A 57671-nucleotide genomic window follows, 5' to 3' on the forward strand; every position below is an offset into this window, starting at 1 on the left:
CCCGTTTCGTAAAGGAAGGTGTGCTTCCTGAAGTTTGAAGCCTCACACCAGTTTGCGGAATTGCCAAAGGGATACCAGCGTTATCGAAGGCTTCCTTTACTCTAAGACGGTACTCTCTTGACATAGCCCATTGGTCGCCTGGAGTGGTATCAAAAAGCGTTCTCAAAAGAGTAGAGCTGTCAAGAAAATCTAAGATCCCTTGAACTGAAGGTTCGCCAATAAAAAGCGTCGGATTTTCTGCTTTTAAATCAAATGCTACCTTTTCCATAATAGCCATGGCTTTTCGCGTATCTGCATCAAAGGGAATTCTGATTTTAATAGCTGCTCGGGACCAATTTTTTGTGTAATTTGTAACTCCATCAATGCTCCCGTTTGGCATAATAATAAGATTCCCATCTACATCTCTCAAATGGGTGGTGCGAAGGGTTAGTTTCTCAACCGTTCCACTACCCATATTTGTTTGGATCCAATCTCCAACCCCATAATGGTCTTCTATTACCACAAAGATTCCATTTATAAAGTCACGAATAATATTTTGGGCAGCCATAGAAACTCCCAGGCCCGCTAGCCCGACACCTGTTAAAATCGGGGTGATATTAAACCCTAAACTACCTATTATGCTTAGAACAAAAATAGCGCCTATCACCCATTTCACTATATTGAGCGTAATTCCCCTTAATGTTTCAATTCTCTGAAGAGCTACCGGCCGATTACCATTTTCCCCGTTCTTCTCAACTGATCTGTACACTAAAGAAAAACCCCTGGAAATAGCCAATAAAGCAACTTTGTTTACAATAAACCACGTTATAATAATACCTATAATTACCATTATTTGATGGGCAAAAGGGAATGCTGCCTTAATCTGTCCCATATAGCCCCTCCTCAGTTTTTGATTTGTATAGAAAGATCTGGACGAGCTTTTTTCACCGTTGTCAGAAAATCTTCCCATAAAACAACAGGGAAAGTAACTTGCCATCCTTTTCCTGTTTCCTTCATAAAAAAAGCACTAAAAATCTTTTTTCTTTGAATAGTATCAATAGCTATTATTGTGTTCCACGGAAGGAGCTCTTCCTTTTTTTTCCCCCAGCTAGAGAACTCTCGTACTACCCCCTGATCTGACAAAAAAAATCTTACATTTATTCCGCCCATATAAAGACAAATAACCCCTACGCACACATATGGAAGCAACAACTTTAGGTCTGTTATGGAACGAGCAAAAATTTTTCCCATACCTATAGATACAAGCAAAAAACCCACTATCAAAGAAGCTATTCTTGCCCACATCGGATAAGAAAACGAAGAAACTGTCAGCCGATCACCCATGGTTATAGACGCTCCTCTCTTTAGGGGATCCGAATTCGTTTCAACTCGTCTACATTATTCATAATTTCAGTATTTTTACTAAGCTCCTTTATTTCTTTTTCTAAATAAACGTCTTCTAGATCTTTTTGAACTTTTTCAGCAACCTCTTCGTAGGGAGCAAGTTTCCCTCCCTTTTTTTCTATGAGCTGAAGGATATGGTAACCATAATCAGTTTTTATTGGACCACGGAGTTCTCCTGGTTTCATTGAAACGGCATCTTTAAAGGGGTCTGGGAGTTCCTTTTTAGACATCCATCCCATATCCCCTCCTTCTTTTGAAGTAGAAAAATCCAGACTCGTTTCAGCTGCGGCTTTTTCAAAAGGCCTGCCCGTTAATATCTGTAAGAGTATAAAACGAGCTTCCGAAGCAGTACCTACTAAAATCTGGCGAAAATGATACGCCTCTTCTGCAGTATAAAGATCAGGGTGGGTTTTATAAAAAGTCTTTAAGGCAGATTCGCTCAAATCCCAATGTTTTGAGGCATCAGAAACATAAGCTTCTGCTAAAATACTTAATCGAGCCCACTTTAAACGTGCCGCTACATCTGAATTATAATAAAGTCCTTTACGTTGGGCTCTATCTGCCAGGACAAGCATATCTGTAATCTGACGTAACAGCTCCCGCTGGTCTCTGTCGCTCATTTGTTGAATTACAAGAGCCGCTAAAGCTTCATCATCATTAGTATGTTGACGTACCAACGATAAAAGTTCATCAATGTTGATAGTCTCACTTTCTACTTTAACAATTGGGGTACCATTTCCTGCCCAAGCTTCCCCCATAAACATTATCAGAAACAAACATAGGAGTAGATTCGTTCCTATGATTTTTCGTCTCATGATTCACGCCTCCTTCAGCGCCTTATGTTCGTCGTGTGATTTCCATCTGGGGCAGATGGATAAGGAATTGGAACGTAGTGAACAGAAGGACGTCCCATCCCAGATTGTGGGTATAATTTCATAATATTGCAAATCTGAGAAGAAAGGTCTGTATTGACAGGCAACCCTAAAGATTGAGCTTCTTCCGCTGTGATAGGATAATCATGAGTCCAGCGCCCCTCAGTCAAAATTTTAGCCAGCTCCTCAGCTTTTTCTTTTTCCATCTTGTCATCTAACAAATGAACGACAAAAGATCGCGTCTGTTTCACCGCTTTACGACTTACATCCGCTAAGATAAGTGTAGAGTCATCTATTTCTGCTACTGGTTTTTCTTCTACGGCTTTCAAGATAGATGCTGCTGGATATTGCCCTATTTGTGGATCTACCGGTCCAAGTACCGCGTGCTTGTCCATTAATATTTCGTCTGCAGCCAAAGCTATCAGAGTTCCTCCGGACATAGCATAATGTGGTACTACTACTGTAACTTTCGCCGGATGCTTCTTTAGGGCATATGCTATTTGTTCTGCAGCAAGGAGAAGTCCGCCTGGTGTATGAATAATAAGGTCAATAGGAGTCCCTTCAGATGTAAGGCGGATAGCTCTCAAAACCTCTTCAGAATCCTCTATATTCAGGAAATTACGGGAAAACATCCCTAAAAATCCCATGCTTTCCTGGCGATGAATTAAAGTGATAATTCTCGTTTTCCGACGTTTCTCACAAGAGCGAAGTGCTGCTATCCTTCGCCATTGTAAAAGTTGTTGTTTTAACTGAGGATAAATAAAAAAGAACAGAAAAAATAAAAGCCAGAAATTGGAAGTATTCATAAGGCACCTCCTCCTTCCCCAATGGGAGAACGATGTCTTTTTATTGTACAAGGGACAACTCTACCTGTCAGCTTAAAAAATCATAAATATTTTATTTATGAGTGCATATTTTATAAAAAAAGCGGCAGCATTATACTGCCGCTTTTTTATGCTTCCTATTCGACATCTTTTTAAAAGTCGTCTCCCCTTTCTCCGCATCAATGGAGATACGACTTCCACGAGTCATTTTGCCCTCCAGAAGCAAATCTGCCAGTTTATCTTCTATTAATTGTTGGATAGTACGACGCAAAGGCCGGGCTCCAAATTTCGGATTATATCCTTTCTCAAGGATAAGAAGTTTTACTCTTTCGCTCACTAAAATATCTATACCCTGGAGAAGCAAGCGTGCCCTTACATCCTGCAACATAATATCGACAATAGAGAGCATCTCCTTTTTATTCAAAGGCCTGAACACGACCATCTCATCAATTCGGTTGATAAATTCCGGTCTGAACATCTTATTTGCTGAGTCCAAGATATCTCCTCGCGTCTTTTTCCAGTTGAAAAAGCCATCTGTTTCGCCAGTGATGGAAAAACCGAGAGACGTTCCTCTAGCTGCATCTTTAGCTCCAACATTACTTGTCATAATAATTACGGCATTGCGAAAATCTACGGTATGTCCTTGACCGTCAGAAAGCCGCCCATCTTCCAAGATTTGCAACAAAATATTAAAAACATCCTGGTGAGCCTTCTCTATTTCATCGAATAAAACGACAGAATAAGGGCGGCGGCGAATAGCTTCGGTGAGTTTACCTCCCTCTTCATACCCAACATAGCCGGGAGGAGCGCCTATCAATTTCGCTACCTCATGTCGTTCCATAAACTCACTCATATCGAGACGAATCATGGCTTCTTCGCTACCAAAAAGAAACTGGGCCAAACATCGTGCCAGCTCTGTTTTTCCTACCCCTGTAGGACCGAGGAACAAAAAACTCCCTATTGGTCGCTTCGGATCTTTCATACCACTCCTCGCCCGACGAATAGCACGGGCCACAGCACTAACAGCTTCTTCTTGCCCAATTAAACGGTGATGTATCTCTTCTTCCATACGAAGGAGCCGTTGTGACTCTTCTTCCGTGAGCTGTGTCACAGGGATACTTGTCCATTCACTTACTATGATGGCTATATCCGCATCTGTAACTAAAGGTTGCTCCTGATGACGTCTAGATTGCCATTCTCTCTTTTTCTGTTCTAATTCCTCAGAGAGTTGCCGCTCAGCATCTCGAAGATTTGCAGCTTTCTCGAATTCCTGTGACGTAACTGCCGCTTCTTTCTCTTTTCGAGCCTCTTCTAAACAACGTTCTACTTCTTTAATGTCTACTGGCGGTTCCATAATTTTTAAACGGGCACGAGCTGCCGCTTCATCTATAAGATCTATCGCTTTATCTGGAAGGAACCTTTCCGTAATATACCGAGCAGAAAGGCGAGCAGCTGCGACAAGGGCTTCGTCAGCAATTTTAACTCGGTGATGAGACTCATATCGATCACGAAGCCCTTCTAGAATCCGTATAGAGTCTTCTACTGTTGGTTCCTCTACCGAAACAGGCTGAAAACGCCGCTCCAGAGCCGCATCTTTTTCTATATGTTTTCGATATTCATCAAGAGTTGTAGCTCCAATAACCTGAAATTCACCCCGGGCCAGACTCGGCTTAAGTATATTCGCAGCATCTACGGCTCCCTCTGCTCCGCCAGCGCCAACAATAGAGTGGATTTCATCTATGAAGATAATTACATCTCCCGCTTCTCTCAACTCTTTAATGAGCTTTCGCATGCGCTCCTCGAATTCTCCTCGGTATTTCGTTCCAGCAACAAGATTACCAATATTAAGCTGAACAACCTTCTTCCCTCGAAGAATTTCGGCAATATCACCATCTTGTATCTTCTGTGCTAATCCTTCAACAATCGCAGTCTTGCCTACACCCGGGTCTCCTATAAGAACCGGATTATTTTTCGTCCTTCTAGCAAGAATCTGAATAACTCGCTGAATTTCTTTGTCCCTTCCAATTACAGGGTCCAGTTCTCCTTTTCTCCCTTTTTCTGTAAGATCAATACCAAGCTGATCGAGAGTTGGCGTCTTGGTCTGCCCGCCTCGTTGGTTATCACCAAGAACATCTGACTGCACCATTCCCTCAGCTTCGCTGTTAGAGATATAATGACTCATCTCTCTCTGTACCACAGTTAAATCTATTCCCATTGAAAAAAGAACTTGAGCTGCTACTCCTTCCCCTTCTGCCAACAAACCAAGCAAAACATGTTCTGTTCCTACATAGTTGACACCCATATTTCTGGCTTCCTTAATAGCAAGGTCAAGAACTCGTTTTGCCCGAGGGCTAAGAGGTAGATCTATAGGCTTTAATATCGGTTGCCCCTTCCCTACCATCTCCTCTATTTGCCGACGTACTTCTTGGAAGTTAACACCAAGGGAAGAGAGAATTTGAGCTGCTACTCCTTCGCCTTCTACTAGGAGACCAAGAAGAATATGCTCTGTGCCAATTACATCGTGACCTAAACGAAGAGCTTCACGATGAGCCAGCTGCACTACTTTTTTCCCTCGTTCCGTAAAAAATTGCCACATGGCCCTCTTTCCTTCCTTTTTCCCTAAAATACTTTCAATCTTCCACTCTCTTTAGATTGCAGCTACGCAAGAGCTAAGCTACGAAGCAGGCGTTTTAAGAGCTCTGCCTGTAATACATTACGTTTATACGGTGAAAGATCGAAATCTGAACTTGCCACTTCATCGACAAAACGCAAAGCAACCTCTATAAGAAGTCGCTCTCGAGAAGAGATTAACTCTCTCTCTTGAAGAGCTGAAAGAAATCGTTTTGCATCTTGCTCTGTAATAGAATCACCAATAATTTCTTTTATATGGTTTACTTTCTCTTCAGGCATGTCATAACAAATTCTCACTATCCGAATATATCCATGGCCACCTCGTTGACTTTCGACGAGATATCCTCTCTCCGGAGTAAAACGACTTCGTAAAACATAGTTGATCTGACTGGGAACACATCCAAAAATTTCTGCTAAATCTTTCCGACGTAAAGAAACAGCTGATTCTTCCTCTTCTTCCTCTAAAAGCCTCATTATATAATCTTCTATTATCTCAGTCAGGCTGGGCATTACACAAACCTCCTACTCAAATTCTTCTATGCTTCTTATTGTAGATATATGGTCAGTATTAGTCAAGATTACAAAGAGGCATCGTCTTTTTTTGACGGAGATATTTCACCAACCCGGCCTTCCTCTCCTCTGCGTATCCTCGCAATGTTATTCCGGTGACGAACTAGCGCAAGAATAGCCATGAAGGAAACGGCTAAAACGTTGGACACGTGAAGGTGAAAAAGCAAAAAAAGAAGAGGGAGGGTAAAAAGAGATAAAATAGAAGCTACTGATACGTACTTGGACCAGCGCATCACTATATACCAAATTCCCCCTGCTATAAGGGCTGCGACAGAGCTCCAAGGCGGAACCATAAAAAAGACAACTCCATATGTTGTCGCTACACCTTTTCCTCCTTTAAAATTCAGCCATAGAGGGAAATTATGACCGCAAATGCTAGCGAAAGCGATAGAAGCCAAAACCACAGGACTCTCAATACCAGCCTTTCTCGCTATGATAAGTATTATTCCCCCTTTTAGCATATCTACAATAGTAACTCCTATTGCCCAAGGTCTTCCCATCAAACGACCTACATTAGTTGCACCAATATTCCCCGAACCAAATGTTCGGATGTCTACGCCTCGAAAGACTTTAGCGCATACATAACCTGTAGGGAAGGAGCCAGTGAGATATGCAGCGAATATCCAAAGCCAGTAAGACATCTCTCTACCTCCTCAACACGAAAGCATCCACCACTACTGCACCCTTTTTATTTACAAAAACAGGGTTGATTTCCAATTGTATAAGTTGACTTTCAGTGCAAGCTATACGAGACAACTTAGTAAGCATCTGGGCCAAAGCTCCTACATCATAGCTCGTTCGTCCCCACGCTCCCCGCAAAAGAGAGTACCCTTTTAACTCTCGTATCATAGCCATTGCATTTACCTCGTCTACTGGGGCGATACGGAGAACGTAATCTCTCACGGCACTTGCATAAACACCGCCAAGCCCCACTGAAAGAACGGGCCCAAACAGGGTATCTAATTTTATAGTAACAACACACTCTATCCCTTCCTGCAACATCTCTTGAACAAGAACTCCCCGAATTTCCGCTTCAGGGTTGGCAAGACGCGCTTTCTCTAACGTCCTACCATAGGCATTACGCAACTCCTCTTCCCCTTCAAGATTCAATGCAATAATTCTGGCCTCGCTCTTATGAACTATATTAGGTGACATGACTTTCAAGGCCACTGGATAGCCTATAATCTCTGCCGCTTCCAAAGCTTCATCAAGAGATTGACATAAATATTCCCGCGTTACGTCTACTCCATGAAAGGCTAGAAGACGTTTAGCATCATACTCCGTCATTTTTTCTGGCAAGGAAAGCAACGCCTCTTCTCCCTTAATAACAGAGCAATCCTCACAGCTAACAGGCATATGCGCATCAAATTGCATAAAAGGAGCACTGAGAGCTGATAATGCCTTGGCACATCGCCGAGTGCTGAGGAAAAAGGGGATTTTTTCTTCCCTCAACATTTCTCGGGACTCTTCTTCAAGCCCTCCCATGGCGCAACAGACTACAGGGTGTTTCTGCAATCTGGCCACTCCTAAAAGAGCTCTCAAAATATTCTTCGTTTCCTGCCCATAACTTTCTGTTAAAACAGCAGCGATCATATCTAGATTGGGAGAATCCATCAACCGCCGAAGTAAATAAGAAATTTCTTCCGTTCCATTAGCCCCTAAAGACGCTATATCGATAGGGTTATTCACATAAACACTAGGAGGCAACTTCTTTCTTAATTCTCGCTGCAAGTCTTCCGGCACAGCTGGTACCTTAAGACCTTCTTCAAAACAACAATCAGAGAGAGCAATACCGGCACCGCGAGAGGAAGAGACTATGGCAGTTTTTCTGCCAGGAGGCGAATCAAAAGAGTTATACATAGCAGCAAAATTTATTATCTCATCAGTATCTCGTATAGAAAAAATGCCAAACTGCTTAAAAGCTGCATCCCAAATAGCAGCATTCCCGGGAAGAGCTGCTACGTGGCTAGGGATCGCCTGGCGAGAAGAGACGTTTCGCCCTGCTTTTAAAACCCCTACTCGAACCTTGCGCCTATTAGCCTCTCGGGCCAACCTCAAAAAGGCAATTCCATCTTGTAGCCCTTCAAGGCAAAAAAGAAGAAGTTTAATGTTTGGATCTCTTAATATCCATTCTCCTATTTCAACAACATTGACATCTGAAGTGCCTCCAGTTGTCACCACATACTTAAAGCCTGTGCCCGCTTGACAAGCTGCAGAAGCTATAGAAAATCCCAGATCTCCACTTTGAGAAACGAGAGCTACTCGTAGATTTTCTCCCTGTTCTAAATAGCCCTGAAAGGGAGAAATGACAATGTGATCTCTCTGATTTATAAATCCCATGGAATCTGGCCCCAACACACGAAAAAGCGCTTTAGGCTGCTTGACTGTAAAAATTTCTTTTCTTGGTAATCTCCATTCTCCGCTCTGTTCAGATGCAAGCTGGAGAACAAAAGGAACATTTCTATCAGCACAAAGATGAAACCAATGGGAAGAACGTAAAGGAGGTACATCCAGTACAGCCAAATCTACACCTGACGGAAGATCTCTTTCGTTTTTTACTTCAAAAAGAGTCCCATTAAAAGTTCGCAATCTTTCCCATGCACGACGACAAGCTCCGCTCCAAGCCGTTCCTTCACCAATAAAAGCTATGGAACATGGATTAAATAACTTTTCAAAATTTACTTCAGAAACCATGGAGAAGAGCCCCCTTATATATAGGCATAATATCCGTATTCCCGATAATATTTGATGTTATTGTACATTTACTTGGAGAGAAGAGATACGTTTTATCATACTATAGATATCTTACTAAACTACATACCCAAGTTCGTTGAGCTTGGCCTGTTTTTACACATCCAAATCCTCACTCGGAACAAAAGCAAGAGGGAGAGCTCTTCGCTCTCCCTCTCCTTCATTCTCTTGAAAATAAGGGATCTAATTCCCCAAACCTTTAATTCGATCAGAACCCTTTTTAATGCCTGAAGCAACAAGATCCTTACCCTGCAGAATATCCCATTTTAAGTTCAAGACCAACAGGAACAGGGCAGAAAAACCATCAACTCTCCAATCTGCATTTTCCTTCTCAAAAGCTTTCCCCACTGTTTCGAGCTGCTCTATGCCATACCCATCTTTCCTTACCTCTTCAAGAAAGTCCTCCAGATCTTCTATAGTATTAATTTCTGCTGCTTGTAAAATATTATGAAGATACGTGAAGCTCTCAGCTAAATACTCTTCTGTGGGGTAATAGGCCGGGAACCCTGCCTTTACTGCATTAGCAGCCCACTCTTCTGGGATTTCAAGATGTTCTTTAAAATAATCAGCTAAGGCCTGACGAGTCAACGGACGACTTTCCAGTTCTGAAGCTGAAAAAGGTTCTGTCCGAACAGGCGCTACAGGTACTGCTGATTCTTTTGTTGATTCCCATAAATCTAAAAATCCCTCATCCGCCTCCTCCAAAAGAGCGCTGAGACGAAGTAACTTTCTTTTCAGTTTTTTCTGAGTAAGCGAGTCAGTGGCGGTATGGCTGACTTTGGGAGCTATACTAGCCCAGGCCTCTTGAATCACTGTTCTGACTTGCACCGTGCATTTCAAATCCCGATATTGACTCCACTCACGAAGTCGTGAACGTTCAGAAGAAAGAGAGACTACATAAGAAATTGCCGGATAACCAAATCTCTCCGGATCATCTACCAAGCTAGAAGTGGTAACAGAATGAGCTAAATCCACAAGGAACTCTTGTTGAAGAATTTTTTCGACCTTGCGAACATCTTCTGGGAAATGGAGCAACACACGAATCTGAGAGAGATCAGGAAATGCGTCAAGAGAAGAAATAACATCTTCTCCTCTTCCCATTAATTCTGACATAAAGTCATCAGGATTCTTCGCCCACCCTTGAACCCCATAAACCGCCATATCGTCTTGTCTAATCAAGTCTTGAACAAGATTTTTAACACGCATTGTAAACTCTTCATAGAGGGAAAGCTTTTCTAAATAAACCCTTCCCCATTCTTCAGCCTTCCGACCTTCCATTCATTAATCACCGCCTATTAATGATAGATCTTATCCCATCTGCACCACTGAAATACGTGGCCCCCATAGCTATTTTGTTGAGACAGAGGCCGCAAAGCCGTCTGTAGTATATATTAAATCAACCTTCTTGAAAAGGATTACTCATTTTATCCCCCATATTGAGGGAATTCGCAAGAACCAATCTAAAACGAGCTATAAAAAGGTTATCAGGTGCCAACTTTCGAGCTCTCTCTATAGCTTCCCAAGCCTCTTTGGGTCTATCTGCCTGAAAAGCCGCATGAGCTAAAAGCGAAGAATAAAAAGCTTCGTTACTCACAACTATATTTTTGGATTTTCCGCTATTTTCTACCTGCTCATTCTGCAAAGCATCCCATGCCTGACACATCATCAAGTACACCTGTCTGTCTCCTGGATTTATTTCTATAGCTTGACGTAGTGAGTCCAACCTCTTTACCTGGTTTTGAATCATAACATCTCCACCAAGGGATATCGCTTCATACGAGTAACGCACTGGAAGAAAAGTTTTAGACTTCGGGAAAGACAATGGAACCACCAGAGAAACTCCCTCCGGCTGAGAAGCTTTTTCCAGAGTAAAAAGATATTCCCAGCCAGTTCTTAAAAGCTCCTGATTTTGCTTCTGCTGACAAAGCTCTTTCATACGTTCTATAAGTACGTCACGACTATTCCTCTTCTTTTCTGCTTCTACTGAAAGAGCTACAGATTGAGGAGCAAAAAATTTCTTAAGGTCTGACTTCCCAGAATAAACTGGCACTCTTTTCCCTCTTTCAGGGAGGGATGGCTTTGATGGAAGGAGATCGATTTCTCCCTCTTTCATCTTTGTTACTTCATGTTCTCTTCTTTTTTCTTTTTCCTGCATTGATCTTTTCAGTTTTTCTATAGATTGAGAAAGAGCCTCTTCATCAGGATGCTTTTCAAGTAACACTTCATAAAATTCAAGAGCTTTTCCATAGTCTTCCATACTCTCAAAACAAAAAGCACGCCCTCGAAGAGCATCATCATCGTCAGGACTCAATTCCAAAATTTCTCGATAATACTGTTCTGCCTCTCTGTAATGTTGAAATAGCAAAGCCCGTTTGGCTAGTCCTTTTCTTTCTTCTATAAGAGCAGTACGTAACTTCTCTTCTTCCATCGCTTCTTCTTTCAAAAAAAACTGTTGAATAGATGTAATCTTCTTCAGTATTTCCTCATTCTCTGGTTGTAATTGTAAGGCCTCTTGGTATAAAGGGAGGGCATTCTTGAAGTCCTCTTTATCAAAAAAGCAATGAGCCGCCCCTAGCAGAGCCTGCAGATTAATGCGATCTCTTCGTAAAACCTCGTTATACGATTGTAATGCCTTCTCTTTCGAGTTAAGTGAGAAAAAGAGGTCTCCCAACCTAAGATAAGCTATACTATTTTCAGGATCTTGTTGTAGAACACGAAAATACGCATCTATAGCTTCCCCCTTGTCTCCCGCGTTCTCCAAAACTCTGCCTAACGCCAAAAGAGCCTCTATAAAATAAGGCTCTTTCTTTAACGCCCAGTTGTAATAATTAAGAGCTCGCTCATACTGTCCGTCGTTAAAGTAGCGATTTCCGCGGTCCAACAAAACCTCGGGAGTCGTATGTGTATAATAAAAATAAGCTCCAACAGCAGTAGCGCCTAAAGCCGCTCCAATTATTGTTCTATGCCGAAAAACAAAAGCTTCGCCACGTTTTTTCTCAACAGGCTGCTTCACAGATTCTTCTACTATCTCTAAAGGCTCACTAAAATTCTTTTCCTCGCCTTGCTCGTCTAACTGAAGTTCTTCACTAAGGACATTGTTTACTTCAGATTTTTCCCCATATATCTGATCTATCAATTCCTCAGGCTCAATATGCTCCTCTAAATTTTCAGCATATTCTAACTCCTCAGACAAGCCAGAAGTAGCCAATAAATCCCACGCTTCAGGAAGACCCTGTCCTTCTAAAAAACTCTCAGAGAACTCTTTCCCCTCTTTTAACTCCAAAGAGAGTTCTTCCTCTACAACCTCAGCTTCCATTTCCTCTTCTTCTGCATCAGAAGCCAAAGCCACCACAGGAAGCCCCAAACTTCTCAGCTCTCTCGCAGAAACCTCGTTTTTTTCGTGACTTCTGTTTATAGAGGCGACAAGGAGCCCCAGGTTCTTATTGGAATGCGACACTTCCATCGTTTCTTCGCGAAGCCAATCTTCCAAGCTTTTTTTCACCCCAAGTGCCCCTTTCTACTAATCTTCAACAAATCTCCACTTTACATATCATTAAAAAGTGTACCAATATTGATATTATCCTGCAATCCCAACTTACCTCTTTTCTTCAGGATATTCATGACTCTATTTTTGATACGCTCTCGATGAGAACCAGGCCAGAATACTCGCCCACAAGAAGGGCACTGAGTAAATTCATGATAAAACATTCGAGTTAGAGGTTCCAACTGATCAAGTATGGCTTCTTTAGATACCATGCGCAATATTTTATTACAATATGTACATCTGGAAAAAGGCTGGAGCCACTGAAAAAGAGAATAGAAATCAATAACCTCCTGCAATTGTTGCCAAGGAGATTCGGTACGTACCAGGTGCCCAAAAACAACAGTTTTACGTTTCAGCAACAAACGATCTCTCGTTAAGACAATACGATCTTCTCGCAGCGCTAACTCCGCTATCTGACTGTCTTTCCACTCCTGTTCATAAGCAGTATCAAGCCCCATAAGCCGGAGCAAAGAAGCCAGCTTCCCCACATTGACATCCGCAACAAAACGTGGCATTTCGAGAGCGTCAGGGCGCAAGAACGACTTTTTTGTCACATCCATGGGGGGAGTTATAGGAAAAACATCTACGAAATCTCCTCCTATTATTATTCGGTCAAAGTCTGATAAAACTCCATTTACATAAATAGTTCCTACTTCTGTGTGGGGAACTCCACATGCTTCTATGCCATCTTTCACCGATGTGGATCGTCTAATGACATGCATCATTTGTGGTGGTTCTTTAAGGGTAGGATGAAGGAAGAAATCAAGATTCCCATAAAATGTTATCCGGATCTCCACCTCTTCACCCTCTTTCTCGTGTCATAAAAATATTTGTATATTATAATTATTTTATGAGATGCATATTAGTGATACTTGATGGACTTGGCGATAAAGGCATTCCTGCTTTAGGAGGTCACACGCCCCTTCAAGTTGCCCGGACTCCGAATCTCGATCAGATTGCGGCAGCAGGGGTATGTGGCTTATATCATAGTTGTCTTCAGGGGCAAGCTATGCCCAGCGAAATGGCCCATTTCGTCATGTTTGGTTATGACCTCGCTCAATTTCCAGGTCGAGGGTATATAGAAATGCGTGCTGAAGGTTTTCCAGTCCATTCCGGGGATGTAGCCCTTCTTTCTCGAACCTTCTCTGTGAAAAAGGAAAAAGAGATGTTCATTCTGAAGGTAGAAAAAATGAATATTGACAAAGAAACCCTGGCCCCCCTCCATAAAGCGATACGCTTCTACTACGAAAAGGGCGTGGAAATAGAATTTATTCCCACTAAAGGGATCGCTGGACTATCTATTGTGAGAGGCCCTGGATTATCTGCGGAGATTACCGATTCCAATCCTATTTACGAAAATCGCCCTATCATGAAAGTCCTACCTCGCCAAGACGCAAAAAACCCCGCTGCAGCCAATTATACTGCAGAAATACTTAATAAATACCTTCTCTGGTCTTACAATATTCTTTCAAATCACCCCATAAATAAGGCAAGGGAAAAGGAGCATACCCCTCCTATCAACTTCATAGGCCTTCAACGGGCGGGACAACATCAACCTCTCACTCCTTTTTCTCAAAAATGGGGACTTAAGGCTCTCTGCATTGCTTCCGGAGCAATTTATTATGGCCTTTGTTCCACACTAGGCATGGATGTTTTACACGTGCAAGATACAGAAGACCCTGGAAAAGATTTGGAAAAGCGCCTCCGTTTAGCTTATGAAGCAAAAGGTTACGATTTTATTTATGTCCACACTAAAGCTACAGATGAAGCCGCCCATGAAAGAAAACCAGATTTGAAAATAAGAGTCATAGAAGCCCTCGATCACGCTTTTAAATTTGCAAGGGACGTCTTTATCCCCGACGAAGACGTTCTTTTAGTCGTCACTTCTGACCATTCCACTGCTAGCATAGGAAACATGATTCACTCTGGAGAAACAGTTCCCATCGTGATGAAAGGGAAATATACGCGACGAGATAGTGTAGATACATTCGATGAAATAAGCTGTGCTCTTGGAGGTTTGGGGATTTTACGCCAACACGAACTTATGTATATGATCCTAAACCTTCTCGATCGCGGGAAACTGGGAGGACTTATGGACTCCCCCGTAGATCAGCCCTATTATCCAGGCCCATATATCCCATTGAAAGGGTGAGTGTCATGGACGAACGGATGAAAAAAATTCTGATGGAAAAACCAGATCTAGTCAGTAAATTCCCTTCTTGGATGATCTCTCCTGAATCTCTTGAACGCATGAACAAAAATAAAAATCTTGTAATCTTGGAAATAGCTGGGCGGGATAGTTTTGCTGCTCTATTTAAATATATGGAATCTCATGACATTGATGGAATACTTCCTACCATCGCCTATACTGGAACCGAGTTCGGCGACTGGCACTGTCTTTTTGATAATATCAAATATCTCCAAGGCCGTCTTCTTACCACTTACATTTCAATGTATCCTCCAGTGCTTATGGGGGCCCCTCGTTTATGGGCCATGCTTTGCGGAGCCACTACTGCCTTGTCGCTGTCCAGATATGGTTTTTATTCACCGTGTATAGGTTGCCATCTTTATCTTCATGCCCTTCGAATTCCGCTGGCTCTCTCTTTGGGGAAAGTTCCTGTTATAACAGGAGAAAGGGAATCACATGACGGCGTTATTAAGATCAACCAACTTCGAATAGCGCTTGAAGGGTATAGAGAACTATATAACACCTTTGCTCTTCCTTTGGAAATGCCTTTACAACATATTAGTCAGAATCGAGAGATAGAAAAGCTTTTAGGCATCCCTTGGGAAAGAGGAAAAAGACAACTGGACTGTGTTTTAAGCGGGAACTACGTAGATGAGGATGGAAACGTTTCTTACTCTGAAAAAGCTATCCATCGCTATCTAACCGAATTTGCCATACCAACAGTCCAAAAATGGCTTGAAGAAATTTTGAATGATTAAAAATAAGCGTAACTGAATCATATACGATTCTAAAAGAATAAAAAAATAGGGAATACCTTAAGGTATTCCCTATCTCTTTTCTAAAATGGTGCGGAGGGGGAGACTCGAACTCCCACAGCCTCGCGGCCACAAGGTCCTTAGCCTTGCGCGTCTACCCGTTCCGCCACCCCCGCAGAACGACGGTTATTATAATGGGCCTTGCCCATTAAGTCAATACAGAGGGAGAAAAAAGCTTAAAATTCCCTTCTCTCCTTAATACGGGCAGCCTTTCCACTTAAATCTCTCAGGTAATATAGCTTCGCCCTACGAACCTTACCAAGACGTTTGACTTCAATCTTGTCAACGGTAGGACAATGTAAGGGGAAAATTCTTTCCACCCCGACCCCATTAGAAATTTTTCTTACGGTAAAAGTCTCGTTGACCCCACCATGTTTACGGGCAATAACAACCCCTTCAAAAACCTGAATACGCTCTCGAGCTCCTTCTGTAACTTTAACGTGGACTCGTACAGTATCTCCAGGACGGAACTCTGGTGTTTCGCTTTTCATATATTTTTTTTCAACCAGTTTAATGGCATCCATAGCTAACCCTCCTTACTCACAATAAAATGTCTTTATCTCCAACCGAAGAACCTATCGAGAATAACCCCGACGGCCGTTCGGACTGAGAGGTGGTTATAATCTTCATAACCTCCAGAGAGAGGCTGTAAAACTTCTGAACATTGATCTAATACTTCATCCGGAAGACCAGAAGCTGTTCCAAAAAGGAAAAGAACCGGTTTTTGTTCTTCCAGAATAAACCTTTTCACTTCCAACCAGTGCACCGATCCAGGAAATGTTCTGGCTGTTGTTCCAATAATAGTGGGTTTTTCACGTTCTTTGCTTACGATCCACTCAATAGCCTTCTCTAAAGTAGCGACTGTTTTCATCTCTTTAAAGGCTTCTGCTCGGCTAGGATTAAAGAGAGCACCATAACCTTCCATCCAATGGTCTGCCATAGTCTTTGCCAATTCTCGCTGGCTTTTTAATGGCGTCACAACCAAAAATTTTCGAACGCCATAGGTTTTGCAAGAACGGCCTATATCAGAGAGATCTAGCCCTGTAATAGCAGCTGTAGTCACTTCCCCTGCCCTATTGAGAACTGGATGATGAACTAATGCCAGATAAACTCCCTTTTGAAGGTACGACGTAATATTGGCTCTACTTAAAAGATCCGGGCGTCGTCGCAATGTCCTTTGTACTGCCTGGAGATCCCGCCATTTGGTTATTTCTTTTTCGTTACCTGATAGAAGCACTGGTGGAACTTTTACCCCTTTCCATTCCGACGGACGAGTGTAGTGTGGAAAATCCAACATCCCTCTAAAAAAAGAGTCTTCTTCCACTGCTTTGTCCCGACCTACAACCCCTGGGACGAGACGGGCCATAGAATCTATAATGGCCATAGTAGGAATTTCTCCTCCAGTCAGAACGAAATCCCCCAGAGAAACTTCAAGATCTACATACTTTTCTACAAAACGTTCGTCTATCCCCTCATAATGGCCGCAAATAATAACAATATCTTCCCGAGAAGCGAGAGACTCTACCATTTCTTGAGTTAACATTGCCCCTTGAGGGCTCGGATATACAACCCACGAATTCTGGCTTCGCTCTTTAGCTTTATCCAAAGCTTTTACAAGAGGCCCTGGCATTAAGACCATTCCGCCGCTTCCAAAGGAATAATCGTCAATTTGCCGATAATTGCCCAATCCATACTCTCGGAGATTAACTACATCTACCTGAATTACTCCAGATTCAATAGCTCTTCCAATAATGCTTGTAGATAAGAAATCTTGAAAAAATTCTGGGAAGGCCGTAATGATAGTAACATGCATTATTCCCACAATCCTTCTATTAACTCTATTTCCATAACCTGATTGTCAATGTCCACATTTTTAATGAATTCTGAAACTGCCGGAATATAGTGTTCTTTCCCGTCCTCATCAAGGATTACATAAACATCGACAGGGCCAGTAGCAAGCACGGAATGAACTTTTCCAAGGTAACGGCTACTTCTCTTTTCATAGACCCGAATACCTATAAGATCGTCCACCCAATACTCTCCCTCCTCCAAAGCTATCCGCTCCTCTGGAGGGATCATGATCAAGTTGCCTTTCAAGGCTTCAGCACTTTCGCGATCTTTCAGTTCCTCGGTTAAAGCTACTACAATGCTTTTTCCTGCTATAACTTTCAGCTCTCGAACAGTAAGAACGGTTATTTGCGTCAAATCTTCTCCGTAGACCACAAGCTCTGCCATCAATCGGAAACGCTCGGGGAAATCAGTAAGAGGAAAAATTTTAATTCCACCAGCCACTCCATGCGCCCCAACGATTTTACCAATAGCTATCAGGTCTCGGTTACTCACGCTCATTCACCTCAATCAGCGTCAATATCCACTTCTACCCGCTCATTAGCCTTTACAGCCGCAGCCTTAGCCACTAGGCGTATAGCGTTGATCGTTGCGCCTCGTTTCCCTATCACTCGCCCCACATCTTCCGGTGCAACGCGTACATTGACCATTACAATACCTCGGTCATTCACCTCAGATGTAACTTCAACTTTTTCGGGCTCCGTGACAAGATGCTCCACTATGTACTGTACAAGTTCTTTATAGCTGGGCATCATTAATCAGCAGAAGTCTGTTCTGCTGCAAACTTCTCCCACACACCAGCCATTTTCAGTATTCCACGAGCTGTATCAGAAGGAGAAGCACCGTTCTTCAGCCAATACAGAGCTTTTTCCTCATCGATCTTAATCTCCGCAGGGTCATACATAGGATTGTATGTACCAAGAAGTTCGATGAACCTCCCATCTCTCGGAGAACGAGAGTCAGCTACTACAAGCCGATAATATGGATTTTTCTTGCGCCCAAATCGAGCTAAGCGAATACGAACTGCCATAGAGTAAGACACCTCCTGTTTTCATAAAAAATAGAATTTCTATTTATACCCTTTTCTAAAAGGGGAATCCTCCACCACCACCGAAAAGACCTTTCGGGAGATGGAATCCTTTTTTACCCTTTCCCATATATTTCCAAAGCTGTTTCATTTGATCATATTGCTTAAGAAGCTGGTTTACCATCTGGACACTCGTCCCTGAACCTTCCGCAATTCGTCGACGTCGGCTCCCCTTAATAATTTGAGGATTTCGACGTTCCTCAATTGTCATAGATTGGATAATAGCTTTCGACTGTTTAAGTCGTTTAGGGTCGAGCTCAGCATTTTTTAGGTCTTTCATTTTCCCGAAGCCGGGCAGCATATCAATAACCTTGTCGAGAGGACCGAGCTTCTCTATCTGTTCAAACTGTAAAAGCAGATCTTCCATAGTCAGCTTATCTTTTTTAAGGCTTTTAGAAATCTTTTCTACATCTTCTTGAGATGTTACTTGCTGAACTTTTTCCGCCAGCCCCATCACATCGCCCATACCCATAATGCGCTGGGCCATACGTTTAGCGTCAAAAAGCTCAAGGGCCTCTGTTCCTTCTCCTACCCCCGCAAACTTAATAGGTACTTGTGTAGTTGCGCGAATGGCAAGAGCGGCACCTCCACGAGCATCGCCATCAAGTTTACTTAAAATAACCCCAGAGAGAGAGAGTTTCTCATGGAAACTGGAAGCCACTTTCACTGCTTCCTGACCTGTCATGGCATCTACTACCAATAAAATCTCGTGAGGTTGCACGCTGCTTTTCAGTTTGAAAAGCTCATCCATAAGCTCTTCATCTACGTGAAGACGACCTGCTGTATCTAAAATAATAACGTCGTTTAAGTGACCCTCTGCATAAGACAAAGCCTCTTTTGCTACTTTGACAACGTCTTGAGTGTTATCTTTCGGTCCATAAAATCCAACTTTACTTTGTTCTGCTAAAACCTTGAGCTGCTCTATAGCCGCAGGACGGCGAAGATCACAAGCTACCACGAGAGGGCTGTGCCCTTTCTGCAACCGCCTGGCTAATTTTACAGCACTCGTAGTCTTACCACTTCCCTGCAAACCAACCATCATTAACAGCGTTGGTGGCTTGGGAGAAATCACTAAAGGGGCAACTTCAGAACCCATGAGATTAACAAGTTCCTCATAAACAATGGCTATAACTTGCTGGCCTGGCGTAATAGATTCAAGAACATCTCGGCCAACACAGCGCTGGCGAATGGATTCTACTAAAGTCTTTACTACTTTATAATCCACATCAGCTTCAAGCAACGCTCGCCGCACTTCTCTCAAAGCAGCATTTACATCTTCTTCAGAAAGTTTCCCTTTCCCTTTAAGTTTGTCAAATACTGCTTCAAGACGCTCTTTCAATGCATCAAACATTGTTCAATTCCTCCCACCAAAAAGGGCGGACATCATTTGTCCCAGCATCGTTCTTCCAGGCGCTGAATTCTCTTCTCGAGCTCCTCTATTCGACTGCAGATACCAAGAAGTCCTTCTAACTCACTCAGTCTAGATCGAGCTCGAGAAAGGAGATCGAAAGCTGCCTGACGGCTGGTTTCCAAGCGCTCCGCCATTTCGGAAACAGAGAGATCAGAAAACTCATGATATTCATAAGCCTCTCTCTGCTTTTCCGTAAGTAGTGGCGAATAAAGATCGTATAATTTGTTCAAATAAACCCGTCGTTCAAGAAGATCTTCCTCATCCATTTCATTATCCTCCTCTTAAAACAGAGCGATTATACGTCGCTCCTTTATAGGTGTCAAGATCTTTTTCTTTACATAAAGTCTAGACAAAAATCCTCTTTCTTGCAATCATAGAGTTATTATTCAGTTCTATAAGGGCTTAAAAGGAGGCGTTACTATGTCTGATACGAAAAATCCATTTATCGCTGCTCAAAACGCTAGCAACCGACAACTGGGGCTTAGCGCAGTAAAGGCTCTTTCATCAAAAGGGTTTAATGCCGTATTTGTCAACACCAAGGAAGAAGCTCTTGAAGAGGTTCTCAAGCTCATTCCAGAAAAAACGACAGTGGGAATTCCAGGCAGTGTGACTATTAGGCAAATTGGCGCTCTGGAAAAATTAATGGAACGCGGCTGTACTATCGCCCATCACTGGGATCCTTCTTTAACACCAGAACAAAAAAACGAAGTACTCAAGCGAGAATTCTTATCCGACTATTTTTTGACAAGCTCAAATGCCCTGACACTAGATGGAATGCTCGTCAATATAGACGGAACAGGGAACCGTGTTAGTGCCATGGCATGGGGAACAAATACCCTCATTTTCGTAGTAGGAATTAATAAAATAGCTAAAGATGTAGACAGTGCGTTGGTTCGCATACGAAATAACGCCACTCCTCCCAATGCAACGCGACTCCACATTGACACACCGTGTACACATGTAGGCCATTGCGTAAACTGCGATAGTCCTCAACGAGTATGCAGAGCTGTTCTCATTCTTGAGCGACCTACAACAGGTCGAAAAACTCACGTTATAGTGGTAGGGGAATCTCTTGGGTACTAAGTACCATTTCTATATCACCCCCTCCTTTGCATATGAATGCATTAATGCATTCTTTCTATTTCTCGTGTAAACTTAACGAACTTAAGGAGGGATGACTTAATGCCCAAAAGAGGAAAGATCGCATTGGTTGTAGCTGGAGGCCAGATGAGCCTAAAGGGGGAAGAAGAAACAAGCCGCCAGTCCTCTAAAAGTGGAGAAACCATGCTTTCTTGGCTTCCAAAAGATTTGCCTTTTGAAATCATATTAGTTGACTGGAGTCATCAACCTAGCAGTCACTACACAATGCGTATGACTACCGACCTCGTTCAGATTCTCAATAAATTGGTTGTAGATGGGATCGACGGCATTGTAGTTTCCAGTGGTACAGACACTCTTGAAGAGATGTCATATCTTGCAGATCTTATGTGGACATATCCTCAGCCTGTTATATTTACAGCTGCTACTCGCCCGTATGAAGAGATCGGGTCTGATGCCGTGCTCAATCTCACTCAAGCTGTAATCGCTGCTTCTTCTCAAAAATGCTGGGGACTTGGAGTACTTGTTTGTATGCAGGATCAGCTTTTTGCCGCATCAGAAATTACAGAGAGTGCAAATCATAGAAGAAATGCTTTTCTAGCACCTGATCGAGGGCCAGTAGGAGAAGTTATGGGGAAAAACATTGATATTCTTCGCCTTCATAAGAGGGGAAAGGTCTTAGCAGGCTCTTTCGCCCCCGCAAGAAACGTAGAGCTTGTTACGTCAAGTTTAGGTGGCGGAGAGCTTGTCCTCAAGCTGCTAGCAGAAACATCTGAAAAGGATCTAGACGGATTGGTAGTAGCCGGATTTGGCGACGGCTCTGTGCCTCCGTCATGGATACCCTTTCTGCGGAAAATACTAAGAGACAATATTCCAATAGTTATTACTTCCCGTTGCATAAAGGGGAGGACCCGTCCTTCTTACACTTTCGAAGGAAGCCTTGACCGTTTACTCGAGTTAGGGGCCTATGATGGCGGAAGCCTGAAACCTGTCCAAGCCAGATTGAAACTAGCAGTAGCTCTTGGTGCAGGATTAAAAGGAAACGATTTGCAAAAATATTTGCTTGACTTGTAAAAAAACAGCTGCCCTGGCTTCAGGGCAGCTGAATTATTCTCTTACCGAATCATGAACACGACATCATATATCATCTTACCGGCGGAAATAAAGACTACGACAGCTAAAATCCACCGGAGCCACTTATTCCCCTTAACGAGGCTAAATTTGGCTCCTATAAAACCACCTATCATCGTTCCCAAAGCTATCGCCACTCCAGCGCCTATCTGAACAAGTCCTCGCGAGGCAAAAAGAAGCAAACTAATGCATGTGTAACTTAAAATAACGACAACTTTAATAGCATTAGAGTGTAAAAGGTCGTATCCGGCAAGGCCTGCTAAAGCCCAGATGAAGAAGAAACCAACACCCGCCTGAATGAAGCCACCATATACCCCTATAAAGAAAAAAACAATCTGAAGGACCCAAGGGGGAACTTTACGCTGAAACTGCCTCTCCCACATTTTAGGCTTCATTACAAGCTGAACAGCCATAATAGAGATAAGTATAGATACTACAATTCTTAACACTGCTTCATTCAACTCTAACGCTAAGAATGTTCCTGCTACAGATCCTAAACATGCTGGAAGAACAAAAAAGAAGGCTTCCCTTAGGGTGAAAGTTTTCTCTTTATAAAACTTGCTGGAAGCCACAATATTTTGCATCAAAATTCCAATGCGGTTCGTAGCATTGGCAACACTCATGTCCATTCCTAAAAAAACAAGGAGCGGAAGGGTTAACATACTTCCGCCTCCTGCCGTCACATTTACGAAACCAGAAATTACTCCTGCTAGAAATAAAAGACATCCGCCCAATAAACTCATCTTTTTTATGCTCCGATTGTAATACGAGATTTATAGTTAAAAATAATTCCAACTTCATGATACAATCAAAAAGAAACTATTTCCCACCGGGAGGTGAAGAAATGAAGTATGCAGCCACTGACGAAATGATCGTTATAAGACTCACAGATGGCGAAGAACTCCATGGATCCATCAGTTATGTCTGCAAAGAACGTGATGTAGATTCGGCAGTAATTGTATCAGCAGCAGGCATGGTGGGAAGCGTTACTTTCGGCTGGTTCAACGGACGAGAGTACGAGACAGCTTCCTATAACGAAGTACTGGAACTCTCGGCCTTAGGGGGGAATATCAGTTACAAAAAAGAAGGCATTTACCCCCACATTCACGCTGTTCTTAGCCGCCCAGATCACACATGCCTTGCTGGGCACATCCTTCGGGCAATTACGTACCACAATTTGGAGATATGCCTCGTTCCCTTAAAAACTATTTATCTAAACAGAGAGTTCGATGAATGGTTTGAGGCACTCGCCCCTGAAAAAAGACTATAGCTTCAGCCAAACATGCAATATGCAATGTTAAAGGGAAGTACTGCTACTTTTTTATGTCTGCCTTTTCTCCTGCTGCAATTGCCATAAGTTCCTCTGGGGAAATAGGAAAAAAGGCGTGATCAGTTCCAGCTGCAGCCCAAACTAAATCGTACTGAAAAAGATCCTCGTCAAGAAAGGCGGGGATCTTTTCTACATATCCTATCGGCGGAACCCCTCCTATTCTATATCCAGAGTAAGTATAAACAAAGTCGGGAGAAGCCATTTTAACTTTTCGAACACAAAGCCTTTGCTTTATTTTCTTCAAATCCACTTTGTTAGGGCCAGACATGAGAGCTAAAACAGGTTCTTCATCAGCTAATAAGACCAAAGTCTTCAAAATATGCTCTGCAGGAGCTCCAACTGCCTTTGCCGCGTCTTCAACGGTAAAAATCGTCTCATGACTTATTTTTATTTCTCCCTTATAGCCATGATTATCCAAAAAAGATTTAACCCTGTCTATAGGATCAAAGTCCGCTCCAGTAGACACCTGCTACACCTCCTGATTTTATTTATTCTCTGCCTTTTTCCGTAAAAAAGAGAGCAACAGTTCCATTGCTCGAGTAGAGATGGTGCCATAGGTAATATAAAAAGAGCGCATTAATGCTGGGGAAAAAGGAATTGGGACCAAACGAGGATTTTTTTCCACAGCTATTTTCGATACAATCCCTCCCGCAGCTCCCGCTTCTATAGCGTTCAACACAGCGGAAACATGACCGAAACAAAGTCCAACCTCTTTTTCATCACCACCGCTGTATTCCTTGTAAGCATCTTCCCAGATTCGTCTTGTAGCTGACCCTTCTACACGCCCTACCAGGTCCAGTTCATCAAGATCTTTCATTGTGACAGTTTTTCTCCCAGCTAGGGGATGGGTTGGAGATACCACCAACACAAGTTCGTCATTACATAATGGGCACGATTCAAAACCAGAAGAACTGCGGCTAAATCCAGTTACCGCAATATCTGTTTCTTTAGTTACCAACTTTTCTATTGCTTCTCGAGAATCAGATATAAAAACCTCAATATCAATAGCGGGATATTTCTCATGAAATTCCACTAAAAGTGGCGGCAATACAAAGTCTCCCGGAATAGAACTTGCGCTAATCGTTACTGTACCTGCCACTTCGGAAGAAGCATCTGACATTTCTCTTTTGATGTCACCTAGAGAAGAGACTGTTTTTTTAGCAAAAGCATATAAAATCTCGCCCTCCACTGTAAGTTTGGAACACTTCTGTCCCCTAACAAAAATTTTGATGCCAAGTTCCTTTTCAAGTCTAGCGATATGCTTACTTACGGCTGGTTGGGATATTCCAAGAGAAGCTGCTGCCCCTGAAATACTTCCTTTTTCAAGAATCTCTACAAGGCTTTCAAGCTGTCTAAAATCCACGTCTCCAATCTCCTTTCTCATGTATCTAGCCGTAGCTATAAGATGCACTCTTTCTTTTTAGCTTTCCTGTAGTATCATTCAGCAGGTAAATTCAGTCAAGTAAGGGAATCGTCCAACATTTTCCACTACTTGTAATCACGGTTTTTATTATATATATTATACGACTACAATACCGATTGGAGGTTTTTACTCTATGAGTTTAGGAACGCGTATTAAAACTTTAAGAAAGGCCGCACATCTAACACAACAGGCCCTCGCCGATAAAACTGACGTGAGTCGAATTTATATTCAAGCTCTTGAGAGCAATAGAAGACTCCCATCGATGAAACTTCTAGGACGACTTGCTCAAGCTCTCGCCGTAGAGGTGACGGATCTTGTTAAAGCAAGCCCCACCGATGATTCTGGGAGAATACATCTCGAAGAAGTACTAGAAAACCACGAGAATCTGGAGATTTGGTACAAAAGCAAACAACTCGATCAGAAGGAACTTCTTTTTATACGAGGACTAATAGATACTGCTATTTCATTTTGGGCAAAAAAAGAAGTTACAGAAGAAGCGTGATTTTTAAAAAATGAAGCGGCGTGCAGTGTTTCTTCCCATGAAAAATTGCCCCCATCGCTGTGTCTATTGCGATCAGGGGGCTATAACTGGAGAGCATTCCTATCCCTCGCCAGACCATGTCCGCTCTCTTTTAGGGACAGAAGACTCTGCTGTAGAACTTTGTTATTTTGGAGGAAGTTTTACATGCCAGCCACAATATATACAAGAGCAATATTTAGAAGTAATTAAAGATGCCCCTTGTGGAAGCATCGTAAGATTTTCCACTCACCCTCTATGTATGAATAGAGACCTCCTTAACTGGTTAAAGAAATACCCTATCTCTATGATAGAGTTAGGAATATCCTCTCTTGACAACCATGTTTTGGACCACTGCAATAGAGGTTATAGAGCACAAGAAGCTCTTCTCGCCCTTTCCATGATTCAAGATACAGGCATTTCCGCTTGCGCACAAATGATGATTGGACTCCCCGACCAAAGCATACAAAGCAGTATAGAAGATTTACAAAAATTGGCTTTTCTCAAAGGGCCCAAAGATATGACCCTTCGAATTTATCCTTGTTTAGTATTGAAAAATACTCGCCTTGAAATAAAAATGAGAGAGGGTAAATATACCCCTCTCTCATTTTCCAAAGCAGTACTATGGGCTGGAACCCTCTTATTCCATGCTTTAAAATTGGGCTTTCACGTACAACGAATAGGTTTACAGGAGACAGGAAGCCTAAATGATGCCGTAATAGCTGGCCCTCATCATCCTTCCTTTGGGGAATTTGCTAAAAGTGTATCTTTAGTTTTGACGTTGCTAAAGAACTCTCCTTATGGGCCTTGGGGTCTTGGCAAAAAAAATATCTCTCTCCTTAAAGGACACCATAACTTTGGTTTGAACTTATTGGCAGAAAAGACACGATTAACTCCAGAAGACGCTTGGTCTCGTGTCTACATATGGGACAGAGCCCCATACTAACTTTTGTTCAATATTGACTAAAGCAAACCTATGAAATAAACTCTAGTACACAAGCCCAATTTCTGGCATGATGGTTAAGGTCCATGGAGGTGTTGTTTAATGTCAGATATCCAGCTTTTGGAACTATTGAGACAAAAAGTCGATGGGATGCCGAATAAAGCTCGTAGAGTTGTAGAATATATTCTCGCCAATTCTAGAGAAGCTGCATTTCTCTCCATTGGAGAAGTTGCAGGGAAACTTGATGTATCGAAAGCTCAGCTCGTGCGTGTTTCAAGGATGCTCGGGTTTGATGGTTATGCCGCATTGAAAGACGCTCTTAAAGAAACCGTACTGCAACAAGTGAACCCTTCAGCCATGCTCTCTCGTATTATGAACGGCCACAAAAATTTGCCACAAGAAATATATCGGCTAGAGCACGCTAACATCGATGACACATGGAACAGGATACGGGCTGAGGAGGTAGAAAAATTTTGTACTATGATACTCCACGCTAAAACCATTTTTAGCGTGGGATGGGGAATATCTGCTCTTGTAGCAGAATCCCTCTATACTCGCCTTCTTGAACTCAGTCTGAAAGGGGTTCTTATGAAAAGAGGATCAATGGCTCTTATAGAACAAGCTCGGGCCGTTGAAGAAGGCGATGTTCTCATTGTATGTGAACTTCCTAGCTACGTTATTGAGGTAACAGACACTGTTAAGTTCGCTTCCGAAAAAAAATCTCATATCATCACCATTACAGACAGCCCGGCTGCTCCCGTTTGTAAATTCGCCGACGTATCTTTTTTTGCCAGTGATATGAGCCCCACCTTCGGAAGCTCTATTATCGGTCCTCTTTTTCTCATTCATATACTAACGTCTATACTAGCAGTCAACATGGGAGAAGAGGGGGAAAAAGCTCTCAAAAAACAGGCTGAGGGACTTCATGACGAAAGAGTTTACTATCCGACCTACGAGTTACGATATTAACATTTCGCTCTCAATCGAAGCTCTTCTCCGGGCTTGAGCACTTTTACGTCTGTCGACACTGTAATATGAGCCGTAAAGTCTGAAGGGTCGGCCTGAATCAGGTCAAAAGTGTTGTAATGAATAGGTACTGCCATCGCAGGTTGGATAATATCCACTGCTTTCGCAGCATCTAATGGGTCCATTACAAAATTACCCCCTATAGGAAGTAAAGCTATGTCTATTTTTTCGTCTTTCAACAGATGCATCTCCATAGATAAGCCGGTGTCTCCTGCATGGTATATTTTATTCCCCTCTATTTCTATAAGGAAACCACAGGGATTTCCTCCGGGAATCATAGCGCCGGAAGGAAGAGTTATATCAGAGCCATGAAGAGCTGGAACTAACTTTACCCTGCCAAAAGGAAAAGTAAATCTTCCGCCTATATGCATTGAATGACAGGATATTCCTCGGTTCCCCAGATAATTTGAAATTTCAAAATTCGTAATTACAGTTGATTTGAAACGATGACAAATCTCTTCCGTATCACCTAAATGATCTCCATGGCCATGAGTGACAAAGACATAATGGATTTGGGGCAAGTCATCTAGAGTCAACGCTGCCTGCGGGTTCCCCGATATGAAGGGGTCAATAATTAAATTGTATTCTTCACCCAGAATCAAAAAAGCAGCATGGCCTAAAAAACGAAGTCGTACCATTTTTACATCATCTCCTTTCGCTCTGCATGGATGCAGCTAAATCTTTCCGCGTGCCTCTCCAACAGAGCTGTATAAACAAAAGGCCGGAGCATTCGTACTCCGGCCTTTTTTAACCCTATTCCTGGTCTTCGCTATCAGCCAGGCTCTCTATTTTCAGTTCATCAAGCTGCTCAGGGCTTACATCTGACGGAGCGCCCGACATAAGACATTGAGCCTTTTGTGTTTTCGGGAAAGCCATAACTTCTCGTATAGAAGAGGCTCCGCAAAGAAGCATTACAAGACGGTCTAAACCAAAAGCAAGTCCTCCATGAGGAGGTGTTCCAAAGCTCAAAGCATCAAGAAGGAACCCAAAACGCTTACGAGCCTCTTCCGGAGTGAAAGCCAAGCATCCAAAAACCTTCTCCTGAACTTGAGGGTCATGAATTCGTATAGATCCACCGCCTACTTCATTTCCGTTAAGGACGCAGTCATACGCACGGGATCGCACATTTGCAGGGTCTGTATCCATCAAGGGTATATCTTCCATCACTGGAGACGTAAAGGGATGATGTACAGCTACCCAACGATGCTCTTCCTCGTCTTTTTCAAAGAGAGGGAAGTGTATAACCCAAAGGAATTCCCACGCATCTTTTTGTACAAGATCACGTTCTTTGGCCAAATCCAAGCGAAGTTGGCCTAATACTGTAGAAGTGACCACTCTATCGCAATCTGCCAAAACAAAAAGAGCATCTCCCTCTTTTAAGTCACCTTTCTCCACAAGAGCCTGCTGCAGTTCCGCGGAAAGGAATTTCACAAGAGGCCCCTTTAATTGTCCCTCCTTAAGCTGGAAACAAGCAAGCCCGGCTGCTCCTAATTTCTTTGCTCTCTCTTCTATCTCAGAAACACTCTTTCTTGAAAGAGCCGCTCCGCCAGGCAACGGCAATCCCTTAACATATCCGCCCTTAGTTAAAATATTTTTAAAGGGTGCAAAATCACTTTGTTCAAAAACACTGCCAAGATCGTGGATTTCGAAAGGAATTCGTAAATCCGGCTTATCGCTGCCAAATCGATCCATAGCTTCCCAATAATCTATCCTTCGGAAAGGGGTAGGGATATGGATACCTAACATCTCTTGAAACAACCCTGCCATATATTCTTCTATAAGGGCATAAACATCTTCTTCCGTGATGAAACTCATTTCCATATCGATCTGAGTAAATTCAGGTTGCCTATCTGCCCGTAAATCCTCATCTCGGAAACATTTAACTATCTGATAATATCTATCGAAACCACTTACCATCAGAATCTGTTTGAATATTTGAGGGGACTGAGGCAAAGCATAAAAGGTCCCCGGGTTAACACGGCTGGGCACAAGGTAATCTCTTGCCCCTTCAGGAGTCGATTTAGTCAGCATTGGTGTTTCTATATCTACAAATCGATGACTCCAAAGAAATGTTCGAGTATATTGGATAATTTTATCCCTCATTCTAAGGTTACGTTGCATCTTATCTCGTCTTAAATCGAGATAACGATAATGTAAACGAAGATTTTCATCTACCTTGTCTGTAGCCTCAGAAACTTCAAAAGGCAAAGGAGCAGCAGGAGATAGAAGAAGGAAGTCTTCCACTGCTATTTCTATTTGACCGGTCTTCATTGAGAGATTTTCTGTTCCCTCTGGCCTCTTTTGAACCCTTCCTCGAACGCCAACAACAAATTCACTACGCAGAGCCTTCGCTCGCTCGTGCACTTGAGGGACTAGCTCTGGATTAAAAACAACCTGTACAACTCCTGTATAATCCCAAAGCTCTATAAAAATCAGGCCGCCTAAATCTCTGCGGCGCCGAACCCATCCATTTAAAATTACTGGTTTTTCTACCTCTTCAAGGCCAAGGGTACCACAGAAATGAGTCCGTTTCCAAAAACCATCAAAGTGATCCGACCTGCTACTCATTCTATTACCTCCAACGCATGCAAAATTGCTTTTTTATCGTTTTATTTTTTCCTGTATGTATGCAAGAACTGCACTTTGATCGACCTCTACTTGCTCGCCTGATTTGAGGTCCTTTACATTCACTACACCTTTCTCTAATTCATTTCCACCAAGAATGCAGGCAAAAGAGGCCTCTGATGACGCTGCCGATTTGAACTGTGCTTTCATTCCTCGTTCAAGATAATCCATATCGGCAGAGAACCCTGCGTGACGCAACTCAGAAACAAGCTTCTGAAGTTCAAAACGAGACTCCATATCAAGGCCGATGGCATATACATCCAAAGACGGACTCGAACCGAAAGAACACCCCTGCTCTTCCATCACGAGAATAATACGATCAAGCCCTGCGGCAAAACCTACCCCAGGAGTAGCTGCGCCACCTATGGTTTCGGCCAAATTATCATATCGACCTCCACCACACACAGCATTCTGCGCGCCAAGAGCCCCAGAAAGAATTTCATAAGCCGTCTTTGTATAGTAATCTAATCCTCTTACTAAACGCTTATCTATATGGTAGTGAGCACCAATTCTATCAAGCCCTTGCAAGACTGCGTCAAAATGCTCACGACACTCATCACATAAGCTCGAATAGATATCTGGCGCACCTTCTGTTATCTCCTTACACCCGGCCTCCTTACAGTCTAAAATACGGAGAGGATTGCGCTCAAACCTATTTTGACAGGTTTTACAGAGCTTATCCATTCGGGGAGCAAAGTACTCTTTTAGCCGCTCTCTATAAACAGGACGACATTCAGGACACCCCACAGAGTTTATTACTACTTCCAAGTTCTGCAACTCTAGGCGATGGAAAAGCTCAAGAGAAAGACCGATGACCTCAACATCAACCATAGGATTGGAGGCGCCAAGGCTCTCAAAGTCCAGTTGCCAAAACTGACGGTATCGTCCTTTCTGTGGTCTCTCATATCGAAACATCGGGCCAGCACACCATAGTTTTACCGGCTGAATAGTGCCGTTCATATTATGTTCCAAATAACAACGGACCATAGAAGCCGTAGCTTCTGGACGAAGCGTTAAACTTCTGCCTCCGCGGTCTTCAAAAGTGTACATTTCTTTCTCTACCACGTCCGTCGCTTCTCCAATACCACGGGCAAAAAGGTCTGTTTGTTCAAAAATTGGCAGATGAACCTCAGAGTAGCTAAAATTCCTGGCCACCTCAGATGCTGTTTTCAAGACATATGCCCATTTCCACGATTCTTCAGGGAGTATATCCCTCACACCTCTCGGTGCCTTTATATCTGTCATAAAGCCTACCTCCTATTTATGAGGAATAGTGTATATATCAAATATCAATTGTAAGCGTTATGTAGTTTTATACATTATGCAGGTAAGTATAAACACTCACTGCAAATTTCTCCAGTGGGAAAATAAGGGGGGCAAAAAAGAAAAGCGCAACGGCCTTATTCTGCCGTTACGCCTGTCTGTTTCCTACGGCACATAAAACAAAAAACTATCGAGATTCAAGCTGGAATTTGATAGCTGTCCTTTCTTCGTCATCAATCTCAATTTTCGCAAAAGCAGGAATACAGATTAAATCAATCCCATTAGGAGCTACATACCCCCTTGCAATGGCAATCGATTTCACCGACTGGTTCACTGCGCCAGCTCCAACAGCTTGGACCTCTACCGCCCCCTTCTCGCGAAGAACAGCTGCTATGGCTCCTGCTACGGACTTGGGCTGCGATTTTGCAGAGACTTTGAGAACTTCCATAAAATTCGACCTCCCTTGATAAGCGCCGCAAGAATATAGTAAAGTGCTTGTTCTTTTGCTTAAAATACAAAAGTTTCACTATTTGAAACAAGTATAGTAGCATTGTAAGTCTTTTGGCAAGTGTTTAGCAACAAGAAAGATGAAATTTAATCAATAGTTTCATTAACTATTATTTTTTTATAATCCTCTTTTTCTCCGCAGAAGGCGATTTTGATCCACAAATCTAGGATATGGCAAATGATAAACTTTCCCCTCATCAGGATCTATGAGATGAATAGAAAGTAAACCATTAAGATATATTTCCCTGCCAACACATTCTGGCATGTATTGGTCGTGCCCGAAAAGATTTAATGCACCACTGCTCCGAGGTAACCCCTTATAATCATGGCTGAGATTGAAGTGTAATCCTTTAAGAGTCACCTTACCACTCCATTTTACCGTCTCACTACGTTTAAAAACCTTTTTTACATTCTCTCCATTATCATGATTCCCTAACACTATAATAACATCCCGTTCTCCATCCTCTTCCAGAATAGGGGCTAGAGAGTATAATTTCTGGCAATACTGTGGTAAGGAGAAAGGATATAAGCCAAGTTTTATTTCATCCGCCAAATCTCCTGTATGAATCACAGCACGAGGGTTAAAGAATTTAATAATCCTCTTAAGAACAGGATAGAACGATGATGGGGTATCGGAAACATGCAAAAAAGCTCTATTCTTCAGATGCGTTAAATCATCAGGAATATAGAGCATATCAAACAGCTGAAAAACAATTTTTTTCCATGTTCCCATACACATCACCTCTAGACTATTTGAAATTTTACCACTTTTATACCAAATTGTAACTAGGAAAACATGGTACCATACAAAGAGTTAGCAGAGTATAGGAGGAACAAGAAGATGTCGGCATCAACTTCAAATACGGCGTTTCCCATAGCAAAAGAACTGGATATTTCTGTATCTCAAGTAGAAGCTGTCAGCTTTCTTTTAGACGAAGGTTGTACTATTCCTTTCATCGCCCGATATAGGAAAGAAGCGACAGGCAGCCTTGACGAAGTCATGATAGTTCGCATTCGAGATAAAAAGAACGAGCTTATGGAAATGGAGAAACGTCGAACGTCTATCCTAAAATCTCTTTCTGAACGAGAGCTGCTGACGGAAGAACTTAAAACAGCTATCTTGGGGGCTCCCAATCTTATAGTTCTCGAAGACATCTACCTTCAATATCGTCCTAAGAGAAGGACACGTGCCAGCATCGCCACAGAGAAAGGCTTGGCTCCTCTCGCTGAAAAAATCCTGAAACAAGAGGGAGGGGTTCCCTTTTCTTATAGCCAGGATTACGTTGATCCAGAGAAGGGCATCAACTCCGTTGACGAAGCCCTACAAGGGGCTATGGACATTCTGGCCGAAAAAATAAGTGAAGATAGGGCGACACGTTCGTGCATCCGCCGCATTTTTGTAAGAGAAGGTATAGTTGTATCATCTGTAGCAAAAGGGATGGAAGAAAAGGGGATAAAATACCAAAACTATTTCGAATGGAAGGAAAAAGCGCTTGCCGCTCCATCCCATCGTATTTTAGCCTTATTCAGAGGGGAAAAAGAAAGGTACTTAACTCTACGAATACGCCCAGAAGATGACCGTTGCTTACGGGAGATAAAAAAACACTTCGTACGCTCTCAAAATGAGGAAAGTAAAATTGTTGAAAAAGCAGTAGAGGATGGGTATAAACGGCTTCTTGCCCCCTCTATGGAAACAGAACTGAGAAATGCCCTTAAAAAAAAGGCTGATGAACAGGCTATTACCGTTTTCGCTCAGAATATCAGAGAAGTACTCATGGCCCCTCCTCTCGGACATAAGAATATTCTCGCTATCGATCCCGGATTTCGGACTGGATGCAAAGTTGTGTGCCTTGACCGTCAAGGAAAGCTTGTTCACACAGAGACAATATTTCCTCACCCCCCACAGAAACGGGAAGAAGAATCTGCTCAAAAGGTCCTAGATATGATGAAACGTTTCTCTATTGAGGCCATTGCAATCGGGAATGGAACCGCAGGAAGAGAAACAGAGAGTTTCATACAAAACATATCTTTTCCGAAGAAACCAATTATTGCAATGGTCAACGAAAGTGGAGCCTCTGTATATTCAGCCTCTGAAATTGCAAGACTGGAGTTTCCCGACTATGATGTAACAGTACGAGGAGCTATCTCTATAGGACGACGCTTAATGGATCCGTTATCTGAACTTATCAAAATAGATCCTCGCTCTTTAGGCGTCGGGCAATATCAGCATGACGTAGACTCCAAAGCATTGAAGCAGGCTCTTGACGATGTGGTAGCCAGCTGTGTTAATGCTGTTGGAGTGGACGTTAACACTGCAAGTAAAGAACTTCTTACTTTTGTTTCTGGAGTAGGCTCTCAACTCGCAGAAAATATTGTACGATATCGAGAAGAAAACGGCTTATACCAAACAAGAGAAGATCTGAAAAAAGTCCCTCGTTTAGGCCCTAAGGCTTTTGAACAAAGTGCGGGCTTTCTTCGTATCCCTGAAGGGAACAACCCTCTTGACGCGAGTGCCGTTCATCCAGAAAATTATGGACTCGTAGAAAAAATAGCTCAAGATTTGGAGACTACTATCCATGCGCTCATAACAGACAACAAACTTCGCAAAAATATATGCTTAGATCGGTACGTTACAGGGAAAATTGGGCTCCCAACTTTACAAGATATAATGGCTGAACTTGAAAAGCCCGGGCGTGACCCACGCCAAAAGTTTGACAGCTTTGTTTTTGCTGAAGATATAACGGATATATCGCATCTACGAAAAGGGATGATTTTACCGGGGATTATTACAAATGTCACGGCTTTTGGAGCATTTGTGGATATTGGCATCCATCAAGATGGGCTTATCCATATAAGTGCCCTTTCCAATCATTTTATAAAATTTCCCCAGCAAGTTGTTTCTCCAGGCCAACGGGTTGAAGTTATGGTGATAGCACTTGATATAGAGAGGAAAAGAATCTCTCTATCCATGAAAAAAAGTGACTTGATAAGGCAGGTGGAGCCCCATCCATGGAACGAGCAAGGGAAAAAGCCTTAAAAAGAGCAGGGATATGTTTCTTTTGTATTTGTTCTCTTGTGTTGTGCCCTTTCGGCGTCTTTTCTAGAGAAAATGAGGGTGGAGTTCCTATTTTAATTCTCGACTCTTACCATAAGGGATACCCTTGGACCGACAGTGTTATCAAGGGTATCCTAACCTCGCTTCATAATGCCTCAATTAAAACAACACCCTACATAGAGTACATGGATTCCCGACGGCTATCTTCTCAAAAGCTCTATCCTTCTTTAAGCAAACTTTACCCCATAAAATATTCTCAAACTCCTCTCGCAGCTATTGTGTGTTCTGGTGATGAAGCTTTCAATTTTCTTTCTCTTTATGGACCAAAGATTTTCCCCGGCATACCCATAGTCTTTACAGGGATTCGAAATATAAAATCACCTATCCAGCAACCCCTTTTGAGGAATTACACCGGTACAGCTCAACATACACCTTTTTTAGCAATGGTGGATGTTATTATGCGGTTACATCCTACCGTCAAAAAAATTATTGTCATTGGGGATACAACAACGGCGGGAGAAAAAGATGTTCAACAGCTCAAAGAAATTTTAACGAGGCAAAAAGATTATATCGAGTCTTTATTTCTTATCTCCCCTACCTTTGAATTATTAAAAAATGCTCTTTCAGAAGAAAGCAAAAGTACAGTTATTATCATTACGTCTTATTTTCTAAACATCCAGGGAGAAAACTGTGCGCTACAGGAAGGAATAAATATTATCCGTTCTATGGGGGATTTTCCTATTTACTCTCATTTAGACGGAGTCCCTTTGCTTAATGGAGTTCTCGGAGGCCCTATCAATCATGGAGAAGAGTTCGGCCATACAGCTGCAAAGATGGTGCTACAAATTCTTTCTGGACGGGCCGTTAAGGATATTCCCATTCGAGAATCTCAACGAATACATTGGCTTTTTAACTATCGCGAGATAAAAAAGTTCGGCATCTCCACATCGCAACTCCCCAGCAACAGTACTATAGTGAATGATCCTTTAGAGGAAATTAAGGAACATTACCATTTCATCGTAGCTAACCTTCTTGTTATAGCTACATTAGGTACTTTGAGCATTCTCCTTTTCAGTAAAATTATGCACCGCCACCATGTTAATGCCGCTCTTGTGGAGAACAAAGAATCTCTTAGCGGACTTATAGAAGGGGCACCTGAAGGAATCGTTCTTTTAAATGGGGAAGGATATATATCAAGAGTCAATAAGGAATTTTGCAAAATGTTTAATTATAAGGAGGGCTCTATTCAAGGGGAAAATCTCGCTCAATATATCTCAACATCTGAAGAACGAGTACAGAAAACATCTGAGCTCGTAAAATTATCCCTAAATAAACGTTTCAAAAACATAGAGCGGTTCCAGAATAAAAAGGACGGAACTCCTCTGCCTGTTTCTATGAGTGGATTTCCTGTGGAGAGATTGAGTGGGGAAAAAGAAGCTTTTTTACTTTTTCAAGATCTAACCCGTAAAAAAGCGCAGGAAAGGGCTTTGGCCTTACAATTTCACCTGGAATCTCTCCTCTCCACCGTTTCTTCCCAACTTGTTCTTTCCAGGGATTTTGAAAATGCTATACAAAATGCCCTTCAGGAAATAGGGAAACGTTTAGGTTTGTTAGGATGTGGATTATATCAAAGTAAAATAGAGGCTCCAAACGTATTTCACATTGGGAAAAAGTGGTTCTCTCCTATTTATGAGGGAACGCCCTCGGATTTTTTTACATTTTCTTTTAAAGAAGAACACATTAAATATATAAAAAAAGAGATCCCTGTCACTTTTCCAATAGAGAATAGTTTTCTCTCCGGCCTAAATGCTACTGCCCTCCCTTTCAAAACAAGAGAGAACAGAAATGGGGTTCTTATGCTTCTCTATCAAGAAACAACTCACACGTGGGCTTCTATTAACACTTCTGTTCTCGAAGTGCTTGCAAGCACCATCGGAGAAACATATAAAAAGAAAGAAACACAAGATGAATTGCTCCATACTATCTCCAGATTGAGAGAGACATTTCAATCTACTATTGCTACTATCGGCCATATTATAGAAATGAAAGACCATACCACTTCCGGCCATCAAGGACGAGTCGCTCAACTGAGTCTTGCTATAGCAAAGAGAATGGGATGTTCTTCCATTATCCAAGAAGCAGTCTATAATACGTCCCTCGTTCACGATTTGGGGAAATTGTATATCCCGAGCGAAATTCTTACAAAACCAGAAAAGCTCTCCTCGCTAGAATATCAAATCGTTCAACAGCACCCTCGATTTGGTTTTGATGTGCTGAAACAAGTTCATTTCCCATGGCCTGTAGCTGAAATAGTCCTTCAACATCACGAAAGGCTGGATGGATCTGGTTACCCTGAGGGACTAAAAAACAGCCAAATACTGTTAGAGGCAAAGATTATTGCAGTGGCGGATGTGGTGGAAGCTATGACATCCCCTCGTCCTCACAGAGGTCCCTACGCTATAGAAAAGGCTTTAGACGAAATCGACAGAGGAGCTGGACATCTTTATGACCCCTCTGTCGTATCATGCTGCGTAAACTTATTTAGAGAAGAGCACTTTGAATTTTCCAACTCTAGATCTTCTCCCTTGTAATAAAAACGCTTAAAGCTTTGTATATGCTTCTAATGCTTTGGAGGGTATAGAGCCTTTTGTCGAATCCATCCACTGCAACTCTTCAAAGCTAACGTCTGCTCCAAAAAGATGGTTCCCTCCTGTATCGTAATGACGAGCTGCTTTAATAGCATATTTTTTCTCTGCAGAATTAAAAACATAATCATATTCACTAAAATACAAGGTTTGAGCTTTAGCTTCCTCCAAACCAGCTTCTGCTACTAACGCCTCCACCATCTGTTTCTTTCCAGCCGCCGCTGCATAATAAACTCTTACTGTAGTGAGAGGCATTGAATCAAGCTCATCAACCTTTACCATATACCACCTCAGCTTGTTCTCATCTGCACCTAAATCTACTCGAACATCCCGAGGCTCCGCAAATATAGGTTGACTCGCCACAATTAATATAGCCAAACAAAAGACAAACATACCCCAAAAAAACTTTTCTTTTCGCGTCACTCCTTACCCCTCCTTTCTAGTTCTATTCTGCCATGCATTTATAAACCAGAATCTCATGAAAAACAACCGTATTTCTCGCGGTGTCTACTTTTATTCGATCGTTATATTAAACCCCTTTTTCTTGAAAAGGCAGACACAAGCATCTACTACTTGAGGATCTAAAGCCGAACCCTTTAACCGATCCAACTCCTCTAGAGCTTCTGTTAAACCAAGAGCTGGTCTATATGGCCGATGAGAGCACATTGCTTCCACTATATCTGCTACCCCTATGATACGGGCAGACAACAATATATCATCTCCCTTTAAACCTCGAGGATACCCAGAACCATCGAGACGTTCATGATGCTGATACACAGTCTCTGCCAAGGGCCAAGGGAACTCTATGCGGCTAAGAATAATGTATCCTGCTTCTGCATGGGTTTGAACAAGATTATATTCCACCTCGTTCAAAGGACCTGGTTTACTTAAAATCTCCGAGGGAATCTCTACCTCTCCTATATCATGTATTAAAGCAGCTTTCTCTATATTTCCAATCTCCTCATCAGGCAACCCCAATTCTTCCGCTATAGCACGAGAGAGAATCGCTACCCTCTTTTGATGCCCCAAAGTTAAAGGATTTTTCTTCTCCGCTATAAGCGCCATAACTCCTATAGTCTGCTCCCAAGCCCGTAAAACTTTACTGAAATTTTGCGAGGCGGCAAGCTCTACCTCTTTTCGAAAGGAGACATCAGATATTGTACCTTGGAGGTAAATGATTTTCCCCTTCTTATCTCGCAATACTGTCGTACGTGCATCCACCCAGATGTTCTTCCCGTCTCTCGTTACAATGCGATATTCCAGAGAAAATTCCTCATCCCCAGCTTCTTCGTGTTTCTGAACCTGCTGAAGTATCCTTTGACGATCTTCCTCTTTAATGATGGAGAGGAAAGGACCTTTCTCTCCTTTAATCTCCACCGGAGTATACCCCCACTGGCTTATATTCTCAGAAACATACTCTACGGGCCAACCTTCCTCTGCTTTCCAACGAAACAAAACTACGGAGCTTTCTTTCACCACGGTCATAGCATAATATAATTGTTCGTCTCTATCATGTTCACGTGTTAAATTGTGAAAAACTAAGAATGCACTCTCCACATCTTTGCCTGAAAAAAAAGGAACCACAGAGAACTCACAAGGGAAGAAAGTTCCATCCTTGCGGACACACTGCACAATAGTTCTCGCAAATTCATCTCCTCTATTGATGCTTCGAGCTATAGAGACCGCTCGTCTCTTAAAAAAATCTGGAACTACAATGTCGATAACATTTTGGTCTAAAAGCTCATGCGTAGCATACTGAAAAAGCTTCAAAAAAGCTTCATTGGCACGCTGTATTGCCCCCAGCGCATTCACTAGCACTATAGCATCCTCAATATTATCAAAGAGACTGTTTAAAAGAGCCTTCTCACGATCCATCATGTAATTAACCAGTACCTCTCTAGATAAATTGGAAGCTTTCGCTCAAAGAGAAAATATGTACAGCACCTCTATAATTACAATAACGGGTCCAAATCCTATTAAATAGTATAACATTACCCTGGAATGATGCCTCATTAGGAACTCCCAGAAAAAACATACATAGCGCTAAATAGCGCGATAAAGTCGTTAGCTGTTTGGTTTTCGCTCTTACTAGACAGCTTACAATTTTGCCTTTATAAAATGAAATATGGTTTTGTTCTGACAGTTCAAAAACAAGACGCTCATCATGGAAGAAACGTGCTCGCAAAACAGAAAGACCAGTAGAGTTGGGAAAGAAAAACGCTCATTAGGGAAGGGGTCTCTTTATGCAAGAAAACATACCAAAGGGCTGCAATTCTTTATGTCGTGCCTGCGCTCACAGAAATATAACAAGCGAAGAAAGTGCAGAACAAAAGATGGCATGGCTAGCCCATGCGCTATCTCCTTGGGGAAAGGAGCTACGCTCCATCAAAACTCCCCTAGCTCAAGAGCGATGGGGATATCGAGAGAAAGTAAGTCTTTTAACCCAATGGAGTCAAGAAGCTCGATGGCAAATAGGCATGATAGCTCGCAAGCATTTTGTCAATCTCCAGACATGTCCTATACACTCGGAACGGGTTCGTAAAATGATTCTTTGGATTTCAGAATCAATACCTACTCCAGAAATATTTTCTCTATCTTTATATGCACAGACAGGAAAACAGGCAACTCTTATTCTAAAAACAAATGTAAAACCCGATCTTTGCTGGTTAGTCGAACACGAAAAATATCTTTCTCAAACAGGAATTGAGGGGCTTTGGCTTCATCTTCATCCTTCCGCTGGTCGTCGCCTTTTCGGGAAAAGAAATTGGCATCTTCTGTGGGGTAAACCTCGATCATATAATGAAATGGGCCTAATATATGGCCCCACAGCCTTCCAACAACTTATTCCCAATCTTTATATACAATCTCTTCGAGAGGCCCAGAATTTCCTGACGCCTCAAAAAAATGATAGTATTATAGACTTATACTGTGGAAGTGGAGCAAGTCTTAGGCTATGGACAATTTTCGGGGCTCGAACTATAGGCGTAGAAACATCAGCAGAAGCTGTAGAAAACGCCTCTATAAACGCTCCTCTTGCTCAGATCTTAAGAGGAACATGTTCCCTTCGCATTCCTCAACTCAACGAATGGGCAAAAAACACGCCCCTTCAACACCGATTAGCCTATGTCAATCCTCCTCGTGTAGGATTAGAACCAGACGTTAGGCATTGGCTCGCTACGGAATATCGCCCTCTGCGCCTCGCTTATCTTTCTTGCAATGCTGGCACTTTAGCACGAGATCTCGCTTTTTTTGAAGGAAACGGGTATTTCGTAGAACACATCACACCCTATGATTTCTTCCCCAATACATACCACGTAGAAACCCTTACCCTTCTCCAAAGAAAGGAGAATGTCCATACTTTCATCTCGGGCTAAACAAATCTCATTATGGAATATGCTCATCTTCCCTTGTTATCAAGAAAGTCTACTTTTCAAAAACAACTTTATCAGTTTAAACCACATTAAACTGAGCAAAGGCAACAAAAAGGTGATGGCTCCATCCATAAAATCCAAAGAAGAGAAGTGAAAAATCTGGCGAAGAATCGGGATGGACATAGTAGAGATAAGCATTAAAGAAGCTCCTGCTACCACTAGCCAAAAAGCCTTATTAGGGATTTTGAAAATAGTTAACGTCCCTTGTGTCCATGATCTGTTGGTCATAATAAGGCCTAAATTAGAGAGAACCAAAACAGCAAAAGTGATAGTTCGTGTCTTTTCTGGAGAAAATCCTGCGAAGACACAAGCTATGAGAACTCCAAGTGCAAGGGCAAGGACGCCCAGCCCCTGCAACACGGCTAAAGTTACAGTTGCTCTATCAAAAAGAGGCTTCAAAGGATTTCGAGGCTTTCGATCCATAATATTTTCTTCCTCCTGCTCCGCCTCAAATACTACTGAACAGGCCGGATCAATAATCAATTCCAAAAATACTATGTGAACAGGAAGTAAGACTAACGGCCATTCCTTAAAGAAAACAGGGATCAGTGACAAGCCAGCAATAGGGACATGGACAGCCACAACAAAGGCTAAAGCTTTTCGAATATTATCAAAGATACGCCGCCCCATTCGCACAGCTTTTACGATAGAGGAAAAATCGTCATCCACTAACACGAGGGCTGCCGATTCTCTAGCGACATCAGTACCACGTCCACCCATGGCTATGCCAATATGAGCACTCTTAAGGGCTGGAGCATCATTGACTCCATCCCCTGTCATGGCTGTGACCTCACCGTTGGACTTAAGAGCCTCTACGATTCTTAATTTTTGTTCTGGAACAACTCTGGCAAAAATATTGACAGAACGTATTTTTTCTTTCAACGCTTGGTCAGTCATATTTTCCAGTTCTGGACCAATGATAACAGCATCTGGATTGCGCAGTCCAATAGTCCGGGCTATATTTTTAGCCGTGCCAGGATAGTCTCCAGTAATCATGATAGTACGAATTCCTGCAGAGTAACAGCTCTGAATTGAAGCAGCTACCCCCTCACGGACTGGATCAAGAAGGCCTACAAGTCCAACAAATTCAAAATAGAAATCATGCTGAATATCTGGAAGCTTTTCCTTCTGAAATTGGGCCTTTGCAACTCCAAGAACTCGCAGCCCCTCATCGGCCATTTTCTCTACCCACTTCTCTACCTGTGCCTTTACATTTTCATCCATATGACACAAATCTACAATGGCTTCAGGAGCTCCTTTAGCTGCTATCTCCCAACTTAATCTATCTGGTGAATGCCATACATTCGACATGGCTAGCAACTCTGGCGAGAGAGGATATTCTCTTACAAGCGCCCAATTGGCATGAAGGTGTTCTGTCCCTTCCAATAACTTCTCTCCAGAACGCAAAATAGCTTTCTCCATGGGATCAAAGGGATCTTTTTGGCTGGCCAACATGGCATATTCCAGTAAAGCATGATATGTTTCAGGGAATGGATTATCGTCCTGTTCCGGCCCCCAGCACTCCCCTACAACACATAATTTCCCTATGGACATTTTATTTTGTGTGAGGGTACCAGTTTTATCTACACAAAGAACAGAAGCTGCGCCAAGAGTTTCAACTGCCGGAACTCGTCGAGTAAGCACGCCTTTCTGAGAAATTCGCCAGGCTCCCAAGGCCAAAAAAATCGTAAGGACCACTGGAAATTCCTCTGGAAGGGTGGCCATGGCTAATGCAATACCTGCAAGAATAGCCTCTAACCAGTTTCCTCGAAGCATCCCGTATACAACGACAAGGACGGAACAAAAGATCAATCCGAGAATGGAGAAATCCTTAACTATTCGGCTTGTTTCTTTTTGTAATAATGTGTCTTCTTCTTTTACAGACTGGAGGGCCTTGCCGATTGTGCCCATTTCTGTATTAATACCAATGCCTGTAACTTCAGCCACACCTTGTCCCTTGACAACCAAGGAACCGGAATAAAGGAAGGGTAAATCGTCTCCACCTGGGCGACCTGTTTCCAAATGGTCGTCCCACGGTTTTTTACGAACTGGAACAGACTCTCCTGTAAGCATAGATTCATCTACGGAAAGATTAACACCTGCAATGAGCCTAGCATCGGCAGGAACACGATCTCCCTCCGAAACTACTATGACATCACCTCGTACTACTTCTCGGCCAGGTATTCTCTTTTGCTCACCTTCCCGCATAACAAGAGCTCTCGGGCTAGAAAGATCTCGTAAGGCTTCAAGAGCTCGTTCTGTTTTTCGTTCTTGATAGATGGTAATGCTCATGACTGCAAAAACAAAAAACAGCAATAATGCCGCCTCACGCTTTTCTCCCAAGAGAAGATAAAGAATTCCACAAGCAACAAGGAGCAAAAACATCGGCTCTTTACCCACTTCTATAACTATGTGGAGGAAACTTTTATGTGCGGTGGAAGGGAGTTCGTTAAAACCTTCTATTTTCTGACGGTGATCTACTTCTGATTCAGATAAGCCCTGGATTTGAGCTGCTTGAAACAGGTCTTTAATTTCAGTCATATTTTTCTCCTCGCTTCCTCACAAAGACAGGATTCTTGCCAGATTTGCACGGGAAGTGGGTATAACAACTTCCGCCCCCAAAACGTCAGCATACGAAAAACCCCCGCTAGGACATAAGATCTATATCTACGTCCCGCGGGGGAATAAATGTTCCCGCTGCCTCATGAAGGCCCAGCTGCACCTTTTATTATATAAAGGCCGCCTGTTCACCATTTTGTGGAATTATACAGTAAGATAAGAAGCAAAGTCAATAAAGGAGATACTTAATCATAATGACAGACGGCGGTTACATACACCTAGTGCAACGAGCTCATTTTCAAGATCTGGTACCATTATTGGTTCATAGAGAGCACCAAGTTGACCATTTGAAGAAAGTTATCATTCATATCTTTTGTTGCATCTTCTCCCTTTTTGACTTTTTCCCTCACGGTATAAATAAATTTTCTCCATTCGTCATTGACCCCAGCCTCGTAGAATTCGTTATATTTAAAGCTTCCCCTTTGAGCTTCATAAACTGTTCCATCAACGAGAGCTTTAGGTGTAGCGTTTGCCCCCATCAGGAAAGGAATAGAATATCCGTAGGCTGGTAATGTTACAAAAATAGTCGTCAAAGCTTCTGGGTTTTCGGGATCAATTAAAATCGTGGCGCTCGACTGTGCTCGGGCAAAATTCCACAAGGCAGAGTGTTTTGAAACCTTGGGTGAATTAACTAATTCAATAGTTATATTCCCATAGTTTGTGACAAGGGCATCTTCAGGCGAACCATAATCATTTTCCCTAGAGACAGTGAAATATATCCCCTCATATTCATCCCCTGCATATACAAGAGGAGGGCTCTCTCTTTCTTCTATAATCTTATAGCAATTATCCGCTATCTGAAGAATTTTCCCTCTTGCATCAACAAACAAATAATTAGTCCCTAACTTTCCACTGGCAATATATCCCTTCTCTGCAAAAGAATGGAGAACTTCTTTTGCTTCGTCAATGTTTTTACAGTGCTCAGCGATATAACGGGGAATGTAGTGATTCATAAATCCGTCATATTTAGGAGGATCTACGTAGGGTAGCTCTCCCTCGTAAGGACCAACATAACATTCTTTATGTTGCCACTGTGCTGGGACATCTGCGCCTCCTGCAAGACCTTTCTCGTTAACAAAAAACGACACTCCTGTATCTGCAGTACCCATTTCTCCGAAAAACTTATAAGGTTTTTTATCACCTGGAGGCACTTTTGTTATTTTCTTAAGATAGGCTGATTGTAGATCTACAGCGGTTTCCCTCGTTTTATGAAAAATAATCTGTCCATCCCTTGTTGCCGGTGGAGCAACTGCAAATGAAGTACATCCTACTCCTTCATAAAGAAGGGCTAAATCCCTGTATCTTCCAAAAGTGAAAGCAATGTAAAGCTCCCGGTCTATTCCAACCTTATCAGCAATAGCGTTAAGTTCATCGATCCAATAAGAACAATTAATCTTCTTGGAAAGATCTATTGAAAGCTTCGCGAATTGCCTTAGCTGGTCTTCTTTACCCTCAGCTCGTGACATAAATGTATTGTATGCCTTTAAAATAGAATCTCGGTTGACTTCTCCCCACATTGCCCCTACTTCAGCTGCTGATCCTTGCAAAAAAATCACTTCACCTGAAGGGGCTGCAGCAAAAACAGAAGTACTAAAAAGAACCGTTATAGCCGTCATTAACACTATTAAACGCTTCATTTTAATGCCTCCTTTTGATAAGAATGGAGGAGTTTTTACCTCCTCCATTCTTAAAAAAATAGAGCACCCCAAAAACTCTTTCTTCTACTTGCTACATACACTTAGTACAACGTGCACATTCCACTCTATAAAATCTTGTTAGGATTGAGGCAAGTACTGATTTTCCAACTCTCTGAAAATATTAAAACCTACGAGTTCTTTAAAATCTTTAAAGGGTGCCACTAAATCATTTCGCCCTTCTGCTATTTTATCCCCGCTTATCGCTTCAAGGTATGTTGTCATTCCCTTAATAGCTGCAAATAACGGACCAACAGGAATACTGACCCGACCGACTTGCATCTTTTTCAAAGTTTCAATGGGGATAAGAGGGGTTTTCCCGCCACTCACTGCATCGAATAAGTTGATACTAATTGGAGCTTTTACTTCATCAATAATTTTTTGAATTTGCTCTTTTGATTGTGGAGCCTCAACAAAAATTAAATCAGCTCCTGCATCTGCATAAACATTAGCTCTTTTTATAGCCTCATCAACTCCAGCTACAGCAATAGCATCTGTACGAGCATTAATAACAAAGTCGGGATCCAGTTCATTTTTCGCAGCGACACAAGCTTCGATCTTCAGAACCATTTCTTCCTTAGAAATAATCTGTTTCCCTTCAAGGTGCCCACATCGCTTAGGGAAAAGTTGATCTTCAATATTCATACCAGCAGCACCAATACGGATCAATTCTTTCGTCACGTACATGGCGTTAATACTACTTCCAAACCCCGTATCGGCATCAGCCATGACAGGTATATTCACTGCATTCACTATATTTTTGGTAAAACTCAACATTTCCCCGAAAGAAAGAAATGCCATATCAGGCAAACCAAGCCACGTGGCAGATAGCCCAAAACCACTCACCTGAAGAGCTTCAAAACCAGCCTTTTCTATGAGCTTTGCAGAAATGGCATCATGGGCTCCTGGACAAACAAGTGCTCTTCTTTCAAAAATCATTTTTTTAAGACTGGTTGTTTTTCTCAATGTTAATTCCCCCATCAACAAGAATACGTTCTCGCTTTAAAAGTGCCCTGTTCCATACAAAAGCCACAACCACGGCTATTCCACCGGCTATAGAAACTCCAACGTTCGGAAATAGGAGCAAAATACCACCTACTAAAAAAAGAACTCGGCTCATTAAAGCCGCAACGCCCTTTCCAAACCCGAAAAAACCATACGCTATTGCTATAGAACCCACAAAACCAGTAACTCCATGACATAAAATAGAAGGGAGCGGTCCTCTGCCCACAAGAGATGGATTGAGGGCAAAAAAATAAGGCAGTATAAACGCTACAGCTCCAAGTTTAATGGCATTAAGCCCAGTCTTTACCCAGTCTCCCTTAGAAATACTGGCTGCAGCAACAGCTGCGGTACAGGTAGGAGGAGTTACCCCTCCTAAGATCGCCCAATAAATAAAGAAGAGATGAGCTGCAACCTCGTCAATGCCAATTTTCAACAACGGAGGAACGAGAATAGAGACAGAAAGGACGTAAGTGGGGACTACTGGTAGAGATGTGCCTAAAATAAACGGAACAATTGTGGCAACAAGAAGGGCTATAAAAACATTGGATCCTCCGTGCCTTAATATCAATCCACTTATTTTAGGAGCTATGCCCGTAATTCCAATGAGGTTCACCAACACACTGACGGAAACAAGAATTGGAACAATTCTTGCTACATCGGCTCCTCCCTCAGCAAGCGCCGATAAAATTTTTTGGGGTGTTTCTTTGATTTTCCCTTTCGTAAAATCACATATGGCCAATATTATTATGGTAGAGATACTCGCGTAAAAACCTGCCTTAAGAAGAGGCTGTCCCACTGTTATAAGATAAAGAAGAATAACGGTGGGGATAATAAGTCCCGCCATCCGCTCAAAAGTAAGTATATCTTTCCACTTAGGAATCTCCTCTTCAGGGACGGCAGAGAGCCCCCTCCGCTTCGTCTGAAAATGAACACCGCTGAATACCCCCGTATAAAAGAGGAAGCATGGTAGTATGGCGTAACCTATGATCTTCATATAAGAGATATTCAGGAATTCAGCCATCATAAAAGCCGTAATACTCATAATTGGAGGAGTAATGCCTCCTCCGGAAGAGGCTATGGCTTCTACCGCTCCTGCAAATTCAGGGCGATATCCAAGGCGCTTCATAAGCGGAATAGTATAGCTTCCTGTAACCATAACATTTGCTACAGAACTGCCCGAAATGCTTCCAAAGAGGGCACTTGAGACTACCGCCGCCTTCGCCGGTCCTCCAACAAAACGACCTGTAAGAGCTAGCGCTAAATCAATAAAGGTTTTACCTCCTCCTGTAGCAGACAGTAATGATCCGAAGATAATAAACATAGCTATAAAGGTAGCGGACATACCGGTGACACTACCGAACAACCCGAGGGGAGAAAAATATATAGAGTTCATAATAAACTCAAAGGACAATCCTCGTATCTTCCAAATTCCTCCTAAATGAGGAGCTACGTATATATAGAGGAAAAGCAAAGTGACAATAATAGGAATAGCTGGTCCTACAGTTCGACGGGCAGCTTCTAAAACAATAATCATAAGTGCTGTTCCTAAAACAAGATCGAACGTTGTGGCCCCGCCAGGATTCATGTAAATTCCAAGAGCTTTACTTATGGCATTTATACATGCAATAGCAATAATTGCGATAAGGAATATATCCCAAAGATATGAACGATCATTATTGTTCTCCTCTCCTTGACGGAAAGGGCAGTTGAGTAACGCTATGGAAACCCCAAGGGCAACATGAAGAGCCCTCACTTGTATATCGAGTAAGTGCTGGAAAAACATGGGAACGATCAATTGTGTGAGAGAAAAAATAATACCGCTCCAGAACAAAATCTTATCTACATGTTTTTTGAAAAAGTTTTGTAAATCCACCCTGTTCTACCCCCCTTGTTGACTTACTCTTTTCGAGGGTGCGGGAGGTAGGAAGAAATCCTACCTCCATTTTTACTATAGGATTTTTTACTTATACTCTGGTGGAATAAAATATTCTGGCACTTCTATGCCTTTCTCTTTCGCATAACGAATGAGTCCGGCATGGGCAGGAATAAAAGCATCCTCTGGCGCATATTTAAAGTAGTCTGCCACAGGATCCCATCCTTTTACAGGAGAGTAAGCTGCCGCCACTTCTTCAAAACCTTCCATATAGGATTTAATAATGTTATAAGCCACCTCTTCAGACATATCCGCAGTAGCTACAGCCCCTGCTATAGGACACTCTTCCCATATAGGGCCTACATCGGGAAGTTGAGAGATAGTTCCTTTTTCGGTCTTTAAAAAGCTCATGCTAGGAATCTTTTCCCGTATTTTTTTCACATCTTCTTCTGAATATCCAATAACTGTTAATGGGTTCGTAATATTGACTTCTATCAGGGAAGCATCCATAGAATTTAACCCACTGGATTTCTGAAGCCCCACTATACGCCCTTCTTTCAGCGCATTTACTGCGTCTCCATACGCCATGGGCATAAGATTAATTTTCGTTCCCAAAATATCGTTATACTGCATAATGTAAGAAGCAGAAGCAGATCCTGGGATGCCTGGACAAAATCTCTTCCCTGCAAAATCCCCAAAAGATTTTATGCCGGCATCTTTTCTTACATAGAGACGATCGGCAAATACATTTCTCAAAAAGAGCCATCGAACGTTTGTATAAGGTTTTTCACCTTCGAAAGCTCCCTTGCCTTCATAAAGCTGAAGAGTAGATGGCAAATCGATACAGAGAGCAAAGTCAAAGACTCCATCGCGTACTTTTTTAAGATTATCTATACCGGCACCACTCTCAACTACCGTTACGTTAAGCCCTACATTGGCCTTATTAATTACGTTGGCAGTAGCTACGCACCATGCGTAAACACCAGAGGCAGAAGAGGTACTTCCCATGTTCAAACTGGCCTCGCTCCCATATCCTGCGCCAACGATCCCGAAAGAGAAGATCACCAGCAGACATAAAACAAATAACACTTTCCAATTTTTCTGCATTGTGGTTCCCCCTTTTTTTACTTTGGTCGTTTCATTCCAAAGATCTTGTTCTCCTAAATACGATCTAAGGAAAAGCCCGGGCCTTTTTTATTTTTTAGTAACGAGTAGCCTTTCATCCCCCCTTTTTAAGGTTCTGCTTTCACTTCGCTATAGGTAACGTAAAGGTTTTGTTCTTTTTCAGATAGGGCGTTAGGCCTCCTTCAGAAAGAATGCTAATCATTATTTCTGGAAGAGGTCCCATATGGATTTGTTGGTTTGTTGTGAGGTTATAAATTTTCTGTGAGGATAAGTCTATTTCCAATAAATCTTGATCTTGTATCTTATCTGTATTACAAATAAGAGCTGGAACACCTAAATTAATAGCATTTCTAAAAAATATACGCGCAAAAGATTTCGCTAAAATGGCACCAACTTTTGCATACTTCAGAGCAAGGACAGCCTGTTCCCGTGAAGAGCCACAACCAAAATTCCAGCCTGCCACCACGTAATCCCCTGGCTCCATTTTCTTATAAAATCCCGGCGAAATATCTTCAAAGACATGCTCTGCTAAAAAATTGTAATCGAGAGTTTTTGTATACTTCCCAGCTATAATGTAATCTGTATTTATATTGTCATCAAATTTATGAGCTTTTCCTTGAGCCATAAATTCCCCCCTCCTCATTCATTCTAAAAACTGTCGAGGGTCAGTAATACGTCCCTTTACCGCCGAGGCAGCACAAGTAGCAGGGGAGGCCAGATAAATATTAGCTTTATTATTCCCCATACGGCCCTTAAAATTTCTGTTAGCTGTGGAGAGTACCACTTCTCCATCGCTAGGAACTCCTAAATGAGTGCCAGGACACGGGCCACACCCTGGAGGAATAATAATGGCGCCAGCCTGAACAAGAGTTTCTATAATCCCTTCCTGCAAGGCTGAAACTAAAACATGGCGGGATGCTGGCGCTACAAGTAAGCGACAACGAGGATGTACTTTTTTATCTCTCAATATAGCCGCAGCAATTCTAAGATCTTCTAATCTACCGTTCGTACACGTACCTACAAAAACTTGATGGATTTCCGTTCCCGCAAGTTCTTCTACGGGGCATACGTTATCAACCGCATGTGGAGATGCCATCTGAGGAACAATAGAGTCTGCCGCTATTTCTATAGTATTTTTATACTCAACATTATCATCATCGAAGACAGGAGAATAGTTTTTTTGAGTTCTTTCTGCCAAGTATGCTTCTGTTTTCTCGTCACACTCCATAATCCCCACTTTCGCCCCGCACTCAATTGCCATATTGCACAAGGTGAGCCTTTGAGAAACATCCATTGCATTAATAGTTTCCCCCGCGAAATGGAGCGCCAGATAGTCCGCTCCATCCGACCCCAGTTGGCCTATAGTATAAAGTATCAGATCTTTAGCGTACGTCCCCTGAGCCATGGATCCATAATAAGAAATTTTGAGAGTTTCAGGGACCTTCATCCATAGCTGCCCTGTGAGCATCACTCCGCTCATATCTGTAGAACCTATTCCAAACGCAATGGCATTCAAAGCACCATAAGTACAGGTATGAGAATCGCAACCTACCACTATTTCCCCCGGAGTAACAAGGCCCTGCTCTACCATAAGCTGATGGCATATTCCCTCTCCGCCTTCAAAAAGACGTACTTCCTGTTCTCCGGCAAAATGGCGCATCATCGCATGAAGAAAACTTACCTGTTCATTGGGACAAGGTACGGCATGATCAAGAACAAGAACGAACCTCGATGGATCCCATATTTTATTCTCTCCATATTCGAGAAATGCCTGTATGGCCCGAGGGGCCGTGCTATCATGAGCCATAGCCATATCTACGTTCACGATAGCAAAGTCCCCCGCCCGCACGTCCTGACCGCAATGAGAAGATATAATTTTTTCAACAATAGTTCTCCCTTTGGTCATATTTATGCCTCCACCTTCACTGCTACGATTACGTATCTCTTCTTAACAAAGCGGTGAGGTGTCTGATGTTTTCTACTTCTTCTAGATTCAAAACAGTGTCAGCTATTTTCTTTCTTCGCTCTTCGTCTTCAAATACTCGACCTGCCAGAGAATTAAATTTCCAAAGAAGTTCTTCTTTCGAGAAAGGATTAAGCGGATGCCCCTTGGGATACTCATTTTTTAGATGGAATGTCTGACCGTTATTCAAATCAATCTCAACGGTAATGGTATAACGAAGCTCTCGAGGAAGATTCTCTATATCAGGATTGGTATAAACTTCCACTTTTCTCGCTAAATCAAGAATTTTAGGATCCTGTATTTTTTCTTCTGTGAACTGCTCTACAAAGGCGTTGCCTTCAAGAAGCGTGACAGCACACACATACGGATGGCTCAACTGTGCCGATACAACACTCGTTATCTCATCTGCAGGAACAGAATATTTATGAGTGATAGACGTGGTTCCTACCCTGATTTTCTTTATATCTTCAGGTTTTATTTCAGGATGGTCCGCTCTGAATTTTCGCAAGGCATCTATAGTTGTATGCTTGCTCCGGCAGGTCGAGTAAAACTTCAGCCCAATACCCAGTAACTCCCAACGACTGCCAAGTTCCCCAGCTGTACGCTCTATATCGTATACATCATCTGTGAAACAATTATAGAATCCACCAAACTTATTTTCAAAAACATCTTCAATACCGGTAAAACCTTCTTTTGCAAGGAGACCTCCCAAGATAGCTCCCTCAGAAGATTTAGAAGGTACAATTCGTTTGGCCATAGAGGCGAACTGAACAGCCTGAAGTCCACTTGACCAATTGCCTGTAATTCCCATTGCATGAACCATTTGTTCTTTAGAGAGCCCCAACATTTTGCCTACCCCAGCGGCAGAACCGAAAGGACAACATGAGCCCGTATTATTAAAACCTTGGTGGGCCAATTCAGTGCCAATAGGAGCAGCTATTCGACAAGCAACTTCAAAAGCTAGAACAGCAGATGTAAGAAAATCTTTGCCAGAAACATTGCCTAAAGTTTCCGCGAAAGCGGTAATACATCCAAGAACTCCGGTGGCAACATGTATAATGCCATCAGTATGAGTATCATCAAGTTCGAAAGAGTTGATAGCAGCGCCATTGAGCATCATAGCTGCTGTTACAGATGTTTTTTGGCTGGTCCCCCATATAGAGGCTTCCTGTCTATCCGTTCTCTCTAGAAGAACATCTCTATAAATCTTCATCCAAGGCGTAGTGGAGCCGAAAAGCCCGCAACCGTAAGCATCAAGAAGTACGTTTTTAAGATGGAACACAACTTCTTGAGGGATATCCTCGTACTTAAGGTTCACTATAAACTGAGAAAGACTATCGTTAATTCTGTCTGCCGTGGCCATCTAATGCTCTCCTCCTTTTCTGGTTCCCTAATATGACAGCATTTTGGTAAGATCCACTATTGGTTTTTCTGTTGGGTCTCCACTCATAACCCAGTTCATAACCTTGTCTGCTTTCTCACCAGAAAAAATATTATGTGTAACTTCTTTAAATTTTTCCCGTAGATCTTCGTCAGACATGGGATTTAATGGGTCTCCCTTGGCGTAATCTACAGTGGAACTCCATATTTGACCGTCTTTATTTCTGATTTCCACGATAGTGGTGCGCTTTTCAGGATAAGAGGCTTGAATCACAGGATCTTCCTCTATAACTATTTTTTGGGCTAAAGCTTTGATACGATCATCTTTAATGTTTTCTTCCGTATATTCCTGAAGCCCAGCTTTCCCCCTCACTAACATGGAACCTATGCCATACTGTATGCTCAACCGGGCGTGAAGCACTGTCTGATAGTCTGGGATATCGGAACCCTGTTTAGCATTTTGGTGGGTTCGAACCCGTATGCTCTCTATATCTTCGAGCGTAACAACATGCTCATTCTGAATATTCTGTACGGCTTCGACAGCATAATGGACGTAACGACAGGAACAATAAGGCTTGAAATAAATTTTCTGGAATTCCCACTCTTTTCCTAAATTTCGATCTACTATTTCAGGGGTAAAGGCATGAGAGAAACAATGGGCAAACCCTAAACGCCCTTCTAGAATTTCTTGAGGGCCTGTAAAGCCTTTTCGGGCCAGATATGCTGCGAAAATTCCATTCCTCGCAGCATTTCCAGGATGAAGGTGTTTTACAAAAGATCCGTCAATTTCGTATTGGTTAATGCCAGAAGCCAAACTTCCCACAATCCCCATTGCAGAAATTAACTCTTCAAGAGAGAGCCCCAACAGCTTAGAGCTTACCACTGTAGTTCCAAAGGTTCCCACAGTTCCTGTCGGATGAAAACCCTTTAAATAATGAGAAGGGTTTACGGACGTTCCTATACGTAAAGAGACCTCGTACCCTAAAGCCAGGGCTAACAGAATATTTGCAAGGCTAGCATTACATTGTTCCCCCAATGCTAAAGCAGTGGGGATCATAGAAGCCCCTGGGTGATAGGTAGCATATTTAGATCCGTCGTCAAGTTCAAGAGCATGAGCTGCAACCCCATTAGCCAAAGCTGCATAAGATGCCTCCAATTTTTGAGATGCCCCAATTACTGTGGCATTTCCTGCTGTTCCATGTTCTTTAACAAAGTCTTGAATAACTTTTGCTGAATCAGCTAAGGCCGCCCCAGCAATAATGACCCCAATCGTATCTAAGAGACATCGTTTAGCCTGGTGAATAACGGCTTCTGGAAGATCACCGTAAGAAGCCGTTATAGCAAACTTCGCAAGTTCTCTGGAAAGAGTAGTCTTACTCTCCATCCCATGGAACCTCCAAAGAGAAAAGCGGGGCGTATTGCTGACAACCGTATACATCCGTTTCACTGGGCCCGCCGCTCGCTATAGATCTTCGTATATTGGCCTTGATCCCCATACCCGGATCAAAGAACATGAAGTCTAAAACTTTGTCTTTTGGGATATCATAAGCCTGAGCTATAGCTTCCTGAGTAATAACTCCACTTTTTTTCACTTTTTCATATACTGAACGGTCGTCAAAAATAATTTCCAGGGTAATCATGAAACTCCCGGCATTCTTGCTCCTCACCGTTCGTGCCAAATTACATATATTTTTTGTTTTCATGAGTGAAACCTCCCGAAGTGGTTAACTATTTCCCCATAGGAGACTTCGTCCTGGGGCTTTTTCACACAAAGCTCCCATAGCCCATTAAAAAACTCTTGGGGATAGTAGGGACCTACCATACCGGCCAGTTTTTCCACTAAATCTTCATCTGTAACTGGATTTTCAGGTTCGCCCTTAGCTACTGGAATCCCTTTTTCAAACTGTCGACCATCATGAAGAGTAATGTTTATCCATGCTCCTCGTTCTTCTGGATAGATTCGATTCATCTCTTCATCTTCTTCTATGCGCACTTTAAGAGCTGTTTCTCTCAAAACAGGATCAGCCAATGTTTTTGCATCATAATCTTGCAACGTTACATTTCCACGCTCAAGAGCTATAGCCACGGAGAAAGGAAGGCTAAACATGGCTTCTTCAAACGTATGAGGAACAAAAATCTTTCCCACTTCAGCAATACCTAAAGCATAGGTTTTAACATGAATAGACTTTACGTCTTCAACGGACAACCCCAGTCTTTTCTTCCCTTCTCTAGCAAGATCTACAGCTGCGTGACAATGACGGCACGTGGGATAGAGCTTCGTATAGGTGTACATAATTTCCCATCGTTTCCCTAAAGCTCCCAGAAGAGCCTCTTCTGAAAACTCGTTGTTACACATGGCTTTTAACCACCCATGCTCGCCTTCAAAAAGAGTGCGAGGACCTTTGGCACCTCGATCTACTAAATCTGCTGCTAATACTCCGCCCAAAGCAGCTTTCCCTGGCTGAAGAGGTTTTATACCGGGATGATCGTGAAGCATTTCTTGTAAGCCAGCACTCTGTAATCCTCCAAGAGATACGGAGTAAGCAAAACGTTGGGCATCGAAATTTTTAAGGTATGCGCATGCGGCTGCTGCTCCGAGGGCACCACATGTACCTGTAGAGTGAAACCCTCGCTTGAGATGAGAAGGATTAATAGCTCTTGCTGCTCTCAGCATCACATCGTAACCAATAATGATAGCCTCTAGAAGCTTCGTAAAGGAAGCGTTATCTCTTTCAGACATGGCGAGAACTGCAGGAATTATGGCTACTGCTGGATGGCACGTTCCCCACCTATGCCCATCATCTAGCTCTATGGAATGACCTAACACACCCAAAGCTAAAGCTGCATGCATAGCTGGGACTTGATTCCCGTGGCAAAGGATAGTAGCTTCCCTCGCTCCACCTATATGGTGGAGATACGATGCACACTGTGACTGAAAAGTACCCGTCTGAAATCCCACGGCAACTTCAGAGAGAAAATCCACAAGTACACGCCGAGCCTTATTTATTACCTCAGGAGTCATACAATGTTTCCCTTTTTCTACATAAAACCGGCTCAGTTGGGAAAGATAGGTCTGATCCAAGGCAATATCGCCTATCATTTGTTTTTTCCCACCATCTCAAAGTGATAACGGAAAATTTTGTTATCAAGGGGATCTTCCAGAGCTAAAAGATGATCAATAGTCCAGCGATAACACTTATTTTGAGGGAAGAGAGGTTCATCGGTAAGAAGGGCTACAGAGCCACCGGAAGAATTCATCTGTCCAGGGTAACTCATGTAAAAGAAACGGAATTTAGCACACTTAGCTACTGTAGTAGCCAGTTCTAAATCCTGAGAAATAACTTCAATAAAAACTCCCAATTCATGGGACTGGGTTTTTATCACAGGCTCATATTCTTTCATTACCGCATTACGACCAAAGACGTGGAAGAACAGCTGATAATCCTTATCTCTAGATGGGCCGATAATATGAGAAACTTTTTTTCTCGTATCTTCTATGATCATATCAATATGTTCTATAGCTCGAGGATCGCGAATACCAACAAAGTGATACACCCTATGTCCAGCCTCTCCAGCTCCCTCTAGTTTCACCTTATAGGAGCCATCAGGAGATGGAGCAAACGTGCTTCCAGAAACCTTAGCGATTCTATCTGTCACAGTTTCATATACGCTCTCATGCATATCGAGAATTCCACCGGGTAATCCTTGTACAAAAGGATTGGTACGTTCGTACATAGAGTGAGCCGCAAGACTATGAGGGGTCGCTCTTTGTTTCGGGTGCATAGGTTCAATAGTGAAATGGTCATGATGAACGGTAGCAATAATAGATTCTTTTACCATTTGAGGCCAACAGACTAGAGAGGCACATTCTGCTGCTTTCCCCATATGAAGGCTAATTCCCTTATGAAACCCCTTAAAAATAGGATATGCGGCCAATACAGCGTCATCACAGGCTCGTCCTGCAATAATCACATCTGCGCCCTGTTCCAAGGCATAAAGAAACTGTTCGACCCCCATACTAGCAGTCACGTTTGTTGTTTGATCGATAACTTCTTTTGTAAGGGGAAAATCTGCTTCAAGGGGTTCTGTTTCGCCTCGTTCAACTCGTCTTAAAAGCTCTTCCTTATCAACTTGGGAATAAATGAGAGCCATTTTGAAAGGTTTTAAGCTGTGGTCCTTCGCAATGTCACGAATAAGGTTTCCATACAAATCTACAGTCCGATCAGTTCCTGTAGTACTGCATGACCCTACAATCATTGGTACGTTTTTCTTCCTAGACTCCACAAGCATAACTTCAAGGTCATGTCTTTCCCACTCAATTGGATTATGCGGTTTATCCGCTCCTAAAAAAGTAGGTCCGGCATCAGCAGTTCCAGCATCAGCGGCAAAACAATCAATATGATGTTTCACCCCTTCGTAAAAAGATTCCTCCTCAATAATGTTGTCTCCTAAGTTACCAGTAGACACGAGAAGTGAACATTTCTCCACAACATTCCCTCCTCTTTTTTCGGAAATTGATTTCCGTTTTGTTATAGGTTAATATATTAATACGATTTTGTCAATCTAGTATTATTTGAATAAAACACCCTATAAAACCTTTTAAAAACCTCTTTAAAAGGTTTTATTACGCTATAAACAAAATAAATAGAAATATTATATGCTATTTCTATTTATCTATCGGACAAACGCTTCCGAAAATTTTTAAACCTTTTAAACGTATAATTATAAATATAAACATTTTATGGAAGGAGTTTTTTTCATGATTTCCAATGAAAGGTATCCATCTACAGTAATAGAAATTCTTAGAATCCTCTATTTTTCAGAGGGACTTCAACCATCCAGCGTTATCCGTTCTCAATTGGAAGAACGAGGATTTGAGCTCGACTCTAGAACTGTTCGCTATCATCTTTCCAATATGGAAGACGATGAACTGATAAAACGGAAAGGAAATAGAGGCGCTTTACTTACTGAAAAGGGGACAAAGGAAGCGAAGATGCTCTTTGTTTTCGATAGGATTGGGACTCCTTCTTTCGAGACAGAAAAGCTCTCTTCTCAATATTCTTACGATAAAAAGAAAAAGAAGGGACGTATCGT

At 42.4% G+C, this 57671-nt stretch carries 53 protein-coding genes, 1 tRNA gene and 1 riboswitch (3 of these 55 cut by a window edge); of the genes, 13 read left to right on the forward strand and 41 right to left on the reverse strand.

What is annotated here, in order from left to right:
- Positions 1-12, forward strand: the 3' portion of a protein-coding gene (locus B3L97_RS03175; RefSeq protein WP_286845925.1) for a phosphodiester glycosidase family protein. The gene continues 1761 nt to the left of window position 1, outside the view; the window shows 12 of its 1773 coding nt (coding positions 1762-1773); the start codon falls outside the window, past its left edge; the stop codon is at positions 10-12.
- On the opposite strand, the gene B3L97_RS03180 is transcribed toward B3L97_RS03175, so the two are convergent.
- From B3L97_RS03180 to B3L97_RS03230, 11 genes are all read right to left on the reverse strand, one after another.
- Positions 1-871 carry the 5' portion of a mechanosensitive ion channel family protein gene (locus B3L97_RS03180; protein WP_286933942.1) on the reverse strand. Its footprint begins 20 nt before the window's first position, so 871 of the gene's 891 nt are visible here — the first part of the coding sequence; it begins with the start codon at positions 869-871; its stop codon lies off the left edge, out of view. The genes B3L97_RS03175 and B3L97_RS03180 overlap by 32 nt on opposite strands.
- Positions 872-882: 11 nt before the next feature.
- Positions 883-1323 carry a hypothetical protein gene (locus B3L97_RS03185; RefSeq protein ID WP_024822643.1) on the reverse strand — a complete coding sequence of 147 codons (441 nt, stop codon included), beginning with the start codon at positions 1321-1323 and terminating at the stop codon, positions 883-885.
- 20 nt (positions 1324-1343) lie between these two features.
- Positions 1344-2198, reverse strand: a complete 855-nt coding sequence (locus B3L97_RS03190) for a peptidyl-prolyl cis-trans isomerase (RefSeq protein ID WP_024822644.1) — start codon at positions 2196-2198, stop codon at positions 1344-1346.
- A gap of 14 nt (positions 2199-2212) precedes the next feature.
- On the reverse strand, positions 2213-3061 hold the full coding sequence (locus tag B3L97_RS03195; RefSeq protein ID WP_024822645.1) for an SDH family Clp fold serine proteinase: 849 nt from the start codon (positions 3059-3061) through the stop codon (positions 2213-2215).
- 130 nt (positions 3062-3191) lie between these two features.
- Positions 3192-5675: an ATP-dependent Clp protease ATP-binding subunit gene (locus B3L97_RS03200; RefSeq protein ID WP_286845929.1), complete on the reverse strand. Its 2484-nt coding sequence runs from the start codon at positions 5673-5675 to the stop codon at positions 3192-3194.
- A 62-nt stretch (positions 5676-5737) separates the two neighbouring features.
- Positions 5738-6220 carry a CtsR family transcriptional regulator gene (locus B3L97_RS03205; RefSeq protein WP_024822647.1) on the reverse strand — a complete coding sequence of 161 codons (483 nt, stop codon included), beginning with the start codon at positions 6218-6220 and terminating at the stop codon, positions 5738-5740.
- 68 nt (positions 6221-6288) lie between these two features.
- Positions 6289-6921: a glycerol-3-phosphate 1-O-acyltransferase PlsY gene (gene plsY, locus B3L97_RS03210; protein ID WP_286845931.1), complete on the reverse strand. Its 633-nt coding sequence runs from the start codon at positions 6919-6921 to the stop codon at positions 6289-6291.
- Positions 6922-6925: 4 nt separating this feature from the next.
- Positions 6926-8974 (reverse strand): acetate--CoA ligase family protein, encoded by a 2049-nt coding sequence (locus tag B3L97_RS03215; RefSeq protein ID WP_024822649.1) that lies wholly within the window; start codon positions 8972-8974, stop codon positions 6926-6928.
- A 240-nt stretch (positions 8975-9214) separates the two neighbouring features.
- Entirely contained in the window at positions 9215-10309 is a 1095-nt protein-coding gene (locus B3L97_RS03220; protein WP_024822650.1) for a RelA/SpoT domain-containing protein, read from the reverse strand.
- A gap of 118 nt (positions 10310-10427) precedes the next feature.
- Entirely contained in the window at positions 10428-12533 is a 2106-nt protein-coding gene (locus tag B3L97_RS03225; protein WP_286845935.1) for a tetratricopeptide repeat protein, read from the reverse strand.
- Between the two features lie 41 nt (positions 12534-12574).
- Positions 12575-13372: a Mut7-C RNAse domain-containing protein gene (locus tag B3L97_RS03230; protein ID WP_286845936.1), complete on the reverse strand. Its 798-nt coding sequence runs from the start codon at positions 13370-13372 to the stop codon at positions 12575-12577.
- Between the two features lie 53 nt (positions 13373-13425).
- On the opposite strand from B3L97_RS03230, the gene apgM reads away from it, so the two are divergent.
- Together apgM and B3L97_RS03240 are read left to right on the forward strand one after the other, a co-directional pair.
- A complete protein-coding gene (gene apgM, locus B3L97_RS03235) occupies positions 13426-14727 on the forward strand; it encodes an alkaline phosphatase family protein (RefSeq protein WP_286934195.1) in 1302 nt (433 codons plus the stop codon).
- A 17-nt stretch (positions 14728-14744) separates the two neighbouring features.
- Positions 14745-15521 carry a hypothetical protein gene (locus B3L97_RS03240; protein WP_286845940.1) on the forward strand — a complete coding sequence of 259 codons (777 nt, stop codon included), beginning with the start codon at positions 14745-14747 and terminating at the stop codon, positions 15519-15521.
- Between the two features lie 86 nt (positions 15522-15607).
- On the opposite strand, the gene B3L97_RS03245 is transcribed toward B3L97_RS03240, so the two are convergent.
- The 8 genes from B3L97_RS03245 to B3L97_RS03280 all read right to left on the reverse strand — a co-directional run bounded on the left by B3L97_RS03245 (position 15608) and on the right by B3L97_RS03280 (position 20190).
- A tRNA-Leu gene (locus tag B3L97_RS03245) sits at positions 15608-15694 on the reverse strand.
- Positions 15695-15754: 60 nt separating this feature from the next.
- Positions 15755-16102 (reverse strand): 50S ribosomal protein L19, encoded by a 348-nt coding sequence (gene rplS / locus B3L97_RS03250; protein WP_024822655.1) that lies wholly within the window; start codon positions 16100-16102, stop codon positions 15755-15757.
- A gap of 32 nt (positions 16103-16134) precedes the next feature.
- Entirely contained in the window at positions 16135-17391 is a 1257-nt protein-coding gene (gene trmD / locus B3L97_RS03255) for a tRNA (guanosine(37)-N1)-methyltransferase TrmD (RefSeq protein WP_286933945.1), read from the reverse strand.
- On the reverse strand, positions 17391-17921 hold the full coding sequence (rimM, locus tag B3L97_RS03260; RefSeq protein ID WP_024822657.1) for a ribosome maturation factor RimM: 531 nt from the start codon (positions 17919-17921) through the stop codon (positions 17391-17393). The genes trmD and rimM overlap by 1 nt, the downstream gene beginning before the upstream one ends.
- An 11-nt stretch (positions 17922-17932) precedes the next feature.
- Positions 17933-18178: a KH domain-containing protein gene (locus B3L97_RS03265; protein WP_024822658.1), complete on the reverse strand. Its 246-nt coding sequence runs from the start codon at positions 18176-18178 to the stop codon at positions 17933-17935.
- A 2-nt stretch (positions 18179-18180) separates the two neighbouring features.
- Positions 18181-18456, reverse strand: a complete 276-nt coding sequence (rpsP, locus tag B3L97_RS03270; protein WP_024822659.1) for a 30S ribosomal protein S16 — start codon at positions 18454-18456, stop codon at positions 18181-18183.
- 55 nt (positions 18457-18511) lie between these two features.
- Positions 18512-19864, reverse strand: coding sequence for a signal recognition particle protein (gene ffh / locus B3L97_RS03275; protein WP_024822660.1), 1353 nt, complete (start codon positions 19862-19864; stop codon positions 18512-18514).
- Positions 19865-19896: 32 nt separating this feature from the next.
- Positions 19897-20190: a sigma factor-like helix-turn-helix DNA-binding protein gene (locus B3L97_RS03280; RefSeq protein WP_024822661.1), complete on the reverse strand. Its 294-nt coding sequence runs from the start codon at positions 20188-20190 to the stop codon at positions 19897-19899.
- A 154-nt stretch (positions 20191-20344) separates the two neighbouring features.
- Here B3L97_RS03280 and B3L97_RS03285 point away from each other — a divergent pair, with 154 nt between their 5' ends.
- The gene (locus tag B3L97_RS03285) at positions 20345-21007 is read left to right on the forward strand and encodes a lactate utilization protein (protein ID WP_024822662.1); all 663 of its coding nucleotides are present in this window, start codon (positions 20345-20347) and stop codon (positions 21005-21007) included.
- A 99-nt stretch (positions 21008-21106) separates the two neighbouring features.
- A complete protein-coding gene (locus B3L97_RS03290; protein ID WP_024822663.1) occupies positions 21107-22096 on the forward strand; it encodes an asparaginase in 990 nt (329 codons plus the stop codon).
- Positions 22097-22137: 41 nt separating this feature from the next.
- Here B3L97_RS03290 and B3L97_RS03295 read toward each other — a convergent pair whose 3' ends face one another.
- On the reverse strand, positions 22138-22896 hold the full coding sequence (locus B3L97_RS03295; RefSeq protein ID WP_024822664.1) for a sulfite exporter TauE/SafE family protein: 759 nt from the start codon (positions 22894-22896) through the stop codon (positions 22138-22140).
- A 101-nt stretch (positions 22897-22997) separates the two neighbouring features.
- On the opposite strand from B3L97_RS03295, the gene B3L97_RS03300 reads away from it, so the two are divergent.
- Positions 22998-23423 (forward strand): PPC domain-containing DNA-binding protein, encoded by a 426-nt coding sequence (locus B3L97_RS03300; protein WP_024822665.1) that lies wholly within the window; start codon positions 22998-23000, stop codon positions 23421-23423.
- Positions 23424-23466: 43 nt separating this feature from the next.
- On the opposite strand, the gene B3L97_RS03305 is transcribed toward B3L97_RS03300, so the two are convergent.
- Positions 23467-23949 (reverse strand): YbaK/EbsC family protein, encoded by a 483-nt coding sequence (locus B3L97_RS03305; RefSeq protein WP_024822666.1) that lies wholly within the window; start codon positions 23947-23949, stop codon positions 23467-23469.
- A gap of 18 nt (positions 23950-23967) precedes the next feature.
- The gene (locus B3L97_RS03310; RefSeq protein WP_024822667.1) at positions 23968-24846 is read right to left on the reverse strand and encodes a LysR family transcriptional regulator; all 879 of its coding nucleotides are present in this window, start codon (positions 24844-24846) and stop codon (positions 23968-23970) included.
- Positions 24847-25039: 193 nt separating this feature from the next.
- Between B3L97_RS03310 and B3L97_RS03315 the strand changes: the two genes are divergently transcribed.
- The 3 genes from B3L97_RS03315 (at position 25040) to B3L97_RS03325 (ending at position 27335) form a co-directional block, all read left to right on the forward strand.
- Positions 25040-25408: a helix-turn-helix domain-containing protein gene (locus B3L97_RS03315; RefSeq protein WP_024822668.1), complete on the forward strand. Its 369-nt coding sequence runs from the start codon at positions 25040-25042 to the stop codon at positions 25406-25408.
- A gap of 10 nt (positions 25409-25418) precedes the next feature.
- Complete coding sequence (locus tag B3L97_RS03320; RefSeq protein ID WP_024822669.1) at positions 25419-26369, forward strand: radical SAM protein; 951 nt, start codon at positions 25419-25421, stop codon at positions 26367-26369.
- Between the two features lie 99 nt (positions 26370-26468).
- Positions 26469-27335: a MurR/RpiR family transcriptional regulator gene (locus B3L97_RS03325; RefSeq protein ID WP_024822670.1), complete on the forward strand. Its 867-nt coding sequence runs from the start codon at positions 26469-26471 to the stop codon at positions 27333-27335.
- Here B3L97_RS03325 and B3L97_RS03330 read toward each other — a convergent pair.
- The 5 genes from B3L97_RS03330 to B3L97_RS03350 form a co-directional block, all read right to left on the reverse strand.
- Positions 27332-28030, reverse strand: coding sequence for a metal-dependent hydrolase (locus tag B3L97_RS03330; RefSeq protein ID WP_024822671.1), 699 nt, complete (start codon positions 28028-28030; stop codon positions 27332-27334). The two genes, B3L97_RS03325 and B3L97_RS03330, sit on opposite strands and share 4 nt — an antisense overlap.
- Before the next feature lie 115 nt (positions 28031-28145).
- Entirely contained in the window at positions 28146-29960 is a 1815-nt protein-coding gene (aspS, locus tag B3L97_RS03335) for an aspartate--tRNA ligase (RefSeq protein ID WP_024822672.1), read from the reverse strand.
- Between the two features lie 33 nt (positions 29961-29993).
- Positions 29994-31262 (reverse strand): histidine--tRNA ligase, encoded by a 1269-nt coding sequence (hisS, locus tag B3L97_RS03340; RefSeq protein ID WP_024822673.1) that lies wholly within the window; start codon positions 31260-31262, stop codon positions 29994-29996.
- 205 nt (positions 31263-31467) lie between these two features.
- Positions 31468-31728 (reverse strand): stage V sporulation protein S, encoded by a 261-nt coding sequence (locus B3L97_RS03345; RefSeq protein WP_024822674.1) that lies wholly within the window; start codon positions 31726-31728, stop codon positions 31468-31470.
- Positions 31729-31905: 177 nt separating this feature from the next.
- Entirely contained in the window at positions 31906-32520 is a 615-nt protein-coding gene (locus B3L97_RS03350) for a metallophosphoesterase (RefSeq protein WP_286933960.1), read from the reverse strand.
- A 108-nt stretch (positions 32521-32628) separates the two neighbouring features.
- On the opposite strand from B3L97_RS03350, the gene B3L97_RS03355 reads away from it, so the two are divergent.
- Both B3L97_RS03355 and B3L97_RS03360 read left to right on the forward strand, forming a co-directional pair.
- The gene (locus B3L97_RS03355) at positions 32629-34824 is read left to right on the forward strand and encodes a Tex family protein (protein ID WP_286933967.1); all 2196 of its coding nucleotides are present in this window, start codon (positions 32629-32631) and stop codon (positions 34822-34824) included.
- Positions 34797-37433 (forward strand): ABC transporter substrate binding protein, encoded by a 2637-nt coding sequence (locus B3L97_RS03360; RefSeq protein WP_286845959.1) that lies wholly within the window; start codon positions 34797-34799, stop codon positions 37431-37433. The genes B3L97_RS03355 and B3L97_RS03360 overlap by 28 nt, the downstream gene beginning before the upstream one ends.
- Before the next feature lie 9 nt (positions 37434-37442).
- Here B3L97_RS03360 and B3L97_RS03365 read toward each other — a convergent pair whose 3' ends face one another.
- Positions 37443-37910 (reverse strand): hypothetical protein, encoded by a 468-nt coding sequence (locus B3L97_RS03365; RefSeq protein ID WP_286845960.1) that lies wholly within the window; start codon positions 37908-37910, stop codon positions 37443-37445.
- 90 nt (positions 37911-38000) lie between these two features.
- Positions 38001-39365, reverse strand: coding sequence for an HD domain-containing phosphohydrolase (locus tag B3L97_RS03370; RefSeq protein WP_286933968.1), 1365 nt, complete (start codon positions 39363-39365; stop codon positions 38001-38003).
- 365 nt (positions 39366-39730) lie between these two features.
- On the opposite strand from B3L97_RS03370, the gene B3L97_RS03375 reads away from it, so the two are divergent.
- A complete protein-coding gene (locus B3L97_RS03375; protein ID WP_286933971.1) occupies positions 39731-40861 on the forward strand; it encodes a class I SAM-dependent RNA methyltransferase in 1131 nt (376 codons plus the stop codon).
- Between the two features lie 39 nt (positions 40862-40900).
- Here B3L97_RS03375 and B3L97_RS03380 read toward each other — a convergent pair whose 3' ends face one another.
- The 12 genes from B3L97_RS03380 to B3L97_RS03435 all read right to left on the reverse strand — a co-directional run bounded on the left by B3L97_RS03380 (position 40901) and on the right by B3L97_RS03435 (position 57065).
- Complete coding sequence (locus B3L97_RS03380) at positions 40901-43459, reverse strand: cation-translocating P-type ATPase (protein WP_286933981.1); 2559 nt, start codon at positions 43457-43459, stop codon at positions 40901-40903.
- Between the two features lie 126 nt (positions 43460-43585).
- Positions 43586-43679, reverse strand: a riboswitch (NiCo riboswitch).
- Between the two features lie 112 nt (positions 43680-43791).
- Positions 43792-45174: a carcinine hydrolase/isopenicillin-N N-acyltransferase family protein gene (locus B3L97_RS03385; RefSeq protein ID WP_286933991.1), complete on the reverse strand. Its 1383-nt coding sequence runs from the start codon at positions 45172-45174 to the stop codon at positions 43792-43794.
- 138 nt (positions 45175-45312) lie between these two features.
- Positions 45313-46197 carry an isocitrate lyase/PEP mutase family protein gene (locus tag B3L97_RS03390; RefSeq protein WP_286933994.1) on the reverse strand — a complete coding sequence of 295 codons (885 nt, stop codon included), beginning with the start codon at positions 46195-46197 and terminating at the stop codon, positions 45313-45315.
- Positions 46175-48109: a TRAP transporter permease gene (locus tag B3L97_RS03395; protein ID WP_286933995.1), complete on the reverse strand. Its 1935-nt coding sequence runs from the start codon at positions 48107-48109 to the stop codon at positions 46175-46177. Before B3L97_RS03395 ends, B3L97_RS03390 begins: the two co-directional genes overlap by 23 nt.
- An 87-nt stretch (positions 48110-48196) precedes the next feature.
- The gene (locus B3L97_RS03400) at positions 48197-49216 is read right to left on the reverse strand and encodes a TAXI family TRAP transporter solute-binding subunit (RefSeq protein WP_286934001.1); all 1020 of its coding nucleotides are present in this window, start codon (positions 49214-49216) and stop codon (positions 48197-48199) included.
- Between the two features lie 139 nt (positions 49217-49355).
- The gene (locus B3L97_RS03405) at positions 49356-49859 is read right to left on the reverse strand and encodes a 3-isopropylmalate dehydratase small subunit (protein ID WP_286934005.1); all 504 of its coding nucleotides are present in this window, start codon (positions 49857-49859) and stop codon (positions 49356-49358) included.
- Between the two features lie 18 nt (positions 49860-49877).
- Positions 49878-51140 (reverse strand): 3-isopropylmalate dehydratase large subunit, encoded by a 1263-nt coding sequence (locus tag B3L97_RS03410; RefSeq protein WP_286934008.1) that lies wholly within the window; start codon positions 51138-51140, stop codon positions 49878-49880.
- A gap of 28 nt (positions 51141-51168) precedes the next feature.
- Entirely contained in the window at positions 51169-52560 is a 1392-nt protein-coding gene (locus B3L97_RS03415) for an MmgE/PrpD family protein (protein ID WP_286934013.1), read from the reverse strand.
- A gap of 27 nt (positions 52561-52587) precedes the next feature.
- A complete protein-coding gene (locus tag B3L97_RS03420; protein ID WP_024822689.1) occupies positions 52588-53961 on the reverse strand; it encodes an MmgE/PrpD family protein in 1374 nt (457 codons plus the stop codon).
- Positions 53951-54280 carry a DUF4387 domain-containing protein gene (locus B3L97_RS03425; RefSeq protein ID WP_024822690.1) on the reverse strand — a complete coding sequence of 110 codons (330 nt, stop codon included), beginning with the start codon at positions 54278-54280 and terminating at the stop codon, positions 53951-53953. The genes B3L97_RS03420 and B3L97_RS03425 overlap by 11 nt, the downstream gene beginning before the upstream one ends.
- Positions 54277-55677, reverse strand: a complete 1401-nt coding sequence (locus B3L97_RS03430; RefSeq protein WP_024822691.1) for an MmgE/PrpD family protein — start codon at positions 55675-55677, stop codon at positions 54277-54279. Before B3L97_RS03430 ends, B3L97_RS03425 begins: the two co-directional genes overlap by 4 nt.
- Complete coding sequence (locus B3L97_RS03435; protein WP_286934016.1) at positions 55674-57065, reverse strand: acyclic terpene utilization AtuA family protein; 1392 nt, start codon at positions 57063-57065, stop codon at positions 55674-55676. The genes B3L97_RS03430 and B3L97_RS03435 overlap by 4 nt, the downstream gene beginning before the upstream one ends.
- 271 nt (positions 57066-57336) lie before the next feature.
- Here B3L97_RS03435 and B3L97_RS03440 point away from each other — a divergent pair, with 271 nt between their 5' ends.
- A protein-coding gene (locus B3L97_RS03440) for a DUF128 domain-containing protein (protein ID WP_024822693.1) crosses the window boundary here: on the forward strand, positions 57337-57671 show its start. 682 nt of this gene lie beyond the right edge of the window; the window shows 335 of its 1017 coding nt (coding positions 1-335); it begins with the start codon at positions 57337-57339; the stop codon falls past the right edge of the window.

The sequence above is a fragment of the Aminobacterium sp. UBA4834 genome, assembly GCF_002400205.1.
In the GTDB taxonomy this organism is placed as follows: Bacteria; Synergistota; Synergistia; order Synergistales; family Aminobacteriaceae; genus Aminobacterium; species Aminobacterium mobile.

Coding starts and splice junctions, on each gene's coding strand:
- B3L97_RS03410 (WP_286934008.1), bottom strand. CDS start 51,140: ATGACCAAAGGGAGAACTATTGTTGAAAAAATTATATCTTCTCATTGC.
- B3L97_RS03355 (WP_286933967.1), top strand. CDS start 32,629: ATGTCGGCATCAACTTCAAATACGGCGTTTCCCATAGCAAAAGAACTG.
- B3L97_RS03325 (WP_024822670.1), top strand. CDS start 26,469: ATGTCAGATATCCAGCTTTTGGAACTATTGAGACAAAAAGTCGATGGG.
- B3L97_RS03295 (WP_024822664.1), bottom strand. CDS start 22,896: ATGAGTTTATTGGGCGGATGTCTTTTATTTCTAGCAGGAGTAATTTCT.
- B3L97_RS03195 (WP_024822645.1), bottom strand. CDS start 3,061: ATGAATACTTCCAATTTCTGGCTTTTATTTTTTCTGTTCTTTTTTATT.
- B3L97_RS03280 (WP_024822661.1), bottom strand. CDS start 20,190: ATGGATGAGGAAGATCTTCTTGAACGACGGGTTTATTTGAACAAATTA.
- B3L97_RS03370 (WP_286933968.1), bottom strand. CDS start 39,365: ATGATGGATCGTGAGAAGGCTCTTTTAAACAGTCTCTTTGATAATATT.
- B3L97_RS03190 (WP_024822644.1), bottom strand. CDS start 2,198: ATGAGACGAAAAATCATAGGAACGAATCTACTCCTATGTTTGTTTCTG.
- hisS (WP_024822673.1), bottom strand. CDS start 31,262: ATGACAGATATAAAGGCACCGAGAGGTGTGAGGGATATACTCCCTGAA.
- B3L97_RS03290 (WP_024822663.1), top strand. CDS start 21,107: ATGCCCAAAAGAGGAAAGATCGCATTGGTTGTAGCTGGAGGCCAGATG.
- B3L97_RS03185 (WP_024822643.1), bottom strand. CDS start 1,323: ATGGGTGATCGGCTGACAGTTTCTTCGTTTTCTTATCCGATGTGGGCA.
- B3L97_RS03345 (WP_024822674.1), bottom strand. CDS start 31,728: ATGGAAGTTCTCAAAGTCTCTGCAAAATCGCAGCCCAAGTCCGTAGCA.
- B3L97_RS03415 (WP_286934013.1), bottom strand. CDS start 52,560: ATGGCCACGGCAGACAGAATTAACGATAGTCTTTCTCAGTTTATAGTG.
- rplS (WP_024822655.1), bottom strand. CDS start 16,102: ATGGATGCCATTAAACTGGTTGAAAAAAAATATATGAAAAGCGAAACA.
- B3L97_RS03215 (WP_024822649.1), bottom strand. CDS start 8,974: ATGGTTTCTGAAGTAAATTTTGAAAAGTTATTTAATCCATGTTCCATA.
- B3L97_RS03330 (WP_024822671.1), bottom strand. CDS start 28,030: ATGGTACGACTTCGTTTTTTAGGCCATGCTGCTTTTTTGATTCTGGGT.
- B3L97_RS03350 (WP_286933960.1), bottom strand. CDS start 32,520: ATGGGAACATGGAAAAAAATTGTTTTTCAGCTGTTTGATATGCTCTAT.
- B3L97_RS03420 (WP_024822689.1), bottom strand. CDS start 53,961: ATGGAGAGTAAGACTACTCTTTCCAGAGAACTTGCGAAGTTTGCTATA.
- B3L97_RS03425 (WP_024822690.1), bottom strand. CDS start 54,280: ATGAAAACAAAAAATATATGTAATTTGGCACGAACGGTGAGGAGCAAG.
- B3L97_RS03285 (WP_024822662.1), top strand. CDS start 20,345: ATGTCTGATACGAAAAATCCATTTATCGCTGCTCAAAACGCTAGCAAC.
- B3L97_RS03240 (WP_286845940.1), top strand. CDS start 14,745: ATGAAAAAAATTCTGATGGAAAAACCAGATCTAGTCAGTAAATTCCCT.
- plsY (WP_286845931.1), bottom strand. CDS start 6,921: ATGTCTTACTGGCTTTGGATATTCGCTGCATATCTCACTGGCTCCTTC.
- B3L97_RS03300 (WP_024822665.1), top strand. CDS start 22,998: ATGAAGTATGCAGCCACTGACGAAATGATCGTTATAAGACTCACAGAT.
- B3L97_RS03200 (WP_286845929.1), bottom strand. CDS start 5,675: ATGTGGCAATTTTTTACGGAACGAGGGAAAAAAGTAGTGCAGCTGGCT.
- ffh (WP_024822660.1), bottom strand. CDS start 19,864: ATGTTTGATGCATTGAAAGAGCGTCTTGAAGCAGTATTTGACAAACTT.
- B3L97_RS03400 (WP_286934001.1), bottom strand. CDS start 49,216: ATGCAGAAAAATTGGAAAGTGTTATTTGTTTTATGTCTGCTGGTGATC.
- B3L97_RS03220 (WP_024822650.1), bottom strand. CDS start 10,309: ATGGAAGGTCGGAAGGCTGAAGAATGGGGAAGGGTTTATTTAGAAAAG.
- B3L97_RS03320 (WP_024822669.1), top strand. CDS start 25,419: ATGAAGCGGCGTGCAGTGTTTCTTCCCATGAAAAATTGCCCCCATCGC.
- B3L97_RS03265 (WP_024822658.1), bottom strand. CDS start 18,178: ATGCCCAGCTATAAAGAACTTGTACAGTACATAGTGGAGCATCTTGTC.
- rpsP (WP_024822659.1), bottom strand. CDS start 18,456: ATGGCAGTTCGTATTCGCTTAGCTCGATTTGGGCGCAAGAAAAATCCA.
- B3L97_RS03430 (WP_024822691.1), bottom strand. CDS start 55,677: ATGATAGGCGATATTGCCTTGGATCAGACCTATCTTTCCCAACTGAGC.
- trmD (WP_286933945.1), bottom strand. CDS start 17,391: ATGCATGTTACTATCATTACGGCCTTCCCAGAATTTTTTCAAGATTTC.
- B3L97_RS03375 (WP_286933971.1), top strand. CDS start 39,731: ATGCAAGAAAACATACCAAAGGGCTGCAATTCTTTATGTCGTGCCTGC.
- B3L97_RS03205 (WP_024822647.1), bottom strand. CDS start 6,220: ATGCCCAGCCTGACTGAGATAATAGAAGATTATATAATGAGGCTTTTA.
- B3L97_RS03385 (WP_286933991.1), bottom strand. CDS start 45,174: ATGAAGCGTTTAATAGTGTTAATGACGGCTATAACGGTTCTTTTTAGT.
- B3L97_RS03360 (WP_286845959.1), top strand. CDS start 34,797: ATGGAACGAGCAAGGGAAAAAGCCTTAAAAAGAGCAGGGATATGTTTC.
- aspS (WP_024822672.1), bottom strand. CDS start 29,960: ATGAGTAGCAGGTCGGATCACTTTGATGGTTTTTGGAAACGGACTCAT.
- B3L97_RS03315 (WP_024822668.1), top strand. CDS start 25,040: ATGAGTTTAGGAACGCGTATTAAAACTTTAAGAAAGGCCGCACATCTA.
- apgM (WP_286934195.1), top strand. CDS start 13,426: ATGAGATGCATATTAGTGATACTTGATGGACTTGGCGATAAAGGCATT.
- B3L97_RS03380 (WP_286933981.1), bottom strand. CDS start 43,459: ATGACTGAAATTAAAGACCTGTTTCAAGCAGCTCAAATCCAGGGCTTA.
- B3L97_RS03405 (WP_286934005.1), bottom strand. CDS start 49,859: ATGGCTCAAGGAAAAGCTCATAAATTTGATGACAATATAAATACAGAT.